At 73.8% G+C, this 52,036-nt stretch carries 47 protein-coding genes, 2 tRNA genes and 1 rRNA gene; 22 read left to right on the forward strand and 28 right to left on the reverse strand.

Features of this window, described 5'->3' with window-relative positions; translation table 11 throughout:
- Window positions 1-96: 96 nt before the first annotated feature.
- From ACWGJO_RS12100 to ACWGJO_RS12145, 10 genes are all read right to left on the reverse strand, one after another.
- Window positions 97-1,716, reverse strand: coding sequence for a DUF2079 domain-containing protein (locus tag ACWGJO_RS12100; RefSeq protein WP_452183341.1), 1,620 nt, complete (start codon window positions 1,714-1,716; stop codon window positions 97-99).
- A gap of 42 nt (window positions 1,717-1,758) precedes the next feature.
- Window positions 1,759-2,961 (reverse strand): glycosyltransferase 87 family protein, encoded by a 1,203-nt coding sequence (locus ACWGJO_RS12105; protein WP_452183342.1) that lies wholly within the window; start codon window positions 2,959-2,961, stop codon window positions 1,759-1,761.
- Window positions 2,962-3,311: 350 nt separating this feature from the next.
- A tRNA-Ala gene (locus tag ACWGJO_RS12110) sits at window positions 3,312-3,385 on the reverse strand.
- A gap of 80 nt (window positions 3,386-3,465) precedes the next feature.
- Window positions 3,466-4,467 carry a divisome protein SepX/GlpR gene (gene sepX, locus ACWGJO_RS12115; protein ID WP_452183343.1) on the reverse strand — a complete coding sequence of 334 codons (1,002 nt, stop codon included), beginning with the start codon at window positions 4,465-4,467 and terminating at the stop codon, window positions 3,466-3,468.
- Between the two features lie 150 nt (window positions 4,468-4,617).
- Window positions 4,618-5,244 (reverse strand): GNAT family N-acetyltransferase, encoded by a 627-nt coding sequence (locus ACWGJO_RS12120; RefSeq protein WP_401055538.1) that lies wholly within the window; start codon window positions 5,242-5,244, stop codon window positions 4,618-4,620.
- A complete protein-coding gene (locus tag ACWGJO_RS12125) occupies window positions 5,241-5,774 on the reverse strand; it encodes a MogA/MoaB family molybdenum cofactor biosynthesis protein (RefSeq protein WP_401055535.1) in 534 nt (177 codons plus the stop codon). Before ACWGJO_RS12125 ends, ACWGJO_RS12120 begins: the two co-directional genes overlap by 4 nt.
- Window positions 5,771-6,211 carry a cyclic pyranopterin monophosphate synthase MoaC gene (gene moaC / locus ACWGJO_RS12130; RefSeq protein ID WP_380635337.1) on the reverse strand — a complete coding sequence of 147 codons (441 nt, stop codon included), beginning with the start codon at window positions 6,209-6,211 and terminating at the stop codon, window positions 5,771-5,773. The genes ACWGJO_RS12125 and moaC overlap by 4 nt, the downstream gene beginning before the upstream one ends.
- A gap of 127 nt (window positions 6,212-6,338) precedes the next feature.
- Complete coding sequence (gene glp, locus ACWGJO_RS12135; RefSeq protein WP_452183344.1) at window positions 6,339-7,676, reverse strand: molybdotransferase-like divisome protein Glp; 1,338 nt, start codon at window positions 7,674-7,676, stop codon at window positions 6,339-6,341.
- Window positions 7,677-7,710: 34 nt separating this feature from the next.
- The gene (galU, locus tag ACWGJO_RS12140) at window positions 7,711-8,631 is read right to left on the reverse strand and encodes a UTP--glucose-1-phosphate uridylyltransferase GalU (RefSeq protein WP_359899794.1); all 921 of its coding nucleotides are present in this window, start codon (window positions 8,629-8,631) and stop codon (window positions 7,711-7,713) included.
- Window positions 8,632-8,682: 51 nt separating this feature from the next.
- Entirely contained in the window at window positions 8,683-9,618 is a 936-nt protein-coding gene (locus tag ACWGJO_RS12145; RefSeq protein WP_452183345.1) for a GGDEF domain-containing protein, read from the reverse strand.
- Between the two features lie 63 nt (window positions 9,619-9,681).
- On the opposite strand from ACWGJO_RS12145, the gene ACWGJO_RS12150 reads away from it, so the two are divergent.
- On the forward strand, window positions 9,682-10,272 hold the full coding sequence (locus tag ACWGJO_RS12150; protein ID WP_452183346.1) for a 5-formyltetrahydrofolate cyclo-ligase: 591 nt from the start codon (window positions 9,682-9,684) through the stop codon (window positions 10,270-10,272).
- Between the two features lie 123 nt (window positions 10,273-10,395).
- Here ACWGJO_RS12150 and ACWGJO_RS12155 read toward each other — a convergent pair whose 3' ends face one another.
- Window positions 10,396-13,116, reverse strand: a complete 2,721-nt coding sequence (locus ACWGJO_RS12155; protein ID WP_452183347.1) for a penicillin acylase family protein — start codon at window positions 13,114-13,116, stop codon at window positions 10,396-10,398.
- Window positions 13,117-13,355: 239 nt separating this feature from the next.
- Here ACWGJO_RS12155 and ACWGJO_RS12160 point away from each other — a divergent pair, with 239 nt between their 5' ends.
- From ACWGJO_RS12160 to mscL, 5 genes are all read left to right on the forward strand, one after another.
- Window positions 13,356-14,840: a potassium/proton antiporter gene (locus ACWGJO_RS12160; RefSeq protein ID WP_452183348.1), complete on the forward strand. Its 1,485-nt coding sequence runs from the start codon at window positions 13,356-13,358 to the stop codon at window positions 14,838-14,840.
- Between the two features lie 393 nt (window positions 14,841-15,233).
- Complete coding sequence (locus tag ACWGJO_RS12165) at window positions 15,234-16,607, forward strand: MFS transporter (RefSeq protein WP_452183349.1); 1,374 nt, start codon at window positions 15,234-15,236, stop codon at window positions 16,605-16,607.
- A 126-nt stretch (window positions 16,608-16,733) separates the two neighbouring features.
- Window positions 16,734-17,051, forward strand: coding sequence for an FmdB family zinc ribbon protein (locus ACWGJO_RS12170; RefSeq protein ID WP_359899804.1), 318 nt, complete (start codon window positions 16,734-16,736; stop codon window positions 17,049-17,051).
- Window positions 17,052-17,399: 348 nt separating this feature from the next.
- Entirely contained in the window at window positions 17,400-17,684 is a 285-nt protein-coding gene (locus ACWGJO_RS12175; RefSeq protein WP_380539245.1) for a hypothetical protein, read from the forward strand.
- A gap of 30 nt (window positions 17,685-17,714) precedes the next feature.
- On the forward strand, window positions 17,715-18,134 hold the full coding sequence (gene mscL, locus ACWGJO_RS12180; protein ID WP_387692676.1) for a large conductance mechanosensitive channel protein MscL: 420 nt from the start codon (window positions 17,715-17,717) through the stop codon (window positions 18,132-18,134).
- A gap of 35 nt (window positions 18,135-18,169) precedes the next feature.
- Here mscL and ACWGJO_RS12185 read toward each other — a convergent pair whose 3' ends face one another.
- Both ACWGJO_RS12185 and ACWGJO_RS12190 read right to left on the reverse strand, forming a co-directional pair.
- Window positions 18,170-18,391: a hypothetical protein gene (locus tag ACWGJO_RS12185; RefSeq protein ID WP_387692678.1), complete on the reverse strand. Its 222-nt coding sequence runs from the start codon at window positions 18,389-18,391 to the stop codon at window positions 18,170-18,172.
- A gap of 203 nt (window positions 18,392-18,594) precedes the next feature.
- A complete protein-coding gene (locus ACWGJO_RS12190; RefSeq protein ID WP_452183350.1) occupies window positions 18,595-19,566 on the reverse strand; it encodes a sigma-70 family RNA polymerase sigma factor in 972 nt (323 codons plus the stop codon).
- Between the two features lie 424 nt (window positions 19,567-19,990).
- Here ACWGJO_RS12190 and ACWGJO_RS12195 point away from each other — a divergent pair, with 424 nt between their 5' ends.
- Both ACWGJO_RS12195 and ACWGJO_RS12200 read left to right on the forward strand, forming a co-directional pair.
- Complete coding sequence (locus ACWGJO_RS12195) at window positions 19,991-20,839, forward strand: phosphatase PAP2 family protein (RefSeq protein WP_452183351.1); 849 nt, start codon at window positions 19,991-19,993, stop codon at window positions 20,837-20,839.
- Window positions 20,840-20,960: 121 nt separating this feature from the next.
- Window positions 20,961-21,842: a carbon-nitrogen hydrolase family protein gene (locus tag ACWGJO_RS12200; RefSeq protein WP_452183352.1), complete on the forward strand. Its 882-nt coding sequence runs from the start codon at window positions 20,961-20,963 to the stop codon at window positions 21,840-21,842.
- A 78-nt stretch (window positions 21,843-21,920) separates the two neighbouring features.
- Here the strand turns inward: ACWGJO_RS12200 and ACWGJO_RS12205 are convergent, their stop codons facing one another.
- Together ACWGJO_RS12205 and ACWGJO_RS12210 are read right to left on the reverse strand one after the other, a co-directional pair.
- Entirely contained in the window at window positions 21,921-24,389 is a 2,469-nt protein-coding gene (locus ACWGJO_RS12205; RefSeq protein ID WP_452183353.1) for an FtsX-like permease family protein, read from the reverse strand.
- A 301-nt stretch (window positions 24,390-24,690) separates the two neighbouring features.
- A tRNA-Arg gene (locus tag ACWGJO_RS12210) sits at window positions 24,691-24,763 on the reverse strand.
- 177 nt (window positions 24,764-24,940) lie between these two features.
- Here ACWGJO_RS12210 and ACWGJO_RS12215 point away from each other — a divergent pair.
- Window positions 24,941-26,479: a glycosyltransferase family 39 protein gene (locus tag ACWGJO_RS12215; RefSeq protein WP_452183354.1), complete on the forward strand. Its 1,539-nt coding sequence runs from the start codon at window positions 24,941-24,943 to the stop codon at window positions 26,477-26,479.
- A 106-nt stretch (window positions 26,480-26,585) separates the two neighbouring features.
- On the opposite strand, the gene ACWGJO_RS12220 is transcribed toward ACWGJO_RS12215, so the two are convergent.
- Complete coding sequence (locus tag ACWGJO_RS12220; protein ID WP_452183355.1) at window positions 26,586-29,081, reverse strand: hypothetical protein; 2,496 nt, start codon at window positions 29,079-29,081, stop codon at window positions 26,586-26,588.
- A 298-nt stretch (window positions 29,082-29,379) separates the two neighbouring features.
- On the opposite strand from ACWGJO_RS12220, the gene ACWGJO_RS12225 reads away from it, so the two are divergent.
- From ACWGJO_RS12225 to ACWGJO_RS12235, 3 genes are all read left to right on the forward strand, one after another.
- Window positions 29,380-30,120 (forward strand): GOLPH3/VPS74 family protein, encoded by a 741-nt coding sequence (locus ACWGJO_RS12225; RefSeq protein WP_224285301.1) that lies wholly within the window; start codon window positions 29,380-29,382, stop codon window positions 30,118-30,120.
- Between the two features lie 591 nt (window positions 30,121-30,711).
- Entirely contained in the window at window positions 30,712-31,575 is an 864-nt protein-coding gene (locus tag ACWGJO_RS12230; protein WP_452183356.1) for a helix-turn-helix domain-containing protein, read from the forward strand.
- Window positions 31,572-31,787 (forward strand): DUF397 domain-containing protein, encoded by a 216-nt coding sequence (locus ACWGJO_RS12235; RefSeq protein ID WP_359899826.1) that lies wholly within the window; start codon window positions 31,572-31,574, stop codon window positions 31,785-31,787. Before ACWGJO_RS12230 ends, ACWGJO_RS12235 begins: the two co-directional genes overlap by 4 nt.
- A gap of 106 nt (window positions 31,788-31,893) precedes the next feature.
- On the opposite strand, the gene ACWGJO_RS12240 is transcribed toward ACWGJO_RS12235, so the two are convergent.
- Window positions 31,894-33,009 carry an ADP-ribosylglycohydrolase family protein gene (locus ACWGJO_RS12240; protein WP_452183357.1) on the reverse strand — a complete coding sequence of 372 codons (1,116 nt, stop codon included), beginning with the start codon at window positions 33,007-33,009 and terminating at the stop codon, window positions 31,894-31,896.
- Window positions 33,010-33,169: 160 nt separating this feature from the next.
- On the reverse strand, window positions 33,170-35,758 hold the full coding sequence (locus ACWGJO_RS12245; RefSeq protein ID WP_452183358.1) for a bifunctional FO biosynthesis protein CofGH: 2,589 nt from the start codon (window positions 35,756-35,758) through the stop codon (window positions 33,170-33,172).
- A 183-nt stretch (window positions 35,759-35,941) separates the two neighbouring features.
- Between ACWGJO_RS12245 and ACWGJO_RS12250 the strand changes: the two genes are divergently transcribed.
- From ACWGJO_RS12250 to ACWGJO_RS12260, 3 genes are read left to right on the forward strand one after another with little or no spacing between them, the layout of a single operon-like run.
- Window positions 35,942-37,192 carry a LolA family protein gene (locus ACWGJO_RS12250; protein ID WP_452183359.1) on the forward strand — a complete coding sequence of 417 codons (1,251 nt, stop codon included), beginning with the start codon at window positions 35,942-35,944 and terminating at the stop codon, window positions 37,190-37,192.
- A 3-nt stretch (window positions 37,193-37,195) separates the two neighbouring features.
- A complete protein-coding gene (locus ACWGJO_RS12255; protein ID WP_452183360.1) occupies window positions 37,196-38,290 on the forward strand; it encodes an ABC transporter ATP-binding protein in 1,095 nt (364 codons plus the stop codon).
- Window positions 38,277-39,170 carry an ABC transporter permease gene (locus tag ACWGJO_RS12260; protein ID WP_452183361.1) on the forward strand — a complete coding sequence of 298 codons (894 nt, stop codon included), beginning with the start codon at window positions 38,277-38,279 and terminating at the stop codon, window positions 39,168-39,170. Before ACWGJO_RS12255 ends, ACWGJO_RS12260 begins: the two co-directional genes overlap by 14 nt.
- Here ACWGJO_RS12260 and rarD read toward each other — a convergent pair.
- Together rarD and ACWGJO_RS12270 are read right to left on the reverse strand one after the other, a co-directional pair.
- A complete protein-coding gene (rarD, locus tag ACWGJO_RS12265) occupies window positions 39,160-40,128 on the reverse strand; it encodes an EamA family transporter RarD (RefSeq protein ID WP_387692705.1) in 969 nt (322 codons plus the stop codon). The genes ACWGJO_RS12260 and rarD overlap by 11 nt on opposite strands.
- A 173-nt stretch (window positions 40,129-40,301) precedes the next feature.
- Window positions 40,302-41,150, reverse strand: coding sequence for an SDR family oxidoreductase (locus ACWGJO_RS12270; protein WP_452183362.1), 849 nt, complete (start codon window positions 41,148-41,150; stop codon window positions 40,302-40,304).
- A 101-nt stretch (window positions 41,151-41,251) separates the two neighbouring features.
- Between ACWGJO_RS12270 and ACWGJO_RS12275 the strand changes: the two genes are divergently transcribed.
- Window positions 41,252-41,653, forward strand: coding sequence for a winged helix-turn-helix transcriptional regulator (locus ACWGJO_RS12275; RefSeq protein WP_359899842.1), 402 nt, complete (start codon window positions 41,252-41,254; stop codon window positions 41,651-41,653).
- Here ACWGJO_RS12275 and ACWGJO_RS12280 read toward each other — a convergent pair.
- On the reverse strand, window positions 41,637-42,404 hold the full coding sequence (locus ACWGJO_RS12280; RefSeq protein WP_452183363.1) for a TetR/AcrR family transcriptional regulator: 768 nt from the start codon (window positions 42,402-42,404) through the stop codon (window positions 41,637-41,639). The genes ACWGJO_RS12275 and ACWGJO_RS12280 overlap by 17 nt on opposite strands.
- 60 nt (window positions 42,405-42,464) lie before the next feature.
- Here ACWGJO_RS12280 and ACWGJO_RS12285 point away from each other — a divergent pair, with 60 nt between their 5' ends.
- Entirely contained in the window at window positions 42,465-42,749 is a 285-nt protein-coding gene (locus ACWGJO_RS12285) for a DUF6011 domain-containing protein (protein ID WP_452183364.1), read from the forward strand.
- Between the two features lie 45 nt (window positions 42,750-42,794).
- Here ACWGJO_RS12285 and ACWGJO_RS12290 read toward each other — a convergent pair whose 3' ends face one another.
- Window positions 42,795-44,768 carry a hypothetical protein gene (locus ACWGJO_RS12290; RefSeq protein ID WP_452183365.1) on the reverse strand — a complete coding sequence of 658 codons (1,974 nt, stop codon included), beginning with the start codon at window positions 44,766-44,768 and terminating at the stop codon, window positions 42,795-42,797.
- A 235-nt stretch (window positions 44,769-45,003) separates the two neighbouring features.
- Here ACWGJO_RS12290 and ACWGJO_RS12295 point away from each other — a divergent pair, with 235 nt between their 5' ends.
- Window positions 45,004-45,720, forward strand: a complete 717-nt coding sequence (locus ACWGJO_RS12295; protein WP_452183366.1) for a chitinase — start codon at window positions 45,004-45,006, stop codon at window positions 45,718-45,720.
- Between the two features lie 146 nt (window positions 45,721-45,866).
- Here the strand turns inward: ACWGJO_RS12295 and ACWGJO_RS12300 are convergent, their stop codons facing one another.
- Complete coding sequence (locus ACWGJO_RS12300; RefSeq protein ID WP_452183367.1) at window positions 45,867-46,856, reverse strand: SDR family NAD(P)-dependent oxidoreductase; 990 nt, start codon at window positions 46,854-46,856, stop codon at window positions 45,867-45,869.
- A 70-nt stretch (window positions 46,857-46,926) separates the two neighbouring features.
- Here ACWGJO_RS12300 and ACWGJO_RS12305 point away from each other — a divergent pair, with 70 nt between their 5' ends.
- On the forward strand, window positions 46,927-47,376 hold the full coding sequence (locus ACWGJO_RS12305) for a MerR family transcriptional regulator (RefSeq protein WP_452183368.1): 450 nt from the start codon (window positions 46,927-46,929) through the stop codon (window positions 47,374-47,376).
- Here the strand turns inward: ACWGJO_RS12305 and ACWGJO_RS12310 are convergent.
- Window positions 47,346-48,215, reverse strand: a complete 870-nt coding sequence (locus tag ACWGJO_RS12310; RefSeq protein WP_452183369.1) for a hypothetical protein — start codon at window positions 48,213-48,215, stop codon at window positions 47,346-47,348. The two genes, ACWGJO_RS12305 and ACWGJO_RS12310, sit on opposite strands and share 31 nt — an antisense overlap.
- Before the next feature lie 108 nt (window positions 48,216-48,323).
- Between ACWGJO_RS12310 and ACWGJO_RS12315 the strand changes: the two genes are divergently transcribed.
- From ACWGJO_RS12315 to ACWGJO_RS12325, 3 genes are all read left to right on the forward strand, one after another.
- Window positions 48,324-48,815 carry a hypothetical protein gene (locus ACWGJO_RS12315; protein ID WP_452183370.1) on the forward strand — a complete coding sequence of 164 codons (492 nt, stop codon included), beginning with the start codon at window positions 48,324-48,326 and terminating at the stop codon, window positions 48,813-48,815.
- Window positions 48,816-48,871: 56 nt separating this feature from the next.
- The gene (locus ACWGJO_RS12320; RefSeq protein ID WP_452183371.1) at window positions 48,872-49,012 is read left to right on the forward strand and encodes a hypothetical protein; all 141 of its coding nucleotides are present in this window, start codon (window positions 48,872-48,874) and stop codon (window positions 49,010-49,012) included.
- A gap of 118 nt (window positions 49,013-49,130) precedes the next feature.
- Window positions 49,131-49,802 carry a DsbA family oxidoreductase gene (locus tag ACWGJO_RS12325; RefSeq protein WP_452183372.1) on the forward strand — a complete coding sequence of 224 codons (672 nt, stop codon included), beginning with the start codon at window positions 49,131-49,133 and terminating at the stop codon, window positions 49,800-49,802.
- 195 nt (window positions 49,803-49,997) lie between these two features.
- Here ACWGJO_RS12325 and ACWGJO_RS12330 read toward each other — a convergent pair whose 3' ends face one another.
- The 4 genes from ACWGJO_RS12330 to rrf form a co-directional block, all read right to left on the reverse strand.
- On the reverse strand, window positions 49,998-50,255 hold the full coding sequence (locus ACWGJO_RS12330; protein ID WP_452183373.1) for a hypothetical protein: 258 nt from the start codon (window positions 50,253-50,255) through the stop codon (window positions 49,998-50,000).
- A 64-nt stretch (window positions 50,256-50,319) separates the two neighbouring features.
- Window positions 50,320-50,673, reverse strand: a complete 354-nt coding sequence (locus ACWGJO_RS12335; RefSeq protein WP_452183374.1) for an antibiotic biosynthesis monooxygenase family protein — start codon at window positions 50,671-50,673, stop codon at window positions 50,320-50,322.
- A 138-nt stretch (window positions 50,674-50,811) separates the two neighbouring features.
- Entirely contained in the window at window positions 50,812-51,768 is a 957-nt protein-coding gene (locus ACWGJO_RS12340; protein WP_452183375.1) for an N-acetyltransferase family protein, read from the reverse strand.
- A 177-nt stretch (window positions 51,769-51,945) separates the two neighbouring features.
- Window positions 51,946-52,036 (reverse strand): 5S ribosomal RNA (rrf, locus tag ACWGJO_RS12345); the annotation flags it as partial.

Below are 52,036 nucleotides of genomic sequence, written 5' to 3' on the forward strand. Positions count from 1 at the left end.
GCCAACACCCCCGGCCACCCCCCCCCCCGGGGCCCCCCCGGGGGCCCGCCGGAAGGCGGACCCGGCCGGCCCCGCGGCGTGTGCGGGTGGCGGCTGTCAGCCGCGGAAGAGGTTGTGCCCCACGTCGGACGGGACCTCGTCCTGGACCGGCTCGCTGCCCGGCCCCGGCACGTGCTCGCCGGGGATCGGCTCGTCGCCCTCCCGGTGCAGCAGCACCACCCCGTCCTCGGCCCACAGCTGCCGGTAGCCGTGCGCCAGCAGCAGCCGGATCCGCTCGGCCTGCTCCTTGTCCGTCTTGAACGGGAAGGACCGCTTGTCGCCCCGGGTGAGCACGTACTCGCGCCCGCGCGGCGTGCCGTCGACCAGCACCACGTCCGCCCGGGCGGTCAGCCGCGGCGCGATCTGGTTGTCCGCCTCGACGGATGCCCCGTCCGGGATCAGCGCGGCCGCCCGCACCAGCGCCGCCTCGCTCGTCTTCGGCGCCCAGGACGACGGTACGGCCAGCGGCAGCAGGCCGATCGGCACCGCGGCGACCAGCGCGATCCCGGCCGCGCCGAGGCCGAGCCGACGGGCCCGCCGCACGCTCCGCTCCGGCCGCCCGGCGGCGCTCAGCCGGCCCAGCACCTCGATCGCGGCGGTGAGCAGGATCGGCCACAGCAGCGAGTCGTAGTGCCGGGCGATCGACCAGTGGTTGGGGTTGCTCGACAGGATCCGCTCGGCCAGCAGCGGCAGCGCGCACAGCACGGTGGCCGAGCGCAGCGGCAGCAGCAGCGTGGTGCCGAACAGCCACAGCAGCAACAGCGGCTTGAGCGGCTGGTCGAAGGCGGCCTGCACCAGCAGGAACGGGTCGTGCAGCAGGTTGCGCAGCGCGTCCCCGCCGTCCGTGCCGAGCGAGCCGTAGTTCCAGTAGTAGCCCGGCTGCCCGCCCATCACCGGGATCAGCCAGGTGATGGCGACGGCCGAGGCGACCGGCCCGCCCAGCAGCAGCCCCAGGCCGGTGAAGCGGCCCGCCCGGTCCTCCGTACGGCGGGTGCGCAGCAGCAGCACCAGTCCGTACGCCCCGACCATCAGGCCGAGGTCCTCCTTGGTGCAGCACAGCAGTACGGCGGCGAGCACCACCGTGCCGTACCGGCGGGCCAGCCCGCGCTCCAGCATCAGCAGGGTCAGTGGCACCGCGAAGGCGACCTCGTGGAAGCCCACCCGGGCGGCGACCAGCAGCGGCCAGCCGAGGCCGTAGGCGAGGCCGGCCAGGTCGGCGGCCCGGCGGGCGGTGCGCGGCTCGGCGGCGGCGAAGGCGTACCCGGCGATCCGCCGGATCAGCGGCACCCCGGCCGCGAACAGCAGCGACTGCCCGATGATCAGCGAGCGCGGGTCGTCCCAGATCCAGTACAGCGGGGCGAGCAGTGCCAGCACCGGCGAGAAGTGGTCGCCGAGCAGCGAGAAGCCGGGCGGGAACTCGTGGTGGAAGCTCTTCAGCGTCGAGACGGGCAGCCCGAAGTGGGCGTAGCCGCGCACGCCCTGGTCGAAGATGCCGAGGTCGAAGCCGCCGAGCGACACGGACGTCCAGCCCTGCAGGCCGATGGCGCAGGTCACCGCGAAGCAGAGCGCGGTGAGCAGCAGGGTGCGCCGGGCCGGGCCGAGCAGGACGGCCTCGGCCAGCCGGCGGGCGGCGGGCACGGCGGCGGCCGGCGGCGGGGGTGCGGTCTGGGTGGTCACGTCGGGTCCGATCCGTCCGGTCTGGGTCCGTGGGTCCGGCCGTCAGGTCCGGTTCGTCAGTGCGGGATCGCGGTCCAGCCTGGCGGCCAGCAGGGCCCGGACCCCTCCGCCGGTGGCCTCCACGGCCTGCCGCCGGGCACGGTAAAGCCGCACGCCCAGCACGACCAGGACGGCGATCGCGATCGGCGGGTAGATCGAGCCGGGCAGCTGCCAGTACCAGGCGACCCCGCGGCCCCAGCGGTGCGGCACCGTCCACATGACGTGCGAGAGGAAGACCAGCAGGGTCAGGCCGAACAGCACCCTCCGGGCCGTGGTCCTGGCCTCCACGGCCAGCAGGGCGAGGAGCGGGATGCACCAGACCCAGTGGTGGGTCCAGCTGATCGGTGAGACCAGCAGAGCCGTGAGCGCGGCGCAGACCGCGCCCCAGGCGTCGGCCCGGCGCAGCACCCGCGCGGAGCGCCCGGCCAGCACCGCCACGCCGAGCCCGAAGGTGGCGACCAGCGCCGAGGCGATCAGCCCGACCAGGCCCGGGTCGTTGACGTCCAGCAGCCGGCAGACGGCGCCGCGCAGCGACTGGTTGTCCACCAGGACGGTCACGCCGACCCGGCTCGGGTCCCAGAGGTAGGTGGTCCAGAACCCGTACGAGGCGTCGGGCAGCACGGCCCAGCCGATCAGGCCCGCCGCCAGGAAGGTGCCGGCCGAGACCAGGGCGGCCCGGACCCGGCCGGTCAGGAACAGGTAGACGGCGAACAGGCCCGGGGTGATCTTGATGGCGGTGGCCAGGCCGATGCCCACGCCCTTGAGGCGATGGCTGTCCGGGCGGGTCAGGTCCCACAGGACCAGGCAGAGGATGCCGAGGTTGACCTGCCCGTACTGGAAGGTGGTGAAGACCGGCTCCAGCCAGACGCCCAGGCCGGTCGCCAGGATCACCACGGCCGCCCGGTGCTGCTTCGGCCAGCCGGCCAGTTTGAGCGACAGGTGCACGGCCGCGGCGAGCAGCGCGTAGTTGAGGAGCATCACCAGGACGCGCAGGGTGCTCACGTCGAACCAGGTGCTCGGCACGAAGAGCATCGCCGCGAACGGCGGGTAGGTGGCCGGCAGGTCCCAGCCGGGCAGCCGCATCGCGTAGAGGTCCTCGCCGCGGACGACGGCCTGGCCCTCGGCCCGGTAGACCAGCATGTCGACCATGGTGGCCCCGTGGCCGTGCCGGAACCAGGCGAACACCGCCAGTGACACCGCTGCCACGCAGACCGCCGGGAGGGTCCAGGAATTCGGTCTTCCGGTTTCCGCTGCGCCTCCGGACTCCTCCGAACCCGACCGTCGCACCCACCGCTTCAGACCGAACTCGCGCACCGCGATGGCACCCCGTTGAGATAGACCAGATCGTTCCCTCGTCAGCGTCTGGGCCCACCCACCATAACCGACCCCTCTGAGCCCCAAACCGCGTCAGAAACGGGCCCGGAAGGGTGATGTGATCTCCCCCACAGCGAACCCCGGGTGGCGGCGGCCCCGAACCCGGAGCCCAAAACGCGAAATCCCGCCGGGAGTTGCCTCCCGGCGGGATTTCGTCGACCGGCCTGAGCCGGTCTGTTGGGTGGAGCTGAGGGGATTCGAACCCCTGACCCCCTCGATGCGAACGAGGTGCGCTACCGGACTGCGCCACAGCCCCAACGAGAAGAAACTCTAGCACCTTTCGGAGGGGGTCCGTGACCACCCCCGGGTCACGGTGCCGGCCGGGGGTGGTCCGGGCTATTCGTTGGCCGCGCGCGGGCGCGACTCGGGGGCGTGCGGCTCGGCGTACTGGTCGAACAGCGGGGTCTTGCGGGACTCGGCGGGGCGCCCGGCGGTCCAGGTGCCGGGAGCCGACAGGTCGAGGCCTCGGGAGACCCGGGGGGCGACCGGGGCGGTCACGTAGGTGGGCAGCGGGACGGGCACCGGCTCCCAGGAGTCCGGGCCGGCCGCTCCGCGCTCGCGCATGCCGTCGACCCACTCCTCGTGCTCGGTCGCCTCGGCCACCGCGGAGGCGGAGGACACCGAGACGGTGACCTGCTCCGGGTCGGCCGCCAGCCGCAGGTGCGGTCGGCGCGCGGCCCGCCCTCCGGCGGACGCGGCCGGGGCGGGCTCCGCGGCGGCGGGGGCCTCGGCCGGGGCGGCGCCGGGCGCCGCGGCCTCGGCGCGCTGCTGCTCGCGCTTGCGCAGCCGCTCGGCCGCCTGGGCGGCCCGGACCCGGTCGAGCTTCACCTCGTACCGCTGGCGCTCCAGCTTGCGCAGGTGGCCGATGTACACGGTGAGGAGGACCGCCGGGACCGCCGGGACCCAGAGGAAGGCCAGTCCGGCCACCGCGGCGACCACCGCGCCGAGCGCGAAGGAGAAGAAGAGGGCGGTGACCATCCGGCGCCGGCGGGCCAGCAGCCGCGCCCGGCGTTCGGTGCCGGCCCGCGGCTCGGGGACCGGCCGTTCGGCCGGGTGCCGCACCGGGGGTTCGGGCTCCCGCGCGGGGTCGCCGGAGGAGGTCCCGTCCCGTTCGGGAGGACCGTCGTCGCTCTGTTCGCCGTCACGTGGTTCGTCGCCCAGGGACCGGGCCGCCCGCCGTTCCAGCCCCGAACGCCCGGCCAGCAGGCGGATGGCGGTGCTGAAGCGTTCCGTCGGGCGCGCCTCGTTGAGTTCGTCCTGCCTGCGGAGCCACATCGGCACCAGATAGGCGGCCCAGGCCCCTACGATGACGGCGTAGATAAGGCCGCTACTGCTCACGATTCACACCGTACGGGCGCCGGGGAAGGCCTGGCAGCAATTTGGCGCGGCGTGTCGTGTGATCAAGCTGATTCTCCGACTATTTTGCCGCTATTTGTGGGGGTCCGGTGTCCCTTCGATGCCATATCGATATTTCTTTCGAACATGTATTCAATTACTGCGCTCGCGCCCGGAACTGAGCGCCCGCCAGCGCTCCAGCATCCCCTCCGGGACCTCCTCGTCGGTCAGCGCGTAGACGAGGTGGTCGCGCCAGTCGCCGTCGATGTGGAGATAGCGCGGCCGGATTCCCTCCGAGCGGAAGCCGAGCTTTTCCACCACGCGCCGGCTCGGGCCGTTCTCCGGGCGGATGCAGACCTCGATCCGGTGCAGCCCGAGCGTGCGGAAGCAGTGGTTCACCGAGAGCGCCACGGCGGTCGGGATGATGCCTCGGCCGGCCACGCCCTCGTCCACCCAGTACCCGATGTTCGCCGAGCACATCGAGCCCCAGGTGATCCCGCCGACGGTCAACTGGCCGACCAGACGGCCCTTGTGGAGCACGACGAAGGGCAGCATCCGGCCGGCCGAGGCCTCGCCGCGCAGGAAGCGGACCATCTGGCGGTACGTCGGCCGGGGGCCGCTCACCCGACCCGCCGGGCCGGGCGGCACGGTGGCCTCCCAGCGGCGCAGCCAGTCCCGGTTGCGGCGGCTCACCTCCTGCCACTCGCGCTGGTCGCGCGCCCGGATGGGGCGCAGCACGACGTCCCCCTCGTGGAGTTCTACCGGCCAGCCGGCGTTCAGTGGGTTCTCCCGGTCGCTGGGGCGTCGGGCCGGGGGTGGTCCCCGCCGCCGAGCTGGTCGACGGCGTGGGCGAGCAGCGGCTCCAGGACGGCCAGGCCGTCCCTGACGCCGCCGGTCGAGCCCGGCAGGTTGACGATCAGGGTACGTCCGGCGAGCCCGGCGAGCCCGCGGGAGAGCGCCGAGGTAGGCACCTTCTCCCGGCCGTACGCACGGATGGCCTCGGCGATGCCGGGGACCACCCGGTCGATCACCCGGGCGGTCATCTCGGGGGTGAGGTCCATCGGCGAGATGCCGGTGCCGCCGGTGGTCAGCACCACGTCGTAACCGGCCGCGACGGCCTCGCGCAGCACGGCCTCCACCGGCTCGCCGTCCGGGACGACCCGGGGGCCGTCGGCGGTGAAGCCCATCGCGGTCAGGCCGGCCACCAGCAGCGGGCCGCCCCGGTCCGCGTAGACCCCGGCCGAGGCCCGGTTGGACACCGTGACGGCCAGCGCCCTCCCGGCGGGCACCGCGCCGGCCGGCGCCGTCACGCGTCCACCTCCGGCGCGAACCAGTCGCCGCTCTTGCCGCCCGTCTTGCTCAGCACCCGGACGGACTCGATCGTGGCACCCTTGTCCACCGCCTTGACCATGTCGACGACGGTCAGCCCGGCCACCGCGACGGCGGTCAGCGCCTCCATCTCGACGCCGGTGCGGTCGGCGGTCCGCACGGTGGCGGTGATCTCGACCGCGTCGTCCGCGACGGCGAGGTCGACCTTGACGCCGGAGACCGCGATCGGGTGGCAGAGCGGGATCAGGTCCGGGGTCTTCTTGGCGCCCATGATCCCGGCGATCCGGGCCACCGCGAGGGCGTCGCCCTTGGGCACGCCCTCGCCGCGCAGCAGCTCGACCACCTGCGGGGAGACCCGCACCCGGCCGGCCGCCACCGCGGTGCGCGCGGTGGTGGCCTTCTCGGAGACGTCGACCATCCGGGCGGCGCCCTGGTCGTCGACGTGGGTGAGGCGGTCGCCGGGGGGAGGTGTCGTCACGGGGAACTCCAGGGGCGCGCAGGTCGAATACCGCGCTACCGTACCGTTCCCCGGTCCGGGGAGCCGATCAGGAGTCCAGCAACACCACGTCCACCGCGCTGCCGGCCGGCAGCGCGGTGGTGTCCTCGGGAACGGTGATCAGGCAGTTCGCCCGGGCCAGCGCGCCGACCAGGTGCGACCCGGCGCCGCCCACCGGCTCCACCGTGCCGTCCGCCGCCGAGTAGCGGCCGCGCAGGAACTGCCGGCGGCCGGCCGGGGAGCGCAGCGCCGCCGGGCAGAGCGCGCGGACGACCGGGCGGTGCACCTGCGCGGCACCGAGCATGGTGCGGATGACCGGACGGACGAAGAGCTCGAAGGAGATGTAGGCGCTCACCGGGTTGCCGGGCAGGGCGAGCAGCGGCACCCCGGCCGCGCCGCCGATCCGGCCGAAGCCCTGCGGCTTGCCCGGCTGCATCCGCAGGCGCCGGAAGTCGACGCCCCCGTAGGACTCGAAGACCTCCTTGACCACGTCGTACGCGCCGACGCTGACCCCGCCGCTGGTGACGATCAGGTCGGCCCGGCCGAGCTGGTCCTCCAGGACGGCGCGCAGCCGCTCGGCCTCGTCCGGGACGGCGCCGACCCGGTAGGCGATGGCGCCGGCCTCCTGGGCGGCCGCGGTGAGGGTGAAGCTGTTGGAGTCGGCGATCTGCCCGGGGCCGACCGGCTCGCCGGGCTGGACCAGCTCGCTGCCGGTGGACAGCACCACGACCCGGGGCCGCGGGCGGACCTTCACGGTGGGCCGGCCGATCGCGGCGAGCAGGCCGAGCTGGGCGGGACCGAGCCGGGTGCCGGCCTCCAGCACCCGGGTGCCGGCCGTGACGTCGCTGCCGCGGCGGCGGATGTGCGCACCCTCGGCGACCGGGCGCAGGACCCGGACCTCCTCGTCCGGGACCGGCGCGGTCATCGCGGCGGCGGCCACCCCGGTGCCGGTGCCGCCGTCGGTCCATTCGACCGGGGCGACGGCCCGGGCGCCGGGCGGCAGCGGGGCTCCGGTCATGATCCGGGCGGCCTGGCCGGGACCGACCCTGGGCAGCTCGCCGGCGCCGGCCGCGATGTCGCCGACCACCGAGAGCACCGACGGGTAGGTGTCGGTGGCGCCCTCGGTGTCGGCGGTGCGCACCGCGTAACCGTCCATCGAGCTGTTGTCGAAGGGCGGCAGGTCGCCGTCGGCGATCACGTCCTCGTCGAGCCGGCAGCCCTGGGCTTCGAGCAGCTGGAGCTCGATCACGGGCAGCGGGCCGACCGCGGCCAGCACGTCGGCGAGGTGCTCGTCCACCGTCCAGAGGCGGGGGGCCGCCGGGGCCGGGTCCGCTCCGGCGTCGCAGCAGGCGCTGGGCGTGGTGCTGGGCTCGGTGGACCCGGTCATCGGCGGCTCGCTCTCTGTCGTGGTCGGCCCTGCGTCAGGCCTGCATCTCGGAGCCGACGAACTCCCGCAGCCAGGAGCGGAACTCCGGGCCCAGGTCCTCGCGTTCGGCGGCCAGACGGACGATAGCGCGCAGGTAGTCGGCGCGGTCGCCGGTGTCGTAGCGACGGCCCTTGAAGAGCACGCCGTGCACCTGGCCGCCGTCCGCGGCCTCGCGGTTGGTCAGCTCGCGCAGCGCGTCGGTCAGCTGGATCTCGCCGCCGCGGCCGGGCGGGGTCTCCCGCAGCACGTCGAAGACCAGCGGGTCGAGGACGTAGCGGCCGATCACGGCGTAGGCGGACGGGGCCTCGCCGGGCTCCGGCTTCTCGACCAGGTCGGTCACCTGGAAGACGTCCTCGCCGAAGCCGTTCGCCTTGACGGCGGCGCAGCCGTAGAGGTGGATCTGGGAGGGGTCGACCTCCATCAGGGCGACGACCGAGCCGCCGAGCTGCTGCTGCACCTCGATCATCCGGGAGAGCAGCGGGTCGCGCGGGTCGATCAGGTCGTCGCCGAGCAGGACGGCGAAGGGCTGGCCGGCGACGTGCTGCTCGGCGACCGAGACGGCGTGGCCGAGGCCCTTCGGGTCGCCCTGGCGGACGTAGTGCATGTTGGCCAGCTCGACGGACTCGCGGACCCGGGCCAGGCGCTGCTCGTCGCCCTTGCGGACCAGCAGCTCCTCCAGCTCGTAGGCGCGGTCGAAGTGGTCCTCCAGGGCGCGCTTGTTGCGGCCGGTGACCATCAGTATGTCGGACAGGCCCGCGGCGGAGGCCTCCTCCACGACGTACTGGATCGCCGGCTTGTCGACGACCGGGAGCATCTCCTTCGGGGTGGCCTTGGTCGCCGGGAGGAAGCGGGTGCCCAGTCCGGCCGCGGGTACCACGGCCTTGGTTACCGGAACTCGGGAGTTGGTCGTCGTCATGCGTTTACCTTACTCAGGCACGTTTTCGCCCCGGCCGATCACCGGCGGCGGCTAGGACAGCACGTCGCGGGGCCCGGCCACAGTGGCTGGCGTATGGGTCGCGACCGGCTGGGCGAGGGGGTCCCGGCCGACACAGGCCGACAGACTACCCGCCTTTCCCGAACGGTCACGTTCGGCATCCGGTCCGTGATCGGACGGGCAACCGGCCTGCTCGGAGCGGTCGGTTCGGGGGCCATCGGTTCCCGGGTGGTCGGGTTCCCCTGGCTGCCGGGACGAGAGCCGCCAGCAGTCGCCGCCGGCCGCCCGGGCCGCGGCGAGCGCCGCGTCGGCGGCGCGCAGCAGGACGGCCGCGTGGGTGCCGTCCTCGGGCAGCACGGCGATGCCGGCGGCGGCGGTCAGGCCGTTGCCGGCGGCGGGGCGGGACTCGCGCGGGCCGGAGGACCAGTCCAGCAGCAGGTGCCGGCGGACCGACCAGACCAGCCGCTCGGCGACCTGCGCGGCGCCCTCGGCCCCGGTGTCCGGCAGCACCACCAGGAACTCCTCGCCGCCGTAGCGGCCGAGGGTGTCGGCCCGGCGGATCTCCATCGCGAGCCGCTGGGCGAGGTCGCGCAGCACCGCGCCCGCCCGGCCCCGGCCGTGCTCGGCGACGACCGCGTCGAAGCCGGTGATGGCCAGCATCAGCACGGCGAGCGGGCGCGGGCCGTCGGCCTGCTCGGTGTGCTCGGCGCGGCGGGCCCGTTCGATCTCCCGGTCCAGGGTGAGCTGGAGGTGGCGGTAGTTCCACACACCGGTGAGCGGGTCGCAGGAGGCGGTGCGCTCCAGCTCGGCGCAGCGCTCCTCCAGCTCGGCGATCCGCCCGCGCAGCCGCTGGGCCCCGGCGGCGGCCCCGGCCCGCTCCCGCCGTCCGCGCAGTCCGAGGGCGGTGGCGCCGGCCAGTGCGGGGACGCTCAGTGCGGCCAGGGCCTGGACCAGCAGCGGGGTGGTCAATGGGGGGTGCCCTTTCGCGTGTCAGGCTCTGCGCGTCGACGGTGCGCAGGCCAGGAGGATCGGATGAACGAGGATCGGATGCCCAACGAGAAGAGCGGCCTCAGGACACGGCTGTTGACGCAACGGCGCGAACTGGCCGCCGAGGAGCGCGCGGCGGCCGCCGGCGCGCTGGCCGCGCACGCCGGGGAGCTGGCCGCCGCGGGCGCCACGGTGGCCGCCTACGTCTCGGTGGGCGCCGAACCCGGGACGCGGCCGCTGCTGGACGCGCTGCGGGCGCGCGGGGTGCGGGTGCTGCTGCCGGTGCTGCTGGAAGACAACGACCTGGACTGGGCCGAGTACGCGGGGCCCGACGCGCTGGCCCCGGCCGGACGCGGGCTGCTGGAGCCGGTCGGCCCGCGGCTCGGGCCGCAGGCGGTGACCGGGGCCGCGGTGGTGCTGCTGCCGGGCCTGGCGGTGGACCGCTCCGGGCTGCGGCTGGGCCGGGGCGGCGGCAGCTACGACCGGGTGCTGGCCCGGCTGGCGCGGGCGGGCGCGCGGCCGGTGCTGGCGGTGCTGCTGTACGAGCACGAGCTGCTGGAGCGGGTGCCGGCCAAGCCGCACGACCGGCCGGTGGACCTGGCGGTGCTGCCCTCGGGGGTGCGCAGGCTGGGGTGAGGACGTCGGCGGCGGTCGCGTTCCCCCGCGGGAACGGCTGTGGCGGGAACAGGGAGGCGGGAACGGCGGAGGCCCCGCTCCCTCGGGGGGAACGGGGCCGCCGGTGGCCGGGCTGTCCGGGCGTCAGCCGGTGGTGAGCACCAGCTTGTGCTTGGTGGCCTTCTCGACCGCGTCCGGCGAGTAGGACCAGGTCAGCAGCTTGCCCTTGAGCCAGAGGTCGGTCTGGTCGTTGTAGTTGTCGTGGAAGGCGTGGCCGGAGGCGCCGCCGACGTTGATCCAGCGCGAGGAGTCGAGGTCGTTCAGGTCGACCACCATGCGCATCGACGGGATCCAGTCCACCTGGTAACCGGCCGCCGCGTTCCAGCCGGCCGCGTCGACCGCCGCCGAGCCGCCGGAGAGCCGGTACGGGCCGCGGTTGAGCAGCTTGTGCACCGCGCCGGAGGCGATCGAGGAGTTGTCGGTGCCGAGGGTCTGCTCGCGCAGCTCCAGCTTGTGCAGGCGACCCCAGCTCCAGGTGGAGACGTCCTTGCTGAGCAGCGAGGTCAGCTCCTGGCGGGCGTTCTTCATCGCCTCCTGGAGCAGGTTGTTCAGGCCCTTCTGCTCCTTGTGCTGGTCGTCGATGTACGTCCACCACGAGCTGTCGGGCTTCTCCAGCTGCTGGCGGACCACCTCGGTCCAGCGGTCGCCGCCGTCCGGCTGGGCCTTGCCCGGCTCGCGGGTGCCGCACTCGGTGACGATCTTGGTGGAGCTGTCCGGCTTGGTCGGGTCGTCCTGCTGGCGGACCAGCAGGCAGTTGTCCTTGGCCCGCAGGTCGGCCGGGAACTTCTGACCGAAGGCCAGGATCAGCAGCTGGCGCCAGACGCCGTTGTAGTAGGCGGCGGCGGCCGAGTCGGCGTCCTGGTGGAAGTTCCAGTCCTTCAGCAGGTCCTGGGCCTCGCGCACGTACGGGTCGCTGATCGGCTGCTTGAGCAGCAGCGGGACGAGCGTCTTGGCCATCACGCTGGTGTTGTCCAGCTGGAGGGTCTGCATGTCGTCCGGGGAGATCTTGCCGTTGTTCTTGAGCAGGCCCTCGATCTGGTCGGTGATCTCCTTGGCGCGGGTGCCGTACTCCCAGTCCTTGGTCAGGTTGTACTTGTAGCTCGGGTCCACCACGGCCTGGTTGGCGGTGACGATGTAGCCGGCCGAGGGGTTGAGGCTCCAGGGCAGCGCGGTGAAGGGGATCGGGTCCTTCCACTGGTACGCGGAGTCCCAGCCCGGCGAGGGGAGGGTGCCGTCGCCCTTGCCGCGGACCGGGATGCTGCCCGGGGCCTGGTAGCCGATGTTCTTGGCGTCGGCGTAGATCAGGTTCTGCGCGGGGACGGTGAAGTCCTTGGCGGCGGCGCGGAACTCGTCCCAGTTCTTCGCCTTGTCCAGTTCGAAGACGGCGTCCATGGTCTTGCCGGGGCTGAGCGCCGTCCACTGGAGGGCGACGCCGTAGCCGCTGGTGCCGCGGTCCGGGGCGGACTGGCCGTTGGGGGCGTACTTGCCGACGTTCTGCTGCTCGCTGCTCTGGTCGGAGATCAGCGGGGCGCCGGTCTGGGTGGTGCGGACGGTGATGGTGCGGTCCTCCCCGCCGGCGACCTTGATGGTCTCCTTGCGGAGGTCGAACTTCACGTCCTTGCCGTCCACCTGGTAGGTCTCCGGGCCGGTGACCTTCTCCAGGTAGAGGTCGGTGACGTCGGCGCCGAGGTTGGTGAAGCCCCAGGCGATGTCCTTGTTGTGTCCGATGATCACGCCGGGCATGCCCGCGAAGGTGAAGCCGGAGACGTCGAACTGGCAGGCCGGGGAGGCGGTCCGGCAGTGCAGGCCCATCTGGTACCAGACCGAGGGCAGGCCGGGGCCGAGGTGCGGGTCGTTGGCCAGCAGCGGCTTGCCGGTGGTGGTGTGCGAGCCCGCGACCACCCAGGAGTTGGAGCCGATGCCCTGGCCGGGGCGGCCGAGCAGCTGCGGCATCGAGTCGATCCGGTCGGTCAGGCCCTGCAGCATCGCCTTGGTGGTCGCCGCGCCCTGGGCGGTGGCGGCCGTTCCGGCGGCCGTCCCGGACTGCGGGGAGCCGTCGGCGGGGCGGTAGTTGTCGCCGGTCACGGCGCCGGTCTTCACGATGGTGCCGTTGCGGGCGTACGGATAGTCCGGGTACAGCTCGGCGATCTTGTCGGGGCCGAAGTCCTGGGCCAGCAGCGAGCGGTCGATCTCCTCCTGGAGGTTCCCGGAGAGGTTCCAGGCCATCGCCTTGAGCCAGGCCACCGAGTCGACCGGGGACCACTGCTCGGGCCGGTAGCCGCCGTTGACGACGCCGAGCAGGCCGTACTCCAGCGAGGCCTTCGCGCCGCCGGGGTGCTCGGCGAGCCACGCGTTCACGCCGTCCGAGTAGGCCTGGAGGCGCTTCTTGGTCTCCGGCGACAGCTTGGTGTCGAACTCCTTCTGCGCCACCTGCCGCCAGCCCATGGTGCGGATGAACGCGTCGGTGTCGACCTGGCCGTCGCCGAACATCTCGGAGAGCCGGCCGGCCGTGATGTGCCGGCGGACGTCCATCTCCCAGAAGCGGTCCTGCGCCTGGACGTAGCCCTGGGCGCGGAAAAGGTCCTCGTCGGTGTCGGCGTACAGCTGCGGGATGCCGTTGGCGTCCCGCTTGACGTCGACGGGCGCGCTCAGGCCCGACACCTTGACGCTGCCGTCGACCTCCGGGAAGGAGGCGCGGACCGCGGAGACCCCGCGGTAGCCGCCGTAGCCGGTGCCGGCCACCAGCAGCACGACCAGCACGATCACGATCAGACGGGCGCGCCGGAACTTCTTCGAGCGGGGCATCTGGGTCCTTGCGGTCCTGACTTCGGGGCGGGCGGGCGTGTCCAGGGCCTGCGGCCGTGACAGGGCACCACATTAGGCCGAGTCGACCGGGCACCGTGAACGGGGGACCAAGCTAAAGATATGGCAAAATGTTAGACTGCGTAACGATCCGCAAGAGGAGCATTGACGACTTCTTAACGGGTCACCCCACAGCACCACCAGACACCCCGCCCGCCCATGCCTGCCCGAGGTGCCCCTGCGTGAACGTCTCCCACCTGAACCAGCTCCTGCTCGAGTCCTCCGTGATCCTGCTGTTCGCGGTGGGCGCCGTCCGCCTCTCCACCCGATCAGGGCTGCCGAGCCTGCTGATCTATCTCGGGATCGGCGTGGCGCTGGGACAGAACGGGATCGGCGTCACGTTCAACAACGCCGAGCTCACCCAGGTGCTCGGCTACGCGGCACTCGTGGTGATCCTCGCCGAGGGCGGCCTCAAGACCAGCTGGCGGGAGATCAAGCCGGTCGTGCCGGCCGCGACCGTGCTCGCCACCGCCGGCGTCGGCATCAGCGTCTTCGCCACCGCCGCCGGCGCGCACTGGCTGGTCGGCCTGGACTGGCGCACCTCACTGCTGCTGGGCGCCATCGTCTCCTCGACCGACGCGGCCGCCGTCTTCTCCGTCCTGCGGATGGTCCCGCTGCCGCACCGGCTCACCGGCCTGCTGGAGGCCGAGTCCGGCTTCAACGACGCGCCCGTGGTCATCCTGGTCGTCGCCTTCGCCACCACCGGGGAACTGGACACCTGGTACGTCCTGATCGGCACGATCGCCGCCGAACTGGCGATCGGCGCCGCGGTGGGCCTCGCCATCGGAAAGATAGGCGCCTACGGGCTCAAGCACGTCGCACTGCCCTCCTCGGGCCTCTACCCGATCGCCGTGATGGCGCTCACCGTGCTCGCGTACGCCGGCGGCGCGCTGCTGCACGGCTCCGGATTCCTCGCCGTCTACATCAGCGCGGTGATACTCGGGAACTCCAAGCTGCCGCACGGCCCCGCCGTCCGGGGCTTCGCCGACGGACTGGCGTGGATCGGGCAGATCGGCATGTTCGTGCTGCTCGGACTGCTCGTCACGCCCGAGACCATGGGCGACGCGGTGGTGCCCGCGCTGGTGATCGGCGGAGTGCTGGTGTTCCTGGCACGGCCGCTGTCGGTGATGGTCTCGCTCACCCCGTTCAAGGTGCCGGCCCGCGAGCAGGCACTGCTGAGCTGGGCCGGACTGCGCGGGGCGGTGCCCATCGTGCTGGCCACCATCCCGGTGGTGTCCGGCGCGCACCGGGCCGAGGACGTCTTCAACATCGTCTTCATCCTCGTCGTCGTCTTCACCCTCCTCCAGGGGCCGACCCTGCCGTGGGTGGCCAAGCGGCTGCGGATCGACGAGGGCGACATGGGCCAGGACCTGGGCATCGAGTCCGCCCCGCTGGAGAAGCTGCACGGGCACCTGCTGTCGGTCGCGCTCTCCCCCGGCTCGAAGATGTCGGGCGTGGAGATCAGCGAGCTGCGGCTGCCCAAGGGGGCCGCGGTCACCCTGGTCGTGCGGGAGGGGAACTCCTTCGTGCCGGACAAGGCGACGGTGCTGCGCGGCGGGGACGAGCTGCTGGTGGTCACCACGGACGAGGTCGGCGAGGCGGCGGAGCGGCGGCTGCGGGCCGTGGACAAGGGCGGCAAGCTCGCGGGGTGGCTGAGCGGGCGGTGAGCGCGGGGGCCGGCTCGGCTCGGCCCCTTCACTGCTCGAACCGGCTGCTCCGGCTCGCCCGGCCCGCCCTGCCCTCCCCGGCCCAGGCGGCCCGCCCCGGCCCCTCCGGCCCGTCACGGCTGGGGCGGGCCGCCTGGGCCGAGGTCGGCCGAGGGTATCTACGCGCGTAACTGATACGATGGTTCGATCATCCGTATAACCACCGCTAGACCACCCCCAATTTCTGCCTGACGCAGAGTTGGCGCGACCGCTCGGCGGCCGCGGTCCGGCTCCCGGCCACCACGCCGGACCGGCCCGGTATCTACCCCGGTCGACGCGCGAGAGGACGACTCTCGGCGCCGTCGGGGCCACACCATGCCCTGCCGCGCTACCAGGCAGCAGGAAGGACCGACCGTGACGGCGCGCCGAACGGTCGACACCGCCGCGGACCACGCGGCCACCCCCGCAGCTCCGGCCCCCGCCCGCGTCGGGTACGGCGAGCTGCTGCGCACGCCCGGGGCCTGGACGTTCCTGTCCCCCGCCCTGGTCGCGCGGCTGCCGTACGCGATGCTCAGCATGGGCATCCTGCTGCTCGTCACCCGGACCCACGGCTCGTACGGCACCGCCGGTACGGTCACCGCCGTCGCCGCCGTCGCCCAGGCCCTGGTCGGGCCGCAGACCGGGCGGCTCGCGGACCGCTACGGCCAGGCCGCGGTGCTCGTCCCGACCGTCCTGGTGCACGCGGCCGCGGTCGGCACGCTGATCGCGCTCGCGCTCGGTCACGCGCCCGCCTGGAGCCTGTTCCTGGCCGCCGTCCCGGCCGGTGCGAGCGTTCCGCAGGTCGGCGCGATGGTCCGGGCCCGCTGGGTGGCCACCTTCACGGCGGACGGCGCCTCCGACGCCTCCGCGGCCCGGGTGAGCACCGCCTTCGCCTTCGAGTCCGTCACGGACGAGTTCACCTTCGTGATCGGCCCGATCCTGGCCTCCGGCATCGCCGCCCTCGCCAACCCGGCCACCGCCCTGGTCGCCGAGGCCGCGCTGACCCTCGTCGGCGGCCTGGCCTTCGCCGCCCAGCGGCGCACCGCCCCGGCCCGGATCGTGCCGCAGCCCGGCACCAAGCGCGCCTCGGCGCTCGCCTCCCCCGGCGTCCGCCTGCTGGCCGGGACCTTCCTCGGGGTCGGCGCGGTGTTCGGTGGCATGCAGGTGTCGGTGAACGCCTTCGCCGACTCGGTCGGGCAGCACGACGCCGGCGGCACCGTGTACGGGATCTTCGCCGGCGGCTCGATGCTGGCCGGCGTGCTGTACGGCGTGATCGCCTGGCGGCGGCCGGTGCAGCAGCGGATGCTGATCAGCTACTCGCTGCTGGTGCTGGGCTGCTCGGTGCTGTGGGCGATGCCCAACCTGGTCGCGCTGACCGCCGCCGGGCTGGTCTGCGGGCTGGCCATCGCGCCGACCCTGATCAGCGGCTACACCCTGGTCGAGACGCTGGTCGCGGACGGGGCCAAGACGGAGGCCTTCACCTGGCTGACCGGCGCCATCGGGCTGGGGCTGGCCGTCGGCTCGATGGCGGCGGGCCGGCTGATCGACGGGCACGGGCCCTCGACCGGGTTCCTGGTGCCGGTGGCCGGGGCCGGACTGGGGCTGATCGTGCTGCTCTCGCTGCGGCACCTGCTGGTGGCACCGGGACAGGGGGCGGCCGTCGCGGGCACCGCTCCGGCCCGGGGTTCGGGCGACGTCCCGGCGGAGCACGGCGGTGCCGGGCGGCTGGTGGGCGCGGCCAAGGGCTGAGCGGGAGGCGGTCCGGCGGCCGGGCCCGGCCCATCTCACACCGGAGTCGCTGGACTGATCCCGCGGAATGCCGCATCATTGACCATCGTTAGCACTCATCAGGCGAGAGTGCCAGGAGGAAGACAAGTGCCCACGTACCAGTACCAGTGCACCGAGTGCGGCAACGGCCTGGAGGCGGTGCAGAAGTTCACCGACGAGGCGCTGACCACGTGCCCCGACTGCCAGGGACGACTCCGCAAGGTCTTCTCGGCCGTGGGCGTCGTGTTCAAGGGCTCCGGCTTCTACCGGACCGACAGCCGCTCGTCCTCCAGCAGCACGGTGGGCGCCGGGTCGTCGTCGACCCCCTCGACGTCGTCCGCCACGTCCACGTCCTCCTCGGCTTCGTCCTCGTCGTCGAGCTCCGGCTCCTCGTCGTCGTCCAGCCCGGCTCCGGCCGCGAGCTGACCTCGGCGCCGGGCCATCGGCCCGGGACGGCCCGCAGACCTCGGAGAGGCCCGTCGGCCCCGCTTCCACGCGGGGACGGCGGGCCTTTCCGCGTTCCCGCCGGCTCCGGCCGTCGGCCTCCCTCGCCTTCCCCTTCTTCCTCTCCCTCCCTCTTCCCCCGCTGCGGCCCCGCGGGCTTTCCGTCATCCCGGACGGGCCGGGGCAACTCGTGCGGGTGAAGGAAGTTGTCCACAGGGCCCGGTTGTCCACAGGCCTGGGGAAAGTGCTGTCCGAGTTCGCCGGAAACGCTCATCGTGTGGGCATCCGGTCCGCGAGGGGCCGGGCCGCCGACACTCCGGAGGTGCGTCGATGACGACCGCGAACTTCTCCCTGCCCCTGCCCCTCCCGCTGCCCGCGCCCGCCGTGCCGCCCCGGCAGGAGCTGCCGGGCTTCCCGCCGATCCGGCGCGGGTGCGGCGGGTGGCACCGCTGGCGCAGTGCGGTGCGACGACGGGCCGGGGTGCCCGTCCTGGTGCTGCTCGCGGTGGCGGCGGCGCTGGCGCTGGGGCCCGCGCGGGCCGGTCTGCCGCCGCCCCAGGGGGGCGCGCTGGGCCGGACGGGTTGTCAATCCGGGGCTGCGGAAGATCACCCGTAACCGGGGGGCGACTTCGTCGTTCGAGGCGGCATGAAGGGCTTCAAGGAATTCCTGCTGCGTGGAAATGTCATCGACCTCGCCGTGGCCGTGGTCATCGGCGCGGCTTTCACCAACATCGTCAACGCCTTCGTCAAGGGCGTGATCAATCCACTCGTCGGCGTCTTCGGGACGAAGGACCTCGCGTCCTACAGTTCCTGCCTCAAGGGGCCCTGCGAGGTGAGCCCGACCGGCGAGGTCACGTCCGGAATCCTCATCCTGTGGGGATCGGTGCTCAGCGCCGCGCTCCAGTTCCTGATCACCGCGGCGGTCGTCTACTTCGTTCTGATCGTGCCCATGAACAAGCTGGCGGCCCACCGCAAGACCCTCGCCGAGAAGACGGCGGACCTCGAAGCCAAGGAGGTCACCCTGCTGACCGAGATCCGCGACGCGCTGGTCGCGCCGCTGCGCTGACCGACGGGTGCCGGTCGGCACCCGGTCCCCGCTCCTCAGCCCCCGTGGTGCGGCGGGCGCTGGCTCAGGTACCAGTCCAGCCCCCGTCCACCACCCTCCCCCGCCCCGGGGCGGGCACCCCAGCCCGCATCGGTGTCGTCGCTGGACTGCTGGTCCAACGGGTCCCGGAAGACCAGCCGGGCCTTGGCGGCCGCAGCCTCCCGGGGCTCCTGCGCCCGGGCCTGCTCCTGGCCCTTTTCCTGCCCCTGCTCGCTCACGCCGTCCACTCCGTCCACTCGTCCCTCCCCTCCAGCCTAAGAGCCCCGCGGCACGCCTCGGGCCCCGGTGCGGGAACGCTCCGCGCCAGGGCCCGGGTGAGGGCTCGGCCCATGGGCCCGGCCGGTCCGTCGGACGGGCCGGCGGGAGGCCTGCCGAGCGGGACTGCCCGGGCGGCCTGTCGGGTGGCCTGTCAGGCGGCCTGTCAGGCGGCTTCGAAGCCCGCGTGGTCGGCGATCTTCTTCAGCTCGGCCAGCGCGTGCTTCTCGATCTGGCGGATCCGCTCGCGGGTGAGGCCGTGCTGCTTGCCCACCTCGGTGAGGGTGCGCTCGCGGCCGTCCTCCATCCCGTAACGGGAACGGATGATCGAGGCGGTGCGGTCGTCCAACCGCCCGATCAGGTCATCCAGTTCCTCGCGGCGGAGCATGACCATCACGGCGTCCTCGGGGGACGTGGCCCCGGTGTCCTCGACGAGGTCACCGAACTGGGTCTCGCCCTCGTCGTCGACCGACATGTTGAGGCTGACCGGGTCCCGCGCCCAGTCCAGCACGTCCTTGATCCGGGCCTCGGTGGTGTCCAGCTCGGCCGCGATCTCGGCCGGCTCCGCCTCACGGCCCAGCTCCTTGGACTTCTCCCGCTGCACCCGCCGGATCCGACCGAGCTCCTCCACCAGGTGCACGGGCAGCCGGATGGTGCGGGACTGGTCGGCGATGGACCGGGTGATCGCCTGCCGGATCCACCACGTCGCGTACGTGGAGAACTTGAAGCCCTTGGCGTAGTCGAACTTCTCGACGGCGCGCACCAGGCCCGCGTTGCCCTCCTGGATGAGGTCCAGCAGCGGCAGGCCGCTGCGCGGGTAGCGACGGGCGACGGCGACCACGAGCCGGAGGTTGGACCGGATGAAGACGTCCTTGGCGCGCTCGGCGTCGGCGGCTATCGTCTCCAGCTCCTCGCGCGTGACGCCGTCGGGGAGTCCGCCCTCGTCCATCAGGTGCTGGGCGTACACGCCGGCCTCGATCCGCAGCGAGAGCTCGACCTCCTCGGCGGCATCGAGCAGGGGCGTCCTGGCGATCTCGTCGAGGTACATGCCGACCAGGTCGCGGTCGGCCTCAAAGTTGGTCGGGCGGGCCGCGCGACTCCGGTCGGCCCTGTCGCGAACGACGGCACGGGTGGCCATGCTTGCTCCCTTTGCTGGTATTGCCGAGGTCTGCCTGCCTGCCTCGTGAGGGCAAGAAGTGCGGGCCCCTGGAGGCACACACGTAACGATCCAACGAACAGAATCCGGACAACATTCCCAAGTCACTCAGATTCTTCCCGGCGATGCAGTATCCTGCCGGTTTTCACCCCGGCCTCGAACGCTGAGTGACCGGTCGGGCGCGTCCCGTGCCATCGGTCGACCGTTCCGGGAGCGATGTCTTCACTCGACCCACACGCTGCCGCCGCCCACTCGTTGAACCCGCGAACGGCCGCCGGCGTTCCCCGCGTTCCCCGCTTTCCGCCGCCGCACGCACCCCGGCACACGCAGGTCCTCCTCACAAACGATGCCGAATCGCTATCACTCCGGCTCTTGCCCGGCACGGGACACTGGGAAGGTGTCAGTCATGCACCTGACCAACGGCACGAACCGCCTCACTGCGCGTAACCGCAGTCTCCTTCGGGACACCGCGCTCGCGCTGGGCTGTGCCGCGCTGTTCGGCCTGCTGGCCGCTCCGGTGGCCGGCCAGTGGCACCCGCTGGTCCGCTTCGACCAGGAGTGGATCGGCGAACTGCACACCTACGCACGGGAACACCGGGTGTGGACCGCCTCCGTACAGACGCTCTCGGACATCGGCGGCACCGTCACGATGCGGACGCTGCTCGGAATCGCCGCCGGGTGGCTCTGGTTGATCGGCGCACGGGTGCTGGCCGGCTGGGTGGCCGCCCAGGCCCTGGTCGGCTGGGGCGCCCAGTGGGCGCTGAAGCTGGCCTTCGGCCGCGGCCGCCCCTCCTTCACCGATCCGGTCTCGCACGCCGACGGCCCGGCCTTCCCCTCCGGACACGCCATGGCCTCGGCGATCACCTGCGCCGTCCTGGTCGGCCTGCTCTGGTACCGGGTCCGCCGGCGCGGCCGCACCGCCGCCTGCCTGGTGGCGGCGGCCACGGTGCTGACCATCGGCTGGACCCGGATCGCGCTCGGGGTGCACTGGCCCAGCGACGTCCTGGCCGGCTGGCTGGCCGCCGGCATCGTGCTGGGCACCGTGACCGCCGTGATCCAGGTCTGGCGCCCCGGCGCCCTGGCCCGGGACGTACGGCGGGTCAACTGGCGCACCAGGGACCGGGTCCAGCGGGTCGTCGTGTCGGCCGGGCGCTCCTCGCACACGGCCGCCCCGCTGGACGAGGACGGGCCGCACGGCCCGCCGGAGGAGGTCCCGGGTGACCCGTTCGGACGGGCCGACGAGACCGTCCGCTGAGGCCTCGTCACCCCACGGCCCGCTCCCGGCCACCACGGTCCGCTCCCGGCCACCACCGGCCACCACCGGCCACCACCGGCCACCACCGGCCACCACCGGCCACCGCGCTAGCGTGGCGGCCATGCCCGACACCACCGCCCCCATCTCCCCCGCCGCGCCCGCCGGTTACCCCGAGCGCCCGCTGCGGATCGCCACCGTCCAGGTCCAGGCCGTGGCCGGTGACATACCCGCCAACGTCGCCCAGGCCGCCGAACTGATCCGCGAGGCCGCCCGGGCCGGCGCCCGGCTGGTGCTGTTCGCGGAGAAGGTCCTCTCCGGGTACGAGCCCGAGCTGATCAGCGCCGACCCCGTCAAGTACGCCGTCCAGCCCGGCGATCCGCGCCTCGCGCCGATCGCCGAGGCCTGCCGCGAGACCGGCACCGCCGCCATCGTCGGCGCCGCCGTACGGGACGGCGCCGACCTGCGCGTCTCCGCCCTCGTCCTGGGCCCGGACGGCGAGTTCGTCACCCGCTACGACAAGCAGCACCTGTTCATGACCGAACGCGAGCACTACCGCCCCGGGACGGCCGGCTGCACCCTGGAGCTGGACGGCTGGCGGCTCGGGCTCGGCGTCTGCTACGACTCCGGCTTCCCCGAGCACGCCCGGGCCGCCGCACTCGACGGCTGCCACGCCTACCTGGTCGGCGCGCTGTTCAGCATGGGACACGGCCACCACGAGTCCCGCACCTGGTTCCCGGCCCGCGCGCTCGACAACACTCTCTACACGGTGCTCGCCAACCACATCGGCCGCACCGGCGGCTGGCACACCTGCGGCGGCAGCGCGGTCTGGGGCCCGGACGGCCGGCTGATCGCCGAGGCGAGCGAGGACCGGCGCGAACTCGTCGTCGTCGACCTCGACCCGGACGTCCTGCGCCGCACCCGCGAAACCGAGTCCCTCCTCGCCGACCTGGCCCTCGCCACCGCCCGCCCGCAGGCCCCCCGGGCCCGCTTCACCCTGGCCTGACGCACCTCGGCGGCCGCACCGGCCGGGGGCGTCAGGGCACGGGGCGCGCTCGGCTCCGGTGCACCGGCCACGGCCCGGTCAGGAGGCGCGCATCGCCGCCACCGCGGTCATCCGTCCGACCCTGCGGGCCGGCAGCACCGCGGCGGCCAGGCCGACCAGGACGGTCAGGGTCAGGGCCGCCAGCACCGGCAGGACGGGCGGGGTGCCGACCGTTCCCAGCGTCGAGGTGATCGAGCGGGCGGCCGCCCAGCCGTAGGCGACGCCCAGGCCGGTGCCGACCAGCGCGCCGGCCAGGGAGAGCAGCAGCGCCTCCAGGGTGAGCATCCGGCGCAGTTGCTCGCGCGACATCCCGATCGCGCGCAGCATGCCGATCTCGCGGGAGCGTTCGCTGATGCTGAGCATCAGGGTGGCCGCGACGCCCAGGCCGGCGATGGCGACGGAGAAGGACAGCAGGGCCATACTGACGGTCTTCAGCCGGTCCAGCAGCGAGCGCAGGGTGTCCGCCTGGGCGGCCGTGTCGGCGACGGTCACCTGCGGGTGGTCGGCGAGGGCGCGGTCCAGGGCCCGGCGGGCGGTCGGCCGGTCGTCGCCGGCGGCCGGGGAGATCCAGGCCGTGGTGACGGGCGCGCCGGGGACGAGGCGGTCCAGGGTCGTGGGCGTCACCAGCAGGGTGGCGCCGCTCTGCAGGGTGAACGGCAGGCTGCTGCGGCCGGGTTGGAGCCTCAGCTCGACGCCGCCGGCCCGCCGCACCCCGCTCTCGCCGAGTCCGCTCAGTGCGGTGCCCTCGGTGAGTGCGCGGGCCCGCTCCACGTCGTCCGTCGAGGAGTTGAGCCGGGTGGGGTCGACGGCGGCGACCACGGTGGGCCGGCCGTCGAGGTCGACGGTGGCCGAGCGGACCGGGATGACGGTCAGCCCGTGGTCGGCGCCGAGGGCACCGAGTGCCCCGGCGGGCAGGGCGCCGCCGCCGGTGACGGCTGCCGAGAAGACGCCGGGCTGGCGCGCGGACATCACGGGCACCAGCGACTGCGAGGTGATGTCGAGCGCGGTGACCGCGCCGACCATCACGGTCACGCCGAGCAGCAGTGCCGAGCCGGTGGCCCCGGTGCGGCCGGGGTTGAGCCGCAGTTGCTGGGTGGCGAGCCGGCCGGCCGTCCCGCCGAGCCTGCGGGCGGGGCGGCCCAGTACGGCGACGACCGCGGGCAGCACCCGATGGGACAGCCGCAGCACCCCGAAGAAGTTGGCGATGGCACCGACGGTGACGGCGAGCAGCGACAGCGGCGGCGGGGTCAGCGCCCCGGCCACCAGCAGCGCCGTGCCCGCGAGCAGCAGCCCGGAGGTCCACACCGCGGCCCGTGCCCTGGCCGCCCCGCCGGCCGGCGCGGGGGTGCCGCCGAGCGCGGCGATCGGCGGCACGGCCGCGGCGGCCTTCGCCGGACCGCGTACGGCCAGCAGGGTCAGCAGCACGCCGAACAGTCCGGCCAGCAGGCAGGTCAGCGGGGAGGGCATCAGCGACAGGTGCACCGGTCCGAGGTCGAGCCCGCCGACCACGGCCGTGCCGAGCGCGCCGAGGGCGACCCCCAGCAGCACGCCCGCCGCCGAGGCGCCCGCCCCGAGCAGCAGTCCCTGGCGGCGGATCAGCCGGCGCAGCTGCTGCCGGTCGGCGCCCACGCAGCGCAGCAGGGCGAGCTGGCGGGTCCGCTGGGCGAGCACGACCGTGAAGGTGTTGCCGACCACCATCCGCGCCACCGCGAGCGCGATCAGGACGAAGGAGAGCGCGGCGACCAGCACCACGCCGTACATGGTGTTGCTCTGCCGGGTCGCCTCGGCGACCGAGGCCGCGCGGGTGTCCACCTGGGCGTCGGCGCCGAGGGCGGCGCGCAGGGCGTCGACGGTCCCGCTCCGGGAGGCGCCGGGGGTGGCCCTGACGTCGAGTCGGTCGGTGGTGACGCCGGTCGCGTAGCCGGCGACCGCGCTCGCCGGGACGCCGATGATCGGGGCTCCGGCGAGGCTCGGGGCGCCCCGCTCGTCCAGGGTGCCGACCAGCCGGGCGGTGGCGGCGGTGCCGTCGGCCCGGGTCAGGTGGACCTCGGCGCCCACGGCGGCGTCCAGCCGGTGCGCGGTCCCGGTGTCGAGCAGCACCTCGCCTGGGCCGGCGGGCCAGCGGCCGTCCTTGAGCAGCTGCCATCGCAGCGCCGGGTCCTCGGCGACGGCGCTGACCGTGGCGGTCCGGTCGAGCGGCCGCCCGTCGGCGGCCAGCACGGCGCTCCTGCCGGTCAGCCGCGGGGCCACCGCAGCCACTCCGGGGGTCTGCCATGCCTGCTCGGCGGCGGCCGCGTCCAGCCCGCCGGCCGCGGCCTTCCCGGTCACCTGGATGTCGCCGGGGCCGACCTCGGCGGCCGCGGTCTGGCTGTAGGAGTCCACCAGTGCCCCGCTGCCGCTGACGGAGGCGATCAGGAAGGCCACCCCCAGGGCGATCGCGGCGCCGCTCAGGAGCAGTTGGCGCAGCTGGCCGCGCAGTTCGGCCACGGTGTATCGGTAGGTCGTCATGGTTCCCCGGCTCGTCCGCCCTGACCGGGAACGGTGCTCCGGCAGGGGTCTCGACGAGCCTAGGAGCGCGGCGGCCACGCCCCGTCGGCACGAGGTCTGTTTCATGATCAAACCGTGGGCGCACGGCGGCCTCCGCCGTCTCCTCCCGGAGAGGTACGCCGCCCCTGACGCCGGCCGGTCCGCCCGCCGCCGGTCGCACCCGACGGTCGCACCCGGCGGGCGGCGGGCAGCACCGGGCCCGGGAACGCCGCAGGCCCCCCGCCCGGAGTGGGCGGAGGGCCTGTGACCTGCGTGTTCGCTGTGCCCCAGGCAGGATTCGAACCTGCGACACCGGCTTTAGGAGAGCCGTGCTCTATCCCCTGAGCTACTGAGGCGCGGCCCGGGTGCTACCAGGCCGTTCACAGCGTACCGGATCAGGGGTGGGGCGCGGGGTGACGGAGGGGGTGCGGGCGGGGTGCGGGCGGCCGACGGGGTGTCAGGGCGGTTCAAGTAGCCTGCCGGGCAGGGTGGGATCCGCCCCGGAACGCCTCGCTAAGGAGACGAAGGACCTGATGAAACCTGCTGTGCACCCGGTGGGCCGGCTGTTGGGGCAGGTGTGGGTGTGGCCCTCGGTGGTCATGCTGGCGGTGGGCGGGTACCGGCTGGGGACGCCGGACCTGTGGCGGGACGAGATGGCGACCTGGACGGTGGCCACCCGCTCCCTGGGGGACCTGCTGCGGCTGCTCCAGCACGTCGACGCCAGCAACGGCGCGTACTACCTGCTGATGCACGGCTGGACGGCGGTGTTCGGCGACTCGACGGTCTCGCTGCGAATACCCTCCGTGCTGGCGATGGCCGGGGCGGCGGCGTTCGTGGCGCTCACCGCCGAGCGGCTGTTCGGCAGCAGGGTGGCGGCGGTCGGGGCCGGGCTGCTGTTCACCGCCCCCCCGGAGATCTCCCGCTACGCCCAGGAGGCGCGCTCCTACGCGCTGGTGACCTGCGCGATCGCGGCGGCCTCGTACTTCCTGCTGCGGGCGCTGGAGCGGCCGACCTGGTGGCGCTGGGCGCCGTACTGCGTGGCCATGGCGCTGGCCGGCGCCGGGCACCTGGTGTCCTTCAGCACGGTCGCCGGGCAGGTGGCGCTCCTGGCGCTGCACCTGTGGCGCACCCGCCCGGAGACGGACCGGCGGCTGCTGTGGCACTACCCGCTGGCGGTCGCGGTGGCGGCGCTGCCGGTGCTGCCGGTGGTGCTGCTGGGCAGCCGGCAGTCGGACCGACAGCTGGGCTGGATACCGACCCCCTCCCTGCGCGGCCTCGCCTTCTTCGGGGAGCGCCTGTTCGGCTCGGACGTCGTGTTCTACGCCTTCGTCCCGCTGGCGCTGCTGGCACTGGCGCTGCCCGGACGGCGGATCCGGGCCTGGCAGGCGCTACTGCTCGCGGAACTGCCGGTGGTGGGCGTCTGGCTGGTGTCCCGTCTGACCGACACCTCGTACTTCCTCGGGCGGTACCTGCTGTTCACGGTGCCCGCCTGGGCGGTGCTGGCCGGCGGCGGCGCCGGGGCGGTGTACGGCGCGGTGGCGGCCCTGGCCCGGCAACGCGGCCGGGCGCCCCGGGGGGCCGTCTCGGCGGCCGGGCTGCTGACGGTCGGGCTGCTCGCGGTACCGGCCGTGGCGTCGCTGCCGCAGCAGCCCGAGGTGCGGTACGTGGGCTCGCACAACGGCTCGGAGGAGCCGTTCAAGGCGGCGGCCCGGGAGATCTCGGCGGGCTACCGCTCCGGGGACGGGATGGCGGCCCCGCTGGGCGACCAGTCCTGGGCGCTGGCCTGGCCCGGCGTCGACTACTACCTGCCCTCGGACGTGCGCCCCTATCCGGTGTTCGTCGCGCAGAGCGCCGACGACGCCGGGGAGCTCTCGCCGATGCCCTGCCCGCAGCCGGCGGACTGCCTGGGCGGGGTGTCCCGGATCTGGCTGCTGGTCCTCGGTGACACCCAGGACCCGCTGGGCGCGATGCCCACGGACCAGGCGCAGGTGCTCCGCGCCCAGTACGGCGACCCGGACCGGGTGACGCCGCTCGGCGGTCTCACGCTCGCGCTGCTCGACCGGGACGCCTAGCCTCCGGCGGAGAAGGAGGAAGGGGAGCCGGTGCGGACCGGCTCCCCTTCTTCTTCTGCGTTCGATGCCTCAGCGGCTCAGCGGCTCAGCGGCGCACCTCAGCGGCTCACAGCGTGCGCAGCAGCCGGGACTGGATGGACGGCGGGTTCAGGTCGGACTGGAGGGCCACCGGGACCTCCGCCTTGCCGTCGCCCGCGCCCACCCGGAGCACGCCGACCTCCGTGCCGGCCGTCGCCCTGTGGTCGATCTTCGAGGTGTCCAGGGTGACCGTGCCGGTGATGCCAGGGAAGCCCGCCACCACCAGGTCCTTGGTCGCGACGACCGCGACCTTGCCGCCGAGCCCGTCCTCCACCGAGCCGACGACGTCGCCCTTCTTCACCACCGTCTGGCCGGTCACACCGTTCTGCGCGGCCTGGATCTGCTTGCCGCTGACCTTCAGCACGGTCGGCAGGATGCCGTCGCCCGGGTTGGACGAGGTGGCCTGCTGGCCCAGCGTGACGCCGAGGATCAGCCGCTGCACGCCGCCGATCTCCTTGTAGGCGGCCCACATCAGGCAGCCGCCGGCCGGGGTGCTGGAGCCGGTCTTGACGCCGATGACGCCGGCCTTCGGGTTGATCAGGTTGTTGGTGTTGGAGATCTTCACGTTGTTGAAGTTGGTCTCCGGGGTGGAGACGATCTGCCGGAAGATCTCGTCCTGCATGACCTGCTCGGCCAGCTTCAGCTGGTCCTTGGCGGTGGACTTGGTGTCCGCGCTGAAACCCGCCGGGTCGGCGTAGATGGTGTTGGCCATGCCGAACTTGGCCGAGGTGTCGTTCATCAGCTTGACGAACTCGGCCTCCGAGCCGGAGTGGAAGCGGGCGAGCAGCCGGGCCACGTTGTTGGCCGAGGGCAGCATCAGCAGTTCCAGTGCCTGGTACTCGGTGAGCACCTGGCCCTCGGTGAGCGTCACCCGGGACTCGTCGACGTTGCCGGACTCCTGCGCGGCCTGCTTGTCGACGGTGATCTTCGGGCCGCTCTCCCCCTTCTTCAGGGGGAACTTCTGGAGGATCAGGTAGGCGTTCATCACCTTGGTGACACTGGCGATCGAGGACGGCGTCTCCTGGCCCGAGCTGCCGAGGCTGCCAACGCCGACCACCTCGGCGGCGGACTGGCCCTTGGCCGGCCAGGCGAGGTCGAGCACGTCGCCGGAGAAGCTGTAGCTGCCCGCGGCGGTCATCCTCAGCTTGGGGTCCGGCAGCGGGCGCAGCAGCTGGGCCACCGCGAGCGCGCCGAGCACCACGGCGAGGAAGACCGTCCAGATGGTCACCCGCTTGAGGGCACGCCGCAGCGGCGAGACCGGGCGGGCGTTGAGGGAGGCCAGGACCTCCATCGCCTCGGCGGTGTTCTCCGGCGACGGCAGCGGCTCCGGTGCGGGCAGCGGCTCGGGCTTGGGCAGCGGCGGGACCGGCGGCACCGGCCGCGGGTCGGGCTCCGGCAGCGGCTTCGGGGCCGGCACGGGCGCGGGCACGGGGGCCGGCTTCGGCAGCGGCGTCGGGCCGGGGGTCGGCTCCGGCTCGGGAACGGGCCCGGGCTCCGGACGCGGCTCGGGCTTCGGCTCCGGCACGGTGCCGGCCGGGGCGGCGGTGCCCGCGGCGGGGGCGCCCGGCGGCGCCGGCTTCTCCAGCTTCTCGGCCCGGTCCGGCCGCTGACCGGGCTGCCCGGTCCTGGTCAGCGCGAGGGTCACGGAGCCGATGGCGGGAGCGTCCTCGGCGTCGGCGTCCCCGGTGTTCTCCGGGTCGTCCTCGGTTCCGGTGTCCCCGGTCTTCCCGGTCTTCCCGGCCTGCTCGGCCTTCTCGGCCTTCTCGGTCCGCTCCGCGCCGTCGGCCTCGTCGGCCTTGCGCACCTTGTCGGCCTTGCGGGCATTGTCGGTGTTGCGGGCATTGTCGGTGTTGCGGGCGTTGTCGGCCGCTTCACCGGCCGCCTTCTCCGCCTCGTCCGCCGTCCCGGCCGGTGCGGCCGAGGACCCCGAGCCGCCCTCGGAGCCGGTCTCGGAGCCGGTCTCGGAGCCGGTCTCCCCGGACGGCTCGGCCGCCTTCTGCCCGGCCTTCCCCGACGCCGTGGCACCCGTCCGCATGGCGAGACGCGGGTCGGCGGCGACCGGACGCCCGGCGGGCTCGGCCTCCTCCGCGGTTTCCGGCGAAGTCGCCTTCTCCCCCTCCCCACCTTCGAAACTCCCGTTGCCGGCGGCCTTCACCAGCTCATCGGGCAGCCGCAGCGCGGTGGTGCTGTTGTCCACCGGCAGTCGCAGCATCGTCGTCCGGCTGTCCACATCCCGGACGCGGAGCTGTACGGTCGAGCCGCCCTTGGGCGCCGCTTCCGGAGCGTCGGCGGGCGCCTTCGGGGCCGCCTCGCCGGAGGCCTCCGCGGGGCTGTCCGAGGAGGTGTCGGAGGGGGTCTCGGCGGTCGCCTCGGCGGCGGCCGTTGCCGACGGCCCGTCAGCAGCCGTACCGGAGCCGCCCTCGGCCGGTCCGGCGGCGCCGGCCGCCGTACCGGTCCGTTCGCGCTCGCGGTCGCGCTGCCGCTCGTCGCCGTCCCTCAGCACCCTGTCGGGGGACTCGCCCACGTATCCCAGCCTCCTCAACGCCCGGCGGGGCACCGGCGAACCCGATTTCGGGAAGCCGACGCCCCGCCCCGTGTACCTGTACAGTCTCCGCCACCGGCGGCCGTTCCGGCCGCACACACCCCGCCCGACCGGCGCTTATTGTCGCCACCCGGTCGCGCCGCGGCCTGTTCACCGATCAGACGCAAGGCCCGCCGCCGCCGGTTCCGCACCTTCACCGCAAGGTCACGATTCGGAGGCGTACTCGACAAGCCCGTGTGAGAGGCGTCACCCTGTCTCTCATCCACGCGGGGAGGCTTGGATGGGCAAGAGCCGCAGAACTGTTCCCGAGGAACTCTTGCTGCTCGCTTTGGACCCGACCACGGGTACCACGGCGCAGCCGCAGACCCTCGACCTCGGACTCGCCGGGGCGCAGCTCGTCGAGCTGTCCCTGGCCGGACGGATCGTACCGGAGGGAGACCGGATCGCCGTCGTGCTCGCACGACCGACCGGCGACCCGACCCTTGACCACGCACTGGAACTGCTGCGCCGACGCGGCAGTCCGGTCCGCGCGGCGCACTGGATCGGCGGGCCCCGGCTGGGGCTGCGGCAGACCTATCTGGCGCACCTGGAGCGCTGCGGCATGGTCACGGCCGTGCCGGGCCAGGTGTGCGGGGTGCTGCCGACGACCCGGTACCAGGCGTCCGACGACTGCACCAACGCCGCGATCAAACAGCGGCTGGACACCGCGATCCGCACCGGTGTTCCGCCGGATCCGCGGACGGCCGCGCTCGCCGCGCTCGCCCACTCGGTCGGGCTCGGCAAGCACCTGTACCCGGGCAACGAGGGCCGGTCCTCGCGGTCGCGGTTGCGCGACCTGATCCGGTACGACCCGCTGGGCGGGATGGTCGCGCACGCCGTGATGGACGTGCAGAACGGCCTGCCGGCGCAGCAGAACCGTTCTTCCCAGGGTTCCGGGGCCGCTGTCGGCCGCCCCGGCGCCCGTACGGCGGGCCGGGGTTCGGGCGGGCGGGTCCCCGCCTCCCGGGTCGGCGTCCGCTGACCCGGGAGGGCACCAGTCCCCGGGAGGGCACCAGAACCGGGGAGGGCACGAGGGCCGGGGAGTCCTGGAGGGCTTCGACGGCCGCAGCGGTCCGCACGGCCCGGCGGGCAGCCATCACGGCGCCCGACACCACCGGCCGCGCACCCGGCGGCGCACGCCGTCCCCCTCGCACCGCCCGAAGGCGCTGAGCGCCCCGACGCACCACCGGTGCCACCGGCACCACCGGCACCACCAACAGCACCGAGGGGCGGTCGCCCCGCGACGCGAGTCGCCCGGCGACCGCCCCTTCGCCGTCCCCGGACGCCCGGCAACCGCCCGCCCCCGCACCTGCCGGGGCAGGTGCGGGCCGGTCCGGGGGCGGCCTCCGCAGTACCTGTCCGAGCCGTCCGAGCCGCATTACCACCTGGGGGCTTTCGCTGTCTCGCGGAAGTGCTTTTCCGATGATCTGTGCTACCGCGCTGCTGTGATTCCCCGGCGCCGACCTGGCCCAAGGTGACATGCTGCTCCAAGTCAGGGGGGTTGGTCCCAATGTCCGAAGTGTTCCGAGGGCTGTCGCTCCAACGAGCACCAGAGGTCCGGCCGGAGGTCGAAGTGTCCGCCAACGTCAATCCCACCGTGCGCCGCCGGCGCCTCGGTTCGGAGCTGCGCAAGCTCCGTGAGGGCCTGGGCATGACGGCCGAGGAGGTCGCCGGCCGGCTGATGGTCTCCCAGTCGAAGATCAGCCGACTGGAGAACGGCCGCCGCAGCATCAGCCAGCGCGATGTGCGCGACCTCTGCGACGTCTACAACGTGCCCGACGACCAGCTGCGCACCAGCCTGATGGAGATGGCCAAGGAGTCACGCCAGCGCGGATGGTGGCACGACTTCAACGACATGCCGACCCCGTACAGCGTCTACATCGGACTGGAGGCCGAGGCCTCCTCGATCCGCGCGTACGAGTCCTCCTTCGTCCCCGGCCTGCTGCAGACCGAGCACTACGCCCAGGCCGTGGTCGAGGGCACCCAGCCGGACACCGACGCGGTCGCCGTGCAGCGCCGGGTGCAGGTGCGGATGAAGCGCCAGGAGCGCATCCACGGCGAGAACCAGCTGGGCAGCCTGTGGACCGTCATAGACGAGGCGGTGCTGCGCCGCGAGGTCGGCAGCAAGGCCGTGATGGCCCAGCAGTTGCAGCAGATGCTGGAGCTCAGCCAGCGCGCGAACATCACCATCCAGGTGATCCCGTTCTCGCACGGCGCCCATCCCGGCATGACCGGGACATTCTCGCTGCTGGAGTTCCCGGAGTCAGCCGATTCCACAGTTGTCTACTTCGAAGGTGTGACGAGCGATCTCTACCTGGAGAAGGAGGCGGACGTGCGCCGCTATACCGGTCTGTACGACTACCTGAGAGCGGCCGCACTCGGTGTCGCGGAGAGCCGGTCGCTGATAGCCGACATCGAGAAGGAATTCCACGAATGATCACCCCGTCCGAGTACGGAACCCGTTGGCGCAAGAGCAGTCACAGCGGGGGCCAAGGCGCCTGCGTGGAGATCGCCGTCCCAGGCGCGGGGGAGGTGGCCGTCCGGGACTCCAAGGACCCCCGCGGGCCCCAGCTGCGCTTCTCGGCCGATGCCTGGAACGCCTTCGCCTCGGCGGTGGGGGACGGCGCCTTCGGCGGCCTCCCGGACTGACCCTCCCCGCCCGGTTCCGCACTCGGACCAGTTGCCCGTAGCGGTGGCCGTCGCCCCTCGGCGGCGGCCGGCGCTACGGGCAACTCCCGTTCCTGGCTGCTTCCGTTCAGCCCGTCACCGGGTAGCGGGCGGCCCAGTTGGCGCCCTCCGGGGTCCGCCGGTCGTGCAGTTCGGTGCCGTGCACCAGCTCCAGCACGAAGTCGTCGGCGAGTTCGAGGATCGCCCCGCGCCCTTCCAGTCCGGCCAGCAGGCCCGGCGGCAGCGCGGTGTCTCCGTGCAGCGCCCCGAGCAGGTTGCCGCAGATCGCGCCGGTGGAGTCGCTGTCCCCGGAGTGGTTGACCGCGAGCAGCAGGCCCGAGCGCACGTCGTGCGCGACCAGGGCGCAGTAGACGCCGATCGCCAGCGCCTCCTCGGCCACCCAGCCCTCCCCCAGCGCCTCGACCCGGTCGGCGGACGGCTCGCCGGCCCGCACCGCGTCCAGGGCGGCCCGCAGCGCGGCGGTGGTCTCCTCGTGCGCCGGCCGCTCGGAGAGCAGGGCGAGCGCCAGGTGGACGCCCTCCTCCAGGGTGCCGCCGCGGGCGACGGACTGGACGATCACCGCGAACGCGCCCGCCGCGAGGTATCCGGTGGGGTGGCCGTGGGTGAGCACCGAGCACTCCACCGCGAGTTGGAACACCAGGCCCGGCTCCCAGGTGGTGAGCAGTCCGAAGGGCGCCGCCCGCACCACCGTGCCGCAGGCCTTGGAGTGCGGGTTCTTGGGGGCCTCCAGGGTGCCGAGCCGCTCGGCGTCGGCCCCGCCGAGGCCCGACAGGCAGCCCTGTCCGGGGGCGCGCTGGGCGTAGAGCCACTCCTCGCGGCCGAGCCAGCCGAGGTCGGGGCGGCGCTCGTCCGGGCCCCAGTCGCGCTGGGTGGCGGCCCAGCGCAGGTAGGCCAGGTGAAGGTCGGTGGGCGGGTGCCAGCTGCCGGTGTCGCGCCGGATGTGGGCGCGGATCAGCCCGTCGACGGTGAAGAGGCTGAGCTGGGTGTCGTCGGTGACGGCGCCGGTGCGCCCGTACGCGGGGACGTAGCCAGTGACGCCCTGCGGGCCGTGCTGGGCCCGGATCTTCTCCAGCGACTCGAACTCGACGCCGGCGCCGAGCGCGTCCCCGACGGCACCGCCGAGCAGACAGCCCCGCACCCGGCTGCGGTAGTCCTGCTGCTGGGCGCGTGACCACAGTGGCATCACGACGGGGCGCCTTTCCTCGGGCGTGGGGTCCGCGCGTCGCTCGGCCCGGAGCGCGCCCTGGCACTGTATTCGAAGATCCGATCGAATCGGCCCCTCCCCGGGGTTCGGTGCCCCCGTCCCGGCCGCCGTACGGGCGGCGGCCGGGACGGCAGGGCTGTCAGTCCAGCACCGGCAGCAGCTCCGGCAGGTGCCCGTCCGAGGCCAGCGCCGCGGCCCGCCGCTCGGCCGGCACCTCGCCGTAGGTGGTGGTGCGCTGGCGGTGCGGGCGGCCCGCGGCCTCGGCGATCGCCTGGAGGTCGCGCACCGACTTGTAGCTGCCGTACGCCGAGCCGGCCATCCGCGAGATAGTCTCCTCCATCAGCGTGCCGCCGAGGTCGTTGGCGCCCGAGCGGAGCATTTCGGCCGCGCCCTCGGCGCCCAGCTTGACCCAGCTGGTCTGGATGTTGGGGATGTGCGGGTGCAGCAGCAGCCGGGCCATCGCGACCACCGCGCGGTTGTCCCGGGCGCTCGGGCCGGGCCGGGCGATGCCGGCCAGGTAGACGGGCGCGTTGGTGTGGATGAACGGCAGGGTCACGAACTCGGTGAAGCCGCCCGTCCGTTGCTGGATCCCGGCGAGCAGCCGCAGGTGGCCGAGCCAGTGCTTCGGGGTGTCCACGTGCCCGTACATCATCGTGGACGAGGAGCGCAGGCCCAGTTCGTGCGCGGTGGTGACCACCTCGACCCAGGTGGCGGCCGGCAGTTTGCCCTTGGTGAGCACCCAGCGGACCTCGTCGTCCAGGATCTCGGCGGCGGTGCCGGGGATGCTGTCCAGGCCCGACTCCTTGGCCCGCTGCAGCCAGTCCCGGATCGACAGCCCGGTGCGGGTCGCGCCGTTGACGACCTCCATGGGCGAGAAGGCGTGCACGTGGATGCCGGGCACCCGCTCCTTCACCGCGCGGGCGATGTCGAAGTAGGCGGTGCCGGGCAGGTCCGGGTGGATGCCGCCCTGCATGCAGACCTCGGTGGCGCCCACCTCCCAGGCCTGCGCGGCCCGGTCGGCGACCTGCTCCAGGGAGAGGGTGTAGGCGTCCGCGTCGGTGCGGCGCTGGGCGAAGGCGCAGAAGCGGCAGCCGGTGTAGCAGACGTTGGTGAAGTTGATGTTCCGGGTGACGCAGTAGGTGACGTCCTCCCCGACCGCGTCGCGGCGGACGTCGTCGGCGATCCGGCAGAGCGCGTCCAGGGCCGGGCCGTCCGCGTGGAACAGGGCCAGCGCCTGCTCGTCGGTCAGTCCGGTCGGATCGTCGGCGGCCACCGCGAGGGCCTCCCGCAGGTCTCCGGCGAGGCGCTCGGGCGCGCCCTTCGCGAGCACCTGCTCGCGCAGCACCTCCCAGTCGCCGTACACGTCCTCGAAGTCGGCCCGGCGGTCGCCGGTGCGGCCCTCGGTGTCGATGGTGGCGTGCAGGTCGGTGCGGCCGTACGACTCCGGCAGGTCCTCGGGCTCCTGCCAGGGCAGGCCGCGGACCACCGCGTCCGGGTCGGCCAGGCCGGTGGCCGGGTCGGCCAGGGCGCGGACGTGCGGCAGCACCCGCGGGTCGAGCCAGGGTTCGCCGCGGCGCACGTACTCGGGGTAGACGGCGAGGCGCTCGCGCAGTTCGAAGCCGGCCGCCGCCGAGCGCTCGGCCAACCGCTCGATCTGCGGCCAGGGGCGCTCGGGGTTGACGTGGTCCGGGGTGAGCGGGGAGACCCCGCCCCAGTCGTCGATGCCGGCCGCGATCAACCGCTCGTACTCGCCGTCCACCAGGTTGGGCGGAGCCTGGAGGCAGGCGGCCGGGCCCATCAGGTGCCGGGCGACCGCCACCGTGGCCACCAGCTCGTCCAGTTCGGCGTCCGGCATGCCCCGCATCGCGGTGTCCGGCTTGGCCCGGAAGTTCTGCAGGATCAGTTCCTGGACACCGTGGTAGGCGCGGGAGACCTTGCGCAGCGCGAACAGCGACTCGGCGCGCTCCTGGTACGTCTCGCCGATGCCGATCAGCAGGCCGCTGGTGAACGGGACGGAGCTGCGCCCGGCGTCCTCCAGCACCCGCAGCCGGACGGCCGGCTCCTTGTCCGGGGAACCGTGGTGCGGGCCGCCGGGCTCGCTCCACAGCCGGGTGGCGGTGGTCTCCAGCATCATGCCCATGGAGGCGGAGACGGGCTTGAGCCGCTGGAAGTCGGTCCAGCTCAGCACCCCGGGGTTGAGGTGCGGCAGCAGGCCGGTCTCCTCCAGGATGCGGATCGACATGGCGCGCACATAGGCGATGGTGTCGTCGTAGCCGTGCGCGTCCAGCCACTCGCGGGCCTCCGGCCAGCGGTCCTCGGGCTTGTCGCCGAGCGTGATCAGGGCTTCCTTGCAGCCGAGTTCGGCGCCCCGGCGGGCCACGTCAAGCACCTCGTCCGGGGACATGTACATCCCGTGGCCCTCCCGGCGCAGCCGGCCGGGGACGGTGACGAAGGTGCAGTAGTGGCACTTGTCGCGGCAGAGCCGGGTGAGCGGGATGAAGACGCTCTTGGAGTAGGTGATGACGCCGGGACGGCCGGCGGCTTCGAGGCCCGCGTCCCGGACCCTGGCGGCACTCGTACAGAGGTCCAGCAGGTCCCCGCCTCTGGCCTGGAGCAGCACGGCGGCCTCGGTCGTGTCGAGGGCGACACCGTCCCGGGCGCGGCGCAGGGCTCGGCGCATCGCGTTCTCGGTCGGCGGGGTGCTGGCGTCCATGGCGGTTCCGTCCATGGCGCGACCCTACGCCAGGCGGTGGTACCGCGGGTGGAGACAACCCTGAGGCCGTCTCAGGGTCGGCGTACCCAAGAAGGTCAATCCGATCTGGCCCCACAGGGCGATGACGGCGGCGCCGCGGCGGCCTCTAATGGACGGGCAAGGTCAATCACACGTTTTCGCGGAGGAGTTGAGGACGCCATGACCAACGAGAAGGCGGCGGGGGACGATCTGGACGGCGGTGCGCCGTACCGCTCCCGGCGACGCGTCATGATGCGCGCCGGGGTGCCGGTGGCGGTGGTCGCGGTGATCGCCGCAGGGGTGGGGCTGGTCCCGGCGCTGGCCGCCGACGGCGCGCCCGACCTGCCGACGCTGACGGCGGAGCAGCTGGTCGCCAAGGTACTCGGGTCGCAGGCCCAGACGCTGTCCGGGACGGTGTCGATCAGCACCGACCTCGGGGTGCCCGGCCAGCTGCTCGGCGCGGCCGGCGGCCTCGGCGGGGCGGTCGGCGGGCACGGCGGTGACGGCCGGGACTCCGCCGCGGACCCGCAGTCCAAGCTGCTCGGCCTGCTCGGCGGGGACCGGACGCTGCGGGTCGCGGTGGACGGCCCGGACCGCCAGCGGGTGGACGTGCTGGAGAACATGGCCGGCTACACCCTGGTCCGCAACGGCGACCAGGCCTGGGCCTGGGACAGCTCGTCCAACTCCGCGGTGCACATGACCGGGCGGGCGGCCGCCGCCGAGCGGCACGGCAAGACGCCGCTGTCCGAGCTGCCGACCACCCCGCAGGAGGCCGCTCAGCAGTTCCTGACCGGGAGCGCCGGCACCACCTCGGTGACCGTCGCCGGGACGGCCAAGGTGGCCGGGCAGAACGCCTACGAGTTGAGCGTGAAGCCCACCCAGTCCGGTTCGACGCTGGCCGAGGTCCGGATCGCGGTGGCCGCCGACAACGGGGTGCCGCTGGCGGTGGCGGTGAAGTCCGTCGACGGCAGCACCGTGCTGAACGTCCGCTTCACCCAGGTGTCCTTCGCCAAGCCGGCCGACAAGACCTTCGACTTCTCCGCCCCCAAGGGCGCCAAGGTGACGGAGCAGAAGGCCGGGGACGCGGCCGAGGGCGCGCCGGGCGACGCCGGGGAGCACCGGGGCACCGGGGCGCCCGAGGGCCTCGATGTGATCGGCGAGGGCTGGACGACGGTCGTCTCCACCCGGCTGCCCGACGCGGTGAACGGGGCGCCGAAGGCCGACGCCAAGGGCGGCAAGCACGGCGGCCGCGGGAACGGGGCGGCGCAGTCGCTGAACCCGCAGGCGATGGTGAAGTCGCTCGGCAAGCCGGTCGCCGGCGGCACCCTGGTGAGTACCAAGGTGCTCAACGTCCTGCTCACCGACGACGGCCGGGTCCTGGCCGGCGCGGTGACCCTGCCGGTCCTCCAGCACGCCGCCGGGGTGAACTGACGGATGACCAAGGCTCCCGTAACGGGGGACGTTACGGAGTCGGCCGGGGGTACGGGCACGGTGTCGCGTCCGGCCCCCGCGCCCGTCCGATCCGCTTCCCCCGCCTCCTCCCCCGTCTCCGCCGCTTCCCCGGACTCCCCGGCCTCGCGTGAGACCGCCGACGACGTCATCCGGACCCGCGGCCTGACCAAGCGCTTCCGCGGCGGCCAGCTCGCCGTGGACGGCCTGGACCTGGCCGTGCCGCGCGGCTCCGTCTTCGGCTTCCTGGGCCCCAACGGCTCCGGCAAGACCACCACCATCCGAATGCTGATGGGCCTGATCGCCCCCACCTCGGGCGCGGCCGGCGTCCTCGGCGAGCCGATGCCGCAGTCCGTCGCCACCGTGCTGCCCCGGGTGGGCGCGCTGATCGAGGGCCCGGCCCTGTACGGCTTCCTCTCCGGCCGGGACAACCTGGCGCGCTTCGACGCCGCCGACCCGACCGCCGACCCGCGTACCCGCCGGCAGCGGGTCGAGACGGCGCTGGAGCGGGTCGGCCTGAGCGCCGCGGCGGGCAAGAAGGCCCGCGCGTACTCGCTGGGCATGAAGCAGCGCCTGGGCCTGGCCTCCGCGCTGCTGCAGCCGCGCGAACTGCTGGTGCTGGACGAGCCGACCAACGGGCTGGACCCGCAGGGCATGCGGGAGATCCGGACGCTGGTCCGGGAGGTCGCGGCGGAGGGCACCACGGTGTTCCTCTCCTCGCACCTGCTGGACGAGATCGAGCAGGTCTGCACCCACGCCGCGGTGATGTCCCGGGGCCGGCTGGTGGTGCAGGGCACCGTCGCCGAGCTGGCCGCCCGGGCGCAGGGCCGGCTGGTGGTCCGGACCCCGGACGTGGCGCGGGCCGCTGAGGTGCTGGCGGCCCACCGGGTCACCGCCCTGGTGCCGGGTGAGGACCGGGTGGACGGCGAGCCGGGCGTCCTGGACGAGGAGGCGCTGCCCAGGCTGTGCGCGGCGCTGGTCGAGGCGGGGGTGCGGGTGCACGGCTTCGGGCTGGAGCGGGGCACGTTGGAGGACGCCTTCGTGGCGCTGACCGGGGAGGGCTTCGATGTCGCGGGCTGAGGCGCCGTCGCGGGCCGGGGTGCCGCCGATCGGCACCGGCCGCCGGCCGCAGACGGCGGCCGGGTTCCTGGCGCTGTTCCGCAGCGAGCTGCACCTGACCTTCCGCCGGATGCGCACCAAGGTGCTGCTGGGAATCCTGGCGGCACTGCCGATCCTGATCGGGGTGGTGGTCAAGCTCAACACGGACAGTCCGCACGAGGGCGGCGGCGGTCCGAGCTTCATCGCGCAGACCACGCAGAACGGGCTCTTCCTGGTCTTCACCGCGCTCGCGGTGGCGCTGCCGGTCTTCCTGCCGATGACGGTCGGCGTGGTCGCCGGGGACTCGGTGGCGGGCGAGGCGGCCGCCGGGACGCTGCGCTACCTGCTGGTCGCCCCGGCCGGGCGGACCAGGCTGCTGGCCGCCAAGTTCACCGCCGGGCTGGTGTTCTGCGCGGCCGCCACGGCGGCGGTCGCGGTGACGGCGCTGGCCGCGGGCGCCGCGCTCTTCCCGCTCGGCCGGGTCACGCTGCTCTCCGGGGACACCATCGGCCTCGGCGACGCGTTGCTGCGCGCGCTGCTGGTGGCCCTGGTGGTCGCGGCCTCGCTGGCCGGGCTGGTGGCGATCGGGCTGTTCGTCTCCACTCTCACCGGCAGCGGCATCGCGGCGATGGCCGCCACCGTCGGGCTGGTGATCACCGTCCAGATCCTGGACGTCTTCCCGCAGCTGCACGCCGTCAGCCCGTTCCTGTTCTCCCACTACTGGCTGAGCTTCGCGGACCTGCTGCGGGCGCCGATGTACTGGGACGGCGTGCTGAAGGACCTCGGTCTCCAGGCCGCCTACGTCGCCGTGTTCGGGTCGGCGGCCTGGTCCCGTTTCACCAGCCGGGACATCAGCGTGTGACGGCCGCCTCGGCGGGTGCGGGCTGCGGACGTGCCGCGGCCCGCACCGCGCGGTCGGCCCGCACCTGGCGCAGCGCGTCCCAGGTGAGCAGCGCGAGCGCGGCCCAGACCAGGCCGAAGCCGGCCCAGCGGGCGGGCGGCATGGACTCGTGGAACACCGCGACGCCGATCAGGAACTGGAACACCGGCGCCAGGTACTGCAGCAGCCCGAGCACGGTCAGCGGCACCCGGACGGCGGCCGCGCCGAAGAGCAGCAGCGGGATCGCGGTGATCACCCCGCTGAGCATCAGCAGCCCGGAGTGCCCCCAGCCGTACGAGCCGGCCACCGTGTGCCCGAAGGTGCCGCGCCCGCTGACCTCCAGGTAGACCAGGTAGCCGAGGGCGAACGGGAACATGAAGGCGCTCTCGGCGGCCAGACTCTCCAGCCCGCTCAGCCCGACCTGCTTCTTCAGCAGGCCGTAGGTCGCGAAGGAGAGCGCCAGGGTGAGCGCGATCCAGGGCAGCTGCCCGTAGGCGACGGCCAACACCGCGACGGCGGCGGCGCCGATGCCCACCGCCGTCCACTGCGCGGTGCGCAGCCGCTCCTTGAGCACCAGGACGCCGAAGCCGATGGTGACCAGGGGGTTGATGAAGTAGCCGAGGCTGGTCTCGACCACGTGCCCGGCGTTGACGGCCCAGATGTAGACGCCCCAGTTGACCGAGATCACGGCGGCCGCGCCGGCCAGCATGGCGAGCCGGCGGGGCTGGCGCAGCAGCGGGCGTATCCAGCCCCAGTGCCGCTGGGCGATCAGCAGCAGGACGACCGCGACCAGGGACCAGACCATCCGGTTGGCCAGGATGTCGTCGGCGGCACCCGGTTCCAGCAGTGGCCAGAACAGCGGGAAGAGCCCCCAGATGCCGTAGGCGGCGACGCCGGACCAGAGGCCCCGGCCGTAGTCCTGCTGGTCTGTTCCCGCCATGGCCGAGTGCCTTCCCGCGCGCGTGTGTCGAGGCGACGGTAGCGGGCGGGAGGGCGGGCTGTCATCTCCGTTTCCGGATTTTGGTCATGACATTGCTCGCGGGCCGGACAGCTCCGCCACTCCGCCGCTCCGATGCCCGGAGCGGCGGCTCGGGAGTCCGGGCCCGCGGTGCCTCAGGAGTTCAGGGCCGCGCGGACGGACTCGGCCAGCGGGACGGTCGGACGGCCGATCAGCCGGGCCAGGTCGCCCGGGGTGCCGGCCAGCTCGCCGCGCGCGATGCCCGCGTCCACGTCCACCAGGGCCTCGGCGAAGCCCTGCGGCAGGCCCGCACCGACCAGCGCGTCCAGGTGCTCGGCCGGGGTGACGTCCCGGTGCTCGACCGGCCTGCCGGAGGCCTTCGCCAGCTCGGCGGCCAGCTCGGGCAGGCTCCAGGCGGCGTCGCCGCTCAGCTCGTACACCTCGCCCCGGTGCCCCTCGCCGACCAGGACGGCGACCGCCGCGGCCGCGTAGTCCGCGCGCGGGGCGGTGGCGACCCGGCCCTGCCCGGCACTGCCGAGCACCACGCCGCGCGCCACCGTGCCGGCCGCGTCGCCCAGGTAGTTCTCGGTGTACCAGCCGTTGCGCAGGAAGGCGTGCGGCAGGCCGGAGGCGAGGATCAGCTCCTCGGTCGCCTTGTGCTCGTCGGCCAGCCGGAAGGTGGCCGCACCCGGGATGCTGGTGTAGGCGAGCAGCGCGACCCCGGCGGCCCTGGCGGCCTCCACCACGGCCCGGTGCTGCGGGATCCGGCGGCCGACCTCGCTGCCCGAGATCAGCAGCACCCGGTCGCCCCCGGCGAAGGCGCCGGCCAGGGTCTCCGGCTTGTCGTAGTCGACCACCCGGACGGTCACGCCGCGGGCGGCCAGGTCGGCGGCCTTCTCGGCGGAGCGGACGGCGACGGCCACCTCGCTCGCGGGGACCTCGGCCAGCAGGCCCTCGACGACGAGACGGCCGAGCTGGCCGGTGGCACCGGTGACGACGTACATGGTGTGCTCCTCAGGGGTTGCTACGGGGTTCTGGCCTCGAAACTCACCCTAGGGGTGGCACTAACCTTTCGAAAGTACGCACTTCAAAGTAGGGTACTGATATGAAGGTAAGCGAGCTGAAGGCCGGCGGGCTGCCCCCCGCCGACGTCTTCGACCGGATGTGCCCGTCCCGGGGCGTGCTGGAGCACGTCACCAGCCGCTGGGGCGTGCTGGTGCTGGGCGCGCTGAACGAGCGCGGCTACCGGTTCAGCGAACTGCGCCGCAAGGTCACCGGGGTCAGCGAGAAGATGCTCGCCCAGACCCTCCAGACGCTGGAGCGGGACGGCTTCGTGCTGCGCGAGGCCCACCCGGTGATCCCGCCGCGGGTCGACTACAGCCTCACCCCGCTGGGGCGGGAGGCGGCGGAACTGGTCGCGGCGCTGGCGCACTGGTCGGAGCGGCGGGTGCCGGAGGTCGAGACGGCCCGCCAGGAGTACGACGGGCGGGCTACCGCCCCGCGATGAGGGCGTCGAGCCCGTCCAGGACCCGGGCCAGACCGAAGGCGTAGGCGTGGTCCGGGCTGTACGCGCCGCCGTGCGCCGCGCCGGCCGCGGCACCCACCCGGGCGGCGACCGGGTAGCTCTCGGGGTCGAAGACCCGGGCGAGCAGCCCGGCGTTGGCCGCCCACCACTGCGTGTCGGTCATCGCGCTGTCCTGCCGGGCGGCGCGCTCGTCGGCGGCCATCCGGGCGCAGGTCTGGACGAAGCCGAGCAGGTGGGTCAGCGCGGCGTCCAGGTCGACGTCGGAGAGCCCGGTGCCCTCGAAGGCACGCAGCTCGTACTCGTACTTGGCCATCAGGCCGGGCCCCAGCGGCGGACGGCTGGTGGAGACGGCGGCGACCCACGGGTGGGCGCGGTGCAGCGCCCGGTTGTCGTCCGCGACGGCGGTGACCCGGGAGCGCCAGCCCTCGTCGGCGGGGGTGCTGCGGGGCATCGTGGCGTAGACGGTGTCCAGCATCAGGTCGAGCAGCTCGGCCTTGCCGGGCACATAGGTGTAGAGCGCCATCGGGGAGAGCCCCAGCTCCTGCGCGACCCGGCGCATGGTGACGGCGTCCGCTCCTTCGGCGTCGGCGAGGGCGATCGCGGTGGTGGCGATCTCACCGGTCGAGCGCGCCTGCCGGGGCCCGCGCCGGCCGGGCTTCTCCTCGGCCGTGAGCCCCCAGAGCAGGGCGAGGGTGCGTGCCGGGTCTCCTGCGCTGCTGCGGTCGCTCGCCATGGGGCCATCGTTTCACGCACCGGCAGGGGCCTTGACGGCGTGGGCGGCTACCGTCTCAGCATGACCAGCCCGACCAATCCTCCCGGCCTGCCCGGCCTGCCCGGCGCGTCCGGCCTGCCCGGCTCGACCGGTCCGACCCGCGCGTCCGGCGCGTCCGGCCCCGAGCCGCTTCCCGGGACGGACACCGCGCAGACCCTCCGCCCGCGGGTGACCTGCCGCCGCTGCCACCGGCCGCTGCACGACCCCGAGTCGCGGATGCTGCGGCTGGGACCGGAGTGCCGGGACCCGGCGGAGCGGGTCGCGCGGTTCGACGTCGACCAGGAACCGCTGCCGGGGATGGGTTAGGGCCGCCCCGGCCCCGACCTCAGACCCGGCCTCAGCCCCGGCGCCTCAGCCCCGGCCGAAGAGGCGGCGCAGGCGGCCGGGGCGGGGCTCCTCCTCGGCGGCCCGCTCGGCCTCCGACCGCTCCGCCGCCTCCGGTTGCCCCGCGGGCCCCGAGTGCTCCGCCGCCCCGGCCTGGTCCGCCGCCTCCGGTACGGTCTCCGCCCCCGCGTCGGCGGCGTCCTCCTGCTCCATCAGGTGCCGGGCGAGCGCGCGGTCCTCGTCGGACGTCCAGGGCGCGGCGAGCACCAGCGCGGACAGCGAGCGGAGGATCGTCACCGCCCGGGTGCGGCGGGCCCGGGCGCCGTGGTGCAGCCGCTGCTGGAGCAGGGCGGCGACGTCGGCCCGGGTCTGCGGCTGGGTCCAGCCGATCGCGACCAGCGCGAAGCCGGCCGCCTCGACCACCCAGTCCTCCGGTCCGAGCAGCAGGTCGCGCAGCACCCGGCGGCGCTCGGAGCCGGCCCAGGGCTGGTCGGTTCGGTGGTGGGCGATGCCGAGGCAGGCGAAGACCTGGACGGCCCGCACCCAGAGTTCGGGCTGGTGGGCGAGCAGGGCGCGGCCGAGTTCGTCCTCGCGCGGCACGGGCGGGTGGACCAGGACGCCGAGCAGGTCGTCCAGCGGCAGTCCGGCCAGCCGGACGGCGTGGTCGTAGGCGGCGGGGACGGTCGGCCAGAAGATCTCGGCGGTGGCGCGGACGAGTTCGGCGCTCCGCGGCGCGGGCGGGGCGACGGCCGGGCGCGGGTCGGTGCCGTCCCAGGCCCAGATCCGGGTGGTGGGTTCGGTCAGCGGCAGCCGGGGGTCGGGCTCGCCGACGGCCCGGTAGCCGACGGTGGAACGCGGCAGCGCGAGCCGGACGGCCAGCACCGAGCTGGGCGGCTCCACGGTGGAGGCCGTGCAGTCGATCTCGGTGTCGCGGCCGGTGTCGTGGGCGGCGAGCACCTGGTGCAGCACGTTGACGGTGGCCTCGGTGGCGCCGGAGACCAGGCCGAGCCAGGGCTCCCGGTGGCTCAGCCGTTCCAGCAGTTCCTGGGCGTACTCGTGCTCGGGGTGGGAGCGGTGGTGGTCGGCCAGGCCGAGCAGGTGGGCCGGGTCGCCGTCGAGGGCGTGGCGCAGCCCGTACCGGGCCGGGCCCGCCTTGGGGTGGTCGGGCTCGGCGGCGAGCACCCGGTCGAGCCAGGGCAGGCCTTCGGCGGGGCGCCCGAGGGCGCCGTACAGCTCGGCGACGTCGACGGCGAGGTAACTGCTGGAGTCGTCGCGGTCCGGTGCGGCCCGGGCCAGCTCGGCCTCCCAGACGGCGAGCGCCCGTTCCGGCCGGCCGGCCGAGCGCAGGGCGTTGCCGAGCATCACTGCGGTCAGGTAGCCGGGGGCCAACCGGTGGGCCCGATCGGCGAGTTCGACGGCGCGGCCGGTGTCGCCGAGCCGGCGGGTCAGGCCGGAGGCCATCGCCAGCAGCGGCACGTGGTCCTCGTGCCGGGCCAGGACGGCCTGCACGAAGTCGTGGAACGGCCGTACGGCTCCGGCCGGTTCGGCCGGGAGCGGGTCGGGCAGCGCGCCGGTGGCGCGGGCCACCGCCTGGGCGACGGCGTCCGGGTCGACCAGGCCGGGCAGGTCCTCGCGGGCGAGCCAGGCGGCGTGCGCCCAGGGCCGGGCCGGCTCGTGCTGGACGGCGGAGGCGAGCAGGCCGACGGCGGTGTCCCAGTCCCCGGCGGCGGCCTCCACGTGAGCTCGGCAGGCCACCGTGCCGAGGTACACCTGGCCATCCAGCGGGAACAGCTCGCGGGCCGCGGCCGGTCCGCCCGCCGCCGCGCACAACTCGGCCAGCGCCTCGTGCAGTTCGGGCAGCTGGGGGTCGGCGAGGATCGCGTCGCCGAGGTGGTCGGCGGCGTGGGCCAGGTCGCCGGAGTCGATCGCCAGCCGGGCGAGGGCGACCTCGCCCTCGGCGGCCAGGCGCTCGTCGCCCGTGTCGTCGGTGTGCCCGCTCATTCGCCCCTGCTCCCCGTTCCCCCGGTGGTGCCGTCCTGCTCGGAAGGAGGCTATCCGGTGCGGCCGACAGCCCGGTGGGCCCCACCGGCGGGCGGCGTCCAGCGACCGAACCGGATACGACCCGTACGAGTGGTTTAGACCTCCGATGGCCATATTTAATGTTTTCCGACCGCGAAGATGGCGGAGGCTCTTCGCACGCGAAGTGCCAATCCTGCCAACGGAATCGAGGAGATCGATGAAGCTCTCGCGCACCCTGTCCCTGGCGGCCTCCGCCGCCGTGCTGAGCACCCTCGCCGTCGCCGGCCAGACCGCCCCGGCCTCCGCCGCCGGGTCCTTCGTGGTGAGCGAGGCCCAGTTCAACAAGATGTTCCCGAGCCGGAACTCCTTCTACAGCTACCAGGGCCTCACCAACGCCCTGGGCGCCTTCCCCAAGTTCACCACCACCGGCGACACCGCCACCCGCAGGCGCGAGGCGGCCGCCTTCCTGGCCAACGTCAGCCACGAGACCGGCGGCCTGCGGTACGTCGTCGAACAGAACACCGCCAACTACCCGCACTACTGCGACAGTTCGCAGCCGTACGGCTGTCCGGCCGGGCAGTCCGCGTACTACGGGCGCGGGCCGCTCCAGCTGAGCTGGAACTTCAACTACAAGGCGGCCGGCGACGCCCTGCACATCGACCTGCTGCACGACCCGTACCAGGTCGAGAAGAACCCTGCGACGTCCTGGAAGACCGCCCTCTGGTTCTGGAACACCCAGAGCGGCGCCGGACGGATGACCGCGCACGACGCCGTCGTCAACAACAAGGGCTTCGGCGAGACCATCCGCACCATCAACGGCGCGCTGGAGTGCGACGGCAAGAACCCGGACCAGCGCAACGACCGGATCAACCTCTACAGGCAGTTCGTCGGAGTGCTGGGCACCGACGTCGGCGGCGGCAACATCTCCTGCTGACGGTTCGCCGGGGAGCGGGGGCCTGGGGCCGGCGAGCGGGACGTCGACGCGGAGTGGGAAGTCGGCCGGGCCGACTTCCCACTCCCCGGTCCCCGGTGAGCGGCGGCACTGCCGGATGTCCCTGAAGCGGCGCCCGGGCCGGCGGTTCAGCGCGGTGCCGGGGTGGCGCCGGTCGCGGCCAGCGAGAGCTCCCAGAGGCGGGCCGCCCCGTCCGGGTCGAGGGCGTACGGGCGGACGCCGCCGTCGTCCATCGGGGTGTCCGGGCCGCTGACGCGGGCGACCTCGCAGTCCTCCAGGTAGAGCCCGCCGCGGCCGTCGAGCAGCGGGGAGGTGGCCGCCCACAGACCGGTGGCCGCGCCCTGGGAAGGGGACTTGAAGTCCGCGCCGATCACGTTTCCCCGGTCGTCCACCCAGCCGCGCTCGACCTGCTCCCGCCGGGTCATCTCCCGCTGGAGCCCGGTGATGATCTTCCCGGGGTGGAGCGCGAACGCCCGGACGCCGTCGCCCCGGCCGAGCGCGTCGAGGTACACGGCGAACAGGGAGTTGGCGGTCTTGGACTGGCCGTACGCCAGCCACTTGTCGTAGCCGGTGCGGAAGTGCGGATCGTGTCGGCGGATGTCGGTCAGGGCGTGCCCGGCGGAGCTGTTGACGACGACGCGCGCGCCGTCCGGGGCGGCGGCCAGCAGCGGGTACAGCTCGCACGCGAGGAGGAAGTGCCCCAGGTGGTTGGTGGCGAACTGCCCCTCCCAGCCCGGCCCGACGCGCCGCTCGGGGGTGGCCATGACGCCGGCGACGGCCAGCAGCAGGTCGAGGCGGTCCGTGGTTTCGCGGATCAGCCCGGCGGCGGCACGGACGCTCACGGGGTCGGCGAGGTCCATCGGGACGACCCGGCCGCCGGTTCCGGCGAGTGCGGCACGGGCGGTGTCCGGGCGGCGGGCCGGGACGATCACGGTGGCGCCGGCGGCGGTCAGCGCCCGGGTGGTCTCCAGGCCGAGGCCGGAGTAGCCGCCGGTCACGACGGCGGTGCGGCCGGAGAGGTCGAGGCCCGCCAGGACGTCCTCGGCGGTGCTGGCTGCGGAGAAGGGCGAGCCGATCGGCTGCTGCCGGCCGGCGGTGGCCTTGCTGGTGGCGGTCATGGCGACGACGGTAGGAAGTGGAGCGCGGTCTAGATCAAGCCCCGCGGTCCCGCTCCTATGCTCTGACGCCATGACGGAACTCAGCATCGGCGAAGTGGCCGAGCGCACCGGGCTCAGCGTGCACGCCCTGCGCTTCTACGAGCGCGAGGGCCTGCTGGTCGGCCCGGTGCGGCGCACGGCGGGCGGGCGCAGGCGGTACGCCGGGCTCGACGTGCAGTGGCTGGAGATCTGCATCAGGCTGCGCGAGTCCGGCATGCCGCTCGCCGACCTCCGCCGCTTCGCCGACCTGGTGCGGCAGGGGCCGGGCAACGAGGCCGAACGGCTGCGGCTGCTGGACGCCCACCGGCAACGGGTCGACGAGCGGATCCGGGAGCTGGAGGAGTGCCGTTCGCTGATCGCCTGGAAGACCGCCGTCTACGCCGACCACCTGGCGCGCGGCGAGGCCGCCGGGCTCTGGGACCCGACGGCGGGCCGGCCGGCGGCTCCCGGTCAGTCGTCCTCGCCCTCGTCGAGGTCGTAGGGCGGGATGGTCCAGCGCAGGACCGTGCCGCCGGCCCCGTCGGCTTCGAGGGTGACCGGGAAGACCTGGCCGCAGTCCCGCCCGCCGTGGTGCCGGACGGCGTGGTCGCCCGGGTCCCAGTCGATCCCGAGCACCTGGCAGCCGCCGACCTCGATCGCGCCCACGTGCAGCGAGTGGTGCAGGCCGGCCCGCCGGAAGCGGAGGTAGTCGACGTGCTTCTCCACCATGGTCGCCACTCCCCTGCCGCGCAGGCCGCCCTGCCAGGTGCTGATCTCGACCTCCCGCGCGACCGCCTCCGCGACCGGGAGGTCGAGCCACCCGTACGGCCCGTCCTCCCCGCCGTGCGGGGAGAGCCGCTCGCCGCCGAACCGCTCGTGCGCGTCCTTCCCGTACCGGCCCCAGAAGGAGAGGTCCGCGAGTCCGTCGGCCGGTTCGTGCTCCAGCCCCGTCCAGGCGTCCAGCCCCACGGCGTCGCCGACCGCCATGCCGCCCCGGTCGACCGGCAGGTCCCCGAGCAGCACCGGCACCGCCGGGTCCGCGCCCGTGGGCCAGGGCAGGCCGAGGGCGATCTCCAGCGTCGCGATCGTCGGCTCCTCGTCGAAGGCCGAAGGCTCCGTGGTGGCCCGCACCGCCAGCGGCCGGTCGGCGGCGGCCCGGACGGCGACCGCCTCGTACTCCCACTCCTGGAGGTGCCCGCCGCCCGCCTCCGCCGCAGCCGCGGCGCGCACCGACAGCGGCTCGCCCACCCTCGGCCACTCGTCGATCCAGCTGGCCATCGCCAGCACCACCACCCCGGAGGGCGCCGTGACAAATCCCAGGTCAACGAAGGTTTCGGACATCCGCCGATTATCTCCGGGCAGGACGTCTGCCTCGTCGCACAGCCCGGCCCGGTGAATCTCGACGATCTCGCTCGGCAGCGGCATTCCGACGGCGGAACAGAGCCTGCGATGGCGGAATACCTGGCCCGCCAGGGGCAGTTGGAGCTGCTGATCGAGACCGCCCGGGACCGCGGTGAGTGGTTCTGCGCCGAGATGGCGGTCAGCGAGCTGTGCGCGGTGGGGGAGTTCGAACGGGCCCTGACGGTCCTGGAGCCGTCCGTCGCGGTCGGCTGGCCGTTCGCCGTACGGGAGTCCGCCACGATCATGGTCCGGCAGGGCCGGATCGAGGAGGGGCTGGCGCTGGTGCGTCCGGACGCGGCCGGCCTGAAGTCGGCGCACGACTGCCGCTGGTTCGCCGAGGCGCTGGTGGAGACCGGGCGGGTGGATGAGGCCGTCGAGGCGCTCACGCCCCACCTCGGGGAGCCCTGGATCCTGGAGTCCCTGGTCCATCCGACCGACGGGGAGCACCGTGACGCCCGTGTCCTGGAGCTGCCCGCCCCGTGCGCCGAGCGGGCCCTGGGCGGCACGCTGGCCGCCGGCGGCACGCGGAAGACGCCCTGAACCGGTACGCGGACGCGCTGGAGAAGCAGGGGCGGGTCCGGGAGGCCGAAGCCGTCGTGCACGAGGCCCTCGAAGCGGACGGCCGGCACGCCCGTCGGCACCTCATGGCCTTCCTGGCCCGCCAGGGACGCCTCGCCGAGGCCGTCGCCGCCGTCCCCACGGTGTCCGCCCAGCGCGAGGCCTGGGACCGGCGCTGAGACAGGCGGCCGCCGACCGACCTGGATATTTCAGTGAGAGAAATATCCAGGTGGACGGAGGCGTTCCGGCAGGAGTCGGCGCGGGAGGTCCGCGCGAGGCTGGAAGGAGTGCGGCGCCGTGCGCGTGGAGATCTGGAGCGACATCAACTGCCCGTGGTGCTACATCGGCAAGGCCCGGTTCGAGCAGGCGCTGGCGGCGTTCCCGCACCGCGAGGAGGTGGAGGTCGTCCACCGCTCCTTCGAGCTGGACCCGCGGGCGCCGCACGAGGCCCGTCCGGTGCTGCCGCTGCTCGCCGCCAAGTACGGGATGAGCCTGGAGCAGGCCGAGGCGGCGGAGGCCCGGATCGCGGAGAACGCGCACGCCGAGGGCCTGCCGTACCTGCGCGAGGGGCGCGACGCGGCGAACTCCTTCGACATGCACCGCCTGCTGCACTTCGCCGAGGAGCACGGCCGGCAGGGGCAGCTGCTGGACGCGCTGTACCGGGCGAACTTCGCCGAGGAGCGGTCGGCCTTCGAGGCGGGCCGGCTGGTCGAGCTGGCGGTCGACGCGGGGCTGGACGGCGAAGCGGCCGCGGCGGTCCTGGCCGACCCGGAGGCGTACGCCGAGGCGGTGCGCGAGGACGAGGCCACGGCGAGCGCCATGGGGGCGACGGGCGTGCCGTTCTTCGTCCTGGACCGGCGGCTGGGCGTCTCGGGCGCTCAGCCCTCGGAGACGTTCAGCCGGGCGCTGGAGCAGGCCTGGGAGAACCGGGTCGCCCTGCCGCTGACGCCGCTCGTGCCCAAGGACTGAGCAGCCGCGGGAGCAGGAAGTCGGCCCGGCCTGCTTCCTGCTTCCTGCTTCCTGCTTCCTGCTTCCTGCTTCCTGCTTCCTGCTTCCTGCTCCAGGAACGGTCCTGCCGGTCGGGCGGAGGCGGCGTAAAGCAGTGGGCCGGGCACCGTCCGCCCCACGGTTACGGTCTCGGGGACGGACCGACCTGACGAAGGACTACCCGCGGTCGAGGGACCTCAGGAACTCCGGCCGCAGCCGCCAAGGACTGCCGTCCTCGGTCTCGACCTGGTACACGGGCCCGACGTGGCCACCGTCGCGGTCATCGGCCTCGACGACGCATTCGACGACCACGCCCCGGGTGCCGAGGATCTCGCCGCCCAGGTGGCCGAGTTCGGGGCGCGGCGGGTCCGGGGTGGTCAGTGCCACCCGCTCACCGCGGGCGAACGTGGCCTCGTCGGGCCAGGGAGTCGTCATACCACCAGGTTATGGGCCTCGCCCCGCCGTCCCGTGCCCGACGATGCGGCCGGGCTCCGGGGAGCTACTCCCGCACGAACCCGTGGCTCCGCTCCACCTTCGCGACGTGCAGCGTGTAGCGCTCGTACCACTCGGCCCGGCCGCGCTTCTGCGCCGCGCGGTGCTCGGCGTTGGTCCGCCACTCCGTGAGGGCGTCGGCATCGCGGAAGTACCCGACGGTGATGGACAGCCCGCCGGGAGTCTGCGCGTGGTCCATCCCCAGGTACCCCGGGATGTCCTTCACCAGGTCTTCCATACGGTCGTTGGTCTCGCTGTAGCCGGCCCGCTCCTGGGTCGGCACCGCGGTGAAGACCGCCGCGTAGTAGGGGGTTTCAAAGGCCTCGACGGGCACGGCAGGCACATTCGCATCATTGCTCACGGCGTCACCGTAGGACGGGACCCACCCGGCGTACCAGCGTCTTTGCCGAACAGGATCCACAAGGGATCCCGTTCTTTGCCAAGCCGCCCGGGTCCCTCCGACAACGAACACCGGGGCGAACGCCGGCCGGTGCGGGTCCTAGTCGTAGAAGAACTGGCGGAGGTCCTCGACCGAGCCCGGGCCGAAGAGGAAGGCCTCGAACCCGTTGACCGCGCGGTTCGGTGGCGGCCCGTCGGCTGACAGCCGCCGCAGCCAGGCCTCGCCCTGCTCCCCCACCGCGTGGACGGAGGAGAGCAGTTCGGCCATCCCCGCCGGGCGGGGCGGGACCACTCCGGTGACGGGGACGAGCTCCCAGCCGCCCGCCCGGGCGGCGAGCCGGAGCGCACCCGCCCAGGTGGCGATCCGGCAGAGCCGGTTGCGCAGGGGCAGTTCGACGGACGGGTCCAGGTATCCGAGTCCGACGGTCGCGGCGGCGAGGTCGTCCATCACCTGCCGTTCGAGGGCGGTGCGGGTCCAGAGGCCCTCCTGGGCATCCTCGATGGCGGCGTGCCACCACTCCCAGGCGCTGTCGAGACGCGCCGCGGACTCGTCCACCCGGCCGGGTCGCAGACCGGTCGGCGTCGGAGATCCGGACGTGCCGCTCCGCGGTCGATGGAGGTAGAACAGTTCCGGGTCGCCCTCGTCGAGGCCGTGGAGAAGGCCGGCCGGCCGCCACCCGGCCCGTTGCAGCAGCCGCCGCATCGGATGGTTGGAGACGTTCGTCGAGGTGAACAGCTTCGGGGTCTCGCAGGAGGCCGCCGCGGCGTCCAGCAACCGACGGCCGACACCGGAGCCACGAGCGGACGGTCCGACCATCAGCATCGTGACGAAGCCCTGCTCGAAGAACGTGTCCTCGACGACGCAGTAGCCGAGCGGGCCGGACGCGCCTTCCGCCACGAACACCGGGCTGATCGGGCCCTGTCGGCACCACCCGCGGATGCTCGCCGCCCGGTCCTCGTCGCCTTCGAGCGCGACCGAGTCGATACCGACCAACGCGTCCGCGTCGGCCTCCCTGCCGCGCCGCACGACGAACTCACCCAGGTCCACTGCGTCCATGGGGACATGCTGCCAGTTCGGGCCGATGCCACCGCCTACCGCGGGCCGGGCCCCGCCCGCTCGCCACTCCGGCGAGCGGGCGGTCCTCATTCCAGGGCTTGTTCCGAGGCATTCGACCGTCCCGGAAACGCGAAGAACCCCCATCCGGATCCCGGATGGGGGTTCTTCTGAAGAATTGTTCGGCGGCGTCCTACTCTCCCACAGGGTCCCCCCTGCAGTACCATCGGCGCTGTAAGGCTTAGCTTCCGGGTTCGGAATGTAACCGGGC

The organism is Kitasatospora sp. NPDC054795 (genome assembly GCF_053611565.1).

Coding starts and splice junctions, on each gene's coding strand:
- moaC (WP_380635337.1), bottom strand. CDS start 6,211: ATGGTCGACGTCTCCGAGAAGGCCACCACCGCGCGCACCGCGGTGGCG.
- glp (WP_452183344.1), bottom strand. CDS start 7,676: ATGACCGGGTCCACCGAGCCCAGCACCACGCCCAGCGCCTGCTGCGAC.
- galU (WP_359899794.1), bottom strand. CDS start 8,631: ATGACGACGACCAACTCCCGAGTTCCGGTAACCAAGGCCGTGGTACCC.
- ACWGJO_RS12150 (WP_452183346.1), top strand. CDS start 9,682: ATGAACGAGGATCGGATGCCCAACGAGAAGAGCGGCCTCAGGACACGG.
- ACWGJO_RS12155 (WP_452183347.1), bottom strand. CDS start 13,116: ATGCCCCGCTCGAAGAAGTTCCGGCGCGCCCGTCTGATCGTGATCGTG.
- ACWGJO_RS12175 (WP_380539245.1), top strand. CDS start 17,400: ATGACGACCGCGAACTTCTCCCTGCCCCTGCCCCTCCCGCTGCCCGCG.
- mscL (WP_387692676.1), top strand. CDS start 17,715: ATGAAGGGCTTCAAGGAATTCCTGCTGCGTGGAAATGTCATCGACCTC.
- ACWGJO_RS12190 (WP_452183350.1), bottom strand. CDS start 19,566: ATGGCCACCCGTGCCGTCGTTCGCGACAGGGCCGACCGGAGTCGCGCG.
- ACWGJO_RS12195 (WP_452183351.1), top strand. CDS start 19,991: ATGCACCTGACCAACGGCACGAACCGCCTCACTGCGCGTAACCGCAGT.
- ACWGJO_RS12200 (WP_452183352.1), top strand. CDS start 20,961: ATGCCCGACACCACCGCCCCCATCTCCCCCGCCGCGCCCGCCGGTTAC.
- ACWGJO_RS12205 (WP_452183353.1), bottom strand. CDS start 24,389: ATGACGACCTACCGATACACCGTGGCCGAACTGCGCGGCCAGCTGCGC.
- ACWGJO_RS12215 (WP_452183354.1), top strand. CDS start 24,941: ATGAAACCTGCTGTGCACCCGGTGGGCCGGCTGTTGGGGCAGGTGTGG.
- ACWGJO_RS12225 (WP_224285301.1), top strand. CDS start 29,380: ATGGGCAAGAGCCGCAGAACTGTTCCCGAGGAACTCTTGCTGCTCGCT.
- ACWGJO_RS12235 (WP_359899826.1), top strand. CDS start 31,572: ATGATCACCCCGTCCGAGTACGGAACCCGTTGGCGCAAGAGCAGTCAC.
- ACWGJO_RS12240 (WP_452183357.1), bottom strand. CDS start 33,009: ATGCCACTGTGGTCACGCGCCCAGCAGCAGGACTACCGCAGCCGGGTG.
- ACWGJO_RS12245 (WP_452183358.1), bottom strand. CDS start 35,758: ATGGACGGAACCGCCATGGACGCCAGCACCCCGCCGACCGAGAACGCG.
- ACWGJO_RS12250 (WP_452183359.1), top strand. CDS start 35,942: ATGACCAACGAGAAGGCGGCGGGGGACGATCTGGACGGCGGTGCGCCG.
- ACWGJO_RS12255 (WP_452183360.1), top strand. CDS start 37,196: ATGACCAAGGCTCCCGTAACGGGGGACGTTACGGAGTCGGCCGGGGGT.
- ACWGJO_RS12260 (WP_452183361.1), top strand. CDS start 38,277: ATGTCGCGGGCTGAGGCGCCGTCGCGGGCCGGGGTGCCGCCGATCGGC.
- rarD (WP_387692705.1), bottom strand. CDS start 40,128: ATGGCGGGAACAGACCAGCAGGACTACGGCCGGGGCCTCTGGTCCGGC.
- ACWGJO_RS12270 (WP_452183362.1), bottom strand. CDS start 41,150: ATGTACGTCGTCACCGGTGCCACCGGCCAGCTCGGCCGTCTCGTCGTC.
- ACWGJO_RS12275 (WP_359899842.1), top strand. CDS start 41,252: ATGAAGGTAAGCGAGCTGAAGGCCGGCGGGCTGCCCCCCGCCGACGTC.
- ACWGJO_RS12280 (WP_452183363.1), bottom strand. CDS start 42,404: ATGGCGAGCGACCGCAGCAGCGCAGGAGACCCGGCACGCACCCTCGCC.
- ACWGJO_RS12285 (WP_452183364.1), top strand. CDS start 42,465: ATGACCAGCCCGACCAATCCTCCCGGCCTGCCCGGCCTGCCCGGCGCG.
- ACWGJO_RS12290 (WP_452183365.1), bottom strand. CDS start 44,768: ATGAGCGGGCACACCGACGACACGGGCGACGAGCGCCTGGCCGCCGAG.
- ACWGJO_RS12295 (WP_452183366.1), top strand. CDS start 45,004: ATGAAGCTCTCGCGCACCCTGTCCCTGGCGGCCTCCGCCGCCGTGCTG.
- ACWGJO_RS12300 (WP_452183367.1), bottom strand. CDS start 46,856: ATGACCGCCACCAGCAAGGCCACCGCCGGCCGGCAGCAGCCGATCGGC.
- ACWGJO_RS12305 (WP_452183368.1), top strand. CDS start 46,927: ATGACGGAACTCAGCATCGGCGAAGTGGCCGAGCGCACCGGGCTCAGC.
- ACWGJO_RS12310 (WP_452183369.1), bottom strand. CDS start 48,215: ATGTCCGAAACCTTCGTTGACCTGGGATTTGTCACGGCGCCCTCCGGG.
- ACWGJO_RS12315 (WP_452183370.1), top strand. CDS start 48,324: ATGGCGGAATACCTGGCCCGCCAGGGGCAGTTGGAGCTGCTGATCGAG.
- ACWGJO_RS12330 (WP_452183373.1), bottom strand. CDS start 50,255: ATGACGACTCCCTGGCCCGACGAGGCCACGTTCGCCCGCGGTGAGCGG.
- ACWGJO_RS12340 (WP_452183375.1), bottom strand. CDS start 51,768: ATGGACGCAGTGGACCTGGGTGAGTTCGTCGTGCGGCGCGGCAGGGAG.